54 protein-coding genes (2 of these 54 cut by a window edge) are annotated in these 56,682 nt (G+C 67.3%); 37 read left to right on the forward strand and 17 right to left on the reverse strand.

All coding sequences use genetic code 11. From position 1 onward, the window contains the following. Nucleotides 1-384 carry the beginning of an inositol monophosphatase family protein gene (locus ACH5N8_RS15265; protein ID WP_483281953.1) on the reverse strand. 432 nt of this gene lie to the left of the window's left edge, so only the first 384 of its 816 coding nucleotides appear in the window; the start codon lies at nt 382-384; the stop codon falls past the left edge of the window. A gap of 149 nt (nt 385-533) precedes the next feature. Here ACH5N8_RS15265 and ACH5N8_RS15270 point away from each other — a divergent pair, with 149 nt between their 5' ends. The 16 genes from ACH5N8_RS15270 to ACH5N8_RS15345 all read left to right on the forward strand — a co-directional run bounded on the left by ACH5N8_RS15270 (nt 534) and on the right by ACH5N8_RS15345 (nt 23,387). Next, nucleotides 534-1,271: an RNA methyltransferase gene (locus tag ACH5N8_RS15270; protein ID WP_460028470.1), complete on the forward strand. Its 738-nt coding sequence runs from the start codon at nt 534-536 to the stop codon at nt 1,269-1,271. A gap of 101 nt (nt 1,272-1,372) precedes the next feature. Continuing rightward, nucleotides 1,373-2,296, forward strand: coding sequence for an SPFH domain-containing protein (locus ACH5N8_RS15275; RefSeq protein ID WP_483281954.1), 924 nt, complete (start codon nt 1,373-1,375; stop codon nt 2,294-2,296). 4 nt (nt 2,297-2,300) lie between these two features. Beyond that, complete coding sequence (locus ACH5N8_RS15280; protein WP_483281955.1) at nt 2,301-2,750, forward strand: NfeD family protein; 450 nt, start codon at nt 2,301-2,303, stop codon at nt 2,748-2,750. 152 nt (nt 2,751-2,902) lie between these two features. After that, on the forward strand, nt 2,903-4,255 hold the full coding sequence (locus tag ACH5N8_RS15285) for an undecaprenyl-phosphate glucose phosphotransferase (RefSeq protein ID WP_483281956.1): 1,353 nt from the start codon (nt 2,903-2,905) through the stop codon (nt 4,253-4,255). 74 nt (nt 4,256-4,329) lie between these two features. Beyond that, nucleotides 4,330-4,884 carry a hypothetical protein gene (locus ACH5N8_RS15290; protein ID WP_483281957.1) on the forward strand — a complete coding sequence of 185 codons (555 nt, stop codon included), beginning with the start codon at nt 4,330-4,332 and terminating at the stop codon, nt 4,882-4,884. A gap of 128 nt (nt 4,885-5,012) precedes the next feature. Then, nucleotides 5,013-8,570, forward strand: a complete 3,558-nt coding sequence (locus tag ACH5N8_RS15295) for a helicase-related protein (protein WP_483281958.1) — start codon at nt 5,013-5,015, stop codon at nt 8,568-8,570. Nucleotides 8,571-8,677: 107 nt separating this feature from the next. After that, the gene (locus ACH5N8_RS15300; RefSeq protein ID WP_483281959.1) at nt 8,678-9,862 is read left to right on the forward strand and encodes a Fic family protein; all 1,185 of its coding nucleotides are present in this window, start codon (nt 8,678-8,680) and stop codon (nt 9,860-9,862) included. Nucleotides 9,863-9,964: 102 nt separating this feature from the next. Next, nucleotides 9,965-10,195 carry an AbrB/MazE/SpoVT family DNA-binding domain-containing protein gene (locus tag ACH5N8_RS15305; RefSeq protein ID WP_483281960.1) on the forward strand — a complete coding sequence of 77 codons (231 nt, stop codon included), beginning with the start codon at nt 9,965-9,967 and terminating at the stop codon, nt 10,193-10,195. Next, on the forward strand, nt 10,185-10,529 hold the full coding sequence (locus ACH5N8_RS15310; protein ID WP_483281961.1) for a type II toxin-antitoxin system PemK/MazF family toxin: 345 nt from the start codon (nt 10,185-10,187) through the stop codon (nt 10,527-10,529). The genes ACH5N8_RS15305 and ACH5N8_RS15310 overlap by 11 nt, the downstream gene beginning before the upstream one ends. Beyond that, entirely contained in the window at nt 10,526-14,119 is a 3,594-nt protein-coding gene (locus ACH5N8_RS15315; protein WP_483281962.1) for an REP-associated tyrosine transposase, read from the forward strand. Before ACH5N8_RS15310 ends, ACH5N8_RS15315 begins: the two co-directional genes overlap by 4 nt. A 10-nt stretch (nt 14,120-14,129) precedes the next feature. Continuing rightward, nucleotides 14,130-14,381: a hypothetical protein gene (locus tag ACH5N8_RS15320; RefSeq protein ID WP_460026071.1), complete on the forward strand. Its 252-nt coding sequence runs from the start codon at nt 14,130-14,132 to the stop codon at nt 14,379-14,381. 2 nt (nt 14,382-14,383) lie between these two features. Next, nucleotides 14,384-14,773, forward strand: coding sequence for a type II toxin-antitoxin system VapC family toxin (locus ACH5N8_RS15325; protein ID WP_460026072.1), 390 nt, complete (start codon nt 14,384-14,386; stop codon nt 14,771-14,773). Continuing rightward, nucleotides 14,770-17,634, forward strand: a complete 2,865-nt coding sequence (locus ACH5N8_RS15330) for an ATP-binding protein (protein ID WP_483281963.1) — start codon at nt 14,770-14,772, stop codon at nt 17,632-17,634. The genes ACH5N8_RS15325 and ACH5N8_RS15330 overlap by 4 nt, the downstream gene beginning before the upstream one ends. 112 nt (nt 17,635-17,746) lie before the next feature. Next, nucleotides 17,747-18,832 (forward strand): YkgJ family cysteine cluster protein, encoded by a 1,086-nt coding sequence (locus ACH5N8_RS15335; protein WP_460026074.1) that lies wholly within the window; start codon nt 17,747-17,749, stop codon nt 18,830-18,832. 113 nt (nt 18,833-18,945) lie between these two features. Continuing rightward, the gene (locus tag ACH5N8_RS15340; RefSeq protein WP_483281964.1) at nt 18,946-22,842 is read left to right on the forward strand and encodes a DUF748 domain-containing protein; all 3,897 of its coding nucleotides are present in this window, start codon (nt 18,946-18,948) and stop codon (nt 22,840-22,842) included. A gap of 20 nt (nt 22,843-22,862) precedes the next feature. Then, nucleotides 22,863-23,387 (forward strand): LEA/WHy family protein, encoded by a 525-nt coding sequence (locus ACH5N8_RS15345; RefSeq protein WP_483281965.1) that lies wholly within the window; start codon nt 22,863-22,865, stop codon nt 23,385-23,387. A 69-nt stretch (nt 23,388-23,456) separates the two neighbouring features. On the opposite strand, the gene ACH5N8_RS15350 is transcribed toward ACH5N8_RS15345, so the two are convergent. The 10 genes from ACH5N8_RS15350 to ACH5N8_RS15395 all read right to left on the reverse strand — a co-directional run bounded on the left by ACH5N8_RS15350 (nt 23,457) and on the right by ACH5N8_RS15395 (nt 33,576). Continuing rightward, nucleotides 23,457-24,086, reverse strand: a complete 630-nt coding sequence (locus ACH5N8_RS15350) for a urate hydroxylase PuuD (RefSeq protein WP_483281966.1) — start codon at nt 24,084-24,086, stop codon at nt 23,457-23,459. Nucleotides 24,087-24,202: 116 nt separating this feature from the next. Further along, complete coding sequence (locus ACH5N8_RS15355) at nt 24,203-25,198, reverse strand: zinc-dependent alcohol dehydrogenase family protein (protein ID WP_483281967.1); 996 nt, start codon at nt 25,196-25,198, stop codon at nt 24,203-24,205. A gap of 35 nt (nt 25,199-25,233) precedes the next feature. Beyond that, nucleotides 25,234-25,743 carry a C40 family peptidase gene (locus tag ACH5N8_RS15360; protein ID WP_460026079.1) on the reverse strand — a complete coding sequence of 170 codons (510 nt, stop codon included), beginning with the start codon at nt 25,741-25,743 and terminating at the stop codon, nt 25,234-25,236. Further along, nucleotides 25,740-26,981 (reverse strand): type III PLP-dependent enzyme domain-containing protein, encoded by a 1,242-nt coding sequence (locus ACH5N8_RS15365; RefSeq protein WP_483281968.1) that lies wholly within the window; start codon nt 26,979-26,981, stop codon nt 25,740-25,742. Before ACH5N8_RS15365 ends, ACH5N8_RS15360 begins: the two co-directional genes overlap by 4 nt. Nucleotides 26,982-26,995: 14 nt before the next feature. Beyond that, nucleotides 26,996-28,084 carry a lytic murein transglycosylase B gene (gene mltB / locus ACH5N8_RS15370; protein WP_483281969.1) on the reverse strand — a complete coding sequence of 363 codons (1,089 nt, stop codon included), beginning with the start codon at nt 28,082-28,084 and terminating at the stop codon, nt 26,996-26,998. A 66-nt stretch (nt 28,085-28,150) separates the two neighbouring features. Beyond that, a complete protein-coding gene (gene rodA, locus ACH5N8_RS15375; protein WP_483281970.1) occupies nt 28,151-29,284 on the reverse strand; it encodes a rod shape-determining protein RodA in 1,134 nt (377 codons plus the stop codon). Further along, complete coding sequence (gene mrdA / locus ACH5N8_RS15380) at nt 29,281-31,122, reverse strand: penicillin-binding protein 2 (RefSeq protein WP_483281971.1); 1,842 nt, start codon at nt 31,120-31,122, stop codon at nt 29,281-29,283. The genes rodA and mrdA overlap by 4 nt, the downstream gene beginning before the upstream one ends. Further along, on the reverse strand, nt 31,119-31,613 hold the full coding sequence (gene mreD / locus ACH5N8_RS15385) for a rod shape-determining protein MreD (RefSeq protein WP_483281972.1): 495 nt from the start codon (nt 31,611-31,613) through the stop codon (nt 31,119-31,121). Before mreD ends, mrdA begins: the two co-directional genes overlap by 4 nt. Then, a complete protein-coding gene (gene mreC, locus ACH5N8_RS15390; RefSeq protein WP_483281973.1) occupies nt 31,600-32,490 on the reverse strand; it encodes a rod shape-determining protein MreC in 891 nt (296 codons plus the stop codon). Before mreC ends, mreD begins: the two co-directional genes overlap by 14 nt. Nucleotides 32,491-32,529: 39 nt before the next feature. After that, nucleotides 32,530-33,576, reverse strand: coding sequence for a rod shape-determining protein (locus ACH5N8_RS15395; protein ID WP_460026086.1), 1,047 nt, complete (start codon nt 33,574-33,576; stop codon nt 32,530-32,532). A gap of 243 nt (nt 33,577-33,819) precedes the next feature. Between ACH5N8_RS15395 and gatC the strand changes: the two genes are divergently transcribed. From gatC to ACH5N8_RS15415, 4 genes are all read left to right on the forward strand, one after another. Next, entirely contained in the window at nt 33,820-34,107 is a 288-nt protein-coding gene (gene gatC, locus ACH5N8_RS15400; protein WP_460026087.1) for an Asp-tRNA(Asn)/Glu-tRNA(Gln) amidotransferase subunit GatC, read from the forward strand. 90 nt (nt 34,108-34,197) lie between these two features. After that, a complete protein-coding gene (gatA, locus tag ACH5N8_RS15405; RefSeq protein WP_483281974.1) occupies nt 34,198-35,652 on the forward strand; it encodes an Asp-tRNA(Asn)/Glu-tRNA(Gln) amidotransferase subunit GatA in 1,455 nt (484 codons plus the stop codon). Between the two features lie 283 nt (nt 35,653-35,935). Beyond that, nucleotides 35,936-37,366, forward strand: coding sequence for an Asp-tRNA(Asn)/Glu-tRNA(Gln) amidotransferase subunit GatB (gene gatB, locus ACH5N8_RS15410; RefSeq protein ID WP_483281975.1), 1,431 nt, complete (start codon nt 35,936-35,938; stop codon nt 37,364-37,366). Nucleotides 37,367-37,386: 20 nt separating this feature from the next. Next, nucleotides 37,387-37,968 carry a hypothetical protein gene (locus ACH5N8_RS15415; protein ID WP_483281976.1) on the forward strand — a complete coding sequence of 194 codons (582 nt, stop codon included), beginning with the start codon at nt 37,387-37,389 and terminating at the stop codon, nt 37,966-37,968. A gap of 194 nt (nt 37,969-38,162) precedes the next feature. Here ACH5N8_RS15415 and ACH5N8_RS15420 read toward each other — a convergent pair whose 3' ends face one another. From ACH5N8_RS15420 to ACH5N8_RS15440, 5 genes are all read right to left on the reverse strand, one after another. Continuing rightward, nucleotides 38,163-38,804, reverse strand: a complete 642-nt coding sequence (locus ACH5N8_RS15420) for a c-type cytochrome (protein ID WP_483281977.1) — start codon at nt 38,802-38,804, stop codon at nt 38,163-38,165. A gap of 2 nt (nt 38,805-38,806) precedes the next feature. Further along, a complete protein-coding gene (locus ACH5N8_RS15425) occupies nt 38,807-40,435 on the reverse strand; it encodes a b(o/a)3-type cytochrome-c oxidase subunit 1 (protein ID WP_483281978.1) in 1,629 nt (542 codons plus the stop codon). A 4-nt stretch (nt 40,436-40,439) separates the two neighbouring features. After that, entirely contained in the window at nt 40,440-41,036 is a 597-nt protein-coding gene (locus ACH5N8_RS15430; RefSeq protein ID WP_460026093.1) for a cupredoxin domain-containing protein, read from the reverse strand. Nucleotides 41,037-41,048: 12 nt separating this feature from the next. Then, the gene (locus ACH5N8_RS15435) at nt 41,049-41,195 is read right to left on the reverse strand and encodes a hypothetical protein (RefSeq protein WP_460026094.1); all 147 of its coding nucleotides are present in this window, start codon (nt 41,193-41,195) and stop codon (nt 41,049-41,051) included. Between the two features lie 458 nt (nt 41,196-41,653). Next, nucleotides 41,654-41,983, reverse strand: coding sequence for an RNA recognition motif domain-containing protein (locus ACH5N8_RS15440; protein WP_460026095.1), 330 nt, complete (start codon nt 41,981-41,983; stop codon nt 41,654-41,656). Between the two features lie 289 nt (nt 41,984-42,272). Between ACH5N8_RS15440 and ACH5N8_RS15445 the strand changes: the two genes are divergently transcribed. The 8 genes from ACH5N8_RS15445 to fae all read left to right on the forward strand — a co-directional run bounded on the left by ACH5N8_RS15445 (nt 42,273) and on the right by fae (nt 49,460). After that, on the forward strand, nt 42,273-43,181 hold the full coding sequence (locus ACH5N8_RS15445; RefSeq protein ID WP_483281979.1) for a DMT family transporter: 909 nt from the start codon (nt 42,273-42,275) through the stop codon (nt 43,179-43,181). A gap of 67 nt (nt 43,182-43,248) precedes the next feature. Then, nucleotides 43,249-43,764, forward strand: a complete 516-nt coding sequence (gene sodC, locus ACH5N8_RS15450) for a superoxide dismutase [Cu-Zn] SodC (RefSeq protein WP_483281980.1) — start codon at nt 43,249-43,251, stop codon at nt 43,762-43,764. A gap of 61 nt (nt 43,765-43,825) precedes the next feature. Then, nucleotides 43,826-44,824, forward strand: a complete 999-nt coding sequence (locus ACH5N8_RS15455) for a beta-ribofuranosylaminobenzene 5'-phosphate synthase family protein (protein WP_483281981.1) — start codon at nt 43,826-43,828, stop codon at nt 44,822-44,824. Beyond that, nucleotides 44,817-45,965, forward strand: coding sequence for an ATP-grasp domain-containing protein (locus tag ACH5N8_RS15460; RefSeq protein ID WP_483281982.1), 1,149 nt, complete (start codon nt 44,817-44,819; stop codon nt 45,963-45,965). The genes ACH5N8_RS15455 and ACH5N8_RS15460 overlap by 8 nt, the downstream gene beginning before the upstream one ends. Nucleotides 45,966-46,022: 57 nt before the next feature. Further along, nucleotides 46,023-47,018, forward strand: a complete 996-nt coding sequence (gene mch, locus ACH5N8_RS15465; protein ID WP_460026100.1) for a methenyltetrahydromethanopterin cyclohydrolase — start codon at nt 46,023-46,025, stop codon at nt 47,016-47,018. Further along, nucleotides 47,015-47,935, forward strand: coding sequence for an ATP-grasp domain-containing protein (locus tag ACH5N8_RS15470; protein WP_483283204.1), 921 nt, complete (start codon nt 47,015-47,017; stop codon nt 47,933-47,935). The genes mch and ACH5N8_RS15470 overlap by 4 nt, the downstream gene beginning before the upstream one ends. Further along, a complete protein-coding gene (locus ACH5N8_RS15475; protein WP_483281983.1) occupies nt 47,932-48,798 on the forward strand; it encodes a triphosphoribosyl-dephospho-CoA synthase in 867 nt (288 codons plus the stop codon). Before ACH5N8_RS15470 ends, ACH5N8_RS15475 begins: the two co-directional genes overlap by 4 nt. A gap of 149 nt (nt 48,799-48,947) precedes the next feature. After that, nucleotides 48,948-49,460: a formaldehyde-activating enzyme gene (gene fae / locus ACH5N8_RS15480; RefSeq protein WP_460026174.1), complete on the forward strand. Its 513-nt coding sequence runs from the start codon at nt 48,948-48,950 to the stop codon at nt 49,458-49,460. Between the two features lie 67 nt (nt 49,461-49,527). Here the strand turns inward: fae and ACH5N8_RS15485 are convergent, their stop codons facing one another. Further along, the gene (locus tag ACH5N8_RS15485; RefSeq protein WP_483281984.1) at nt 49,528-50,238 is read right to left on the reverse strand and encodes a HisA/HisF-related TIM barrel protein; all 711 of its coding nucleotides are present in this window, start codon (nt 50,236-50,238) and stop codon (nt 49,528-49,530) included. Nucleotides 50,239-50,249: 11 nt separating this feature from the next. Here ACH5N8_RS15485 and ACH5N8_RS15490 point away from each other — a divergent pair, with 11 nt between their 5' ends. From ACH5N8_RS15490 to phoR, 9 genes are all read left to right on the forward strand, one after another. Further along, a complete protein-coding gene (locus ACH5N8_RS15490; protein ID WP_483281985.1) occupies nt 50,250-51,263 on the forward strand; it encodes an ATP-grasp domain-containing protein in 1,014 nt (337 codons plus the stop codon). Further along, entirely contained in the window at nt 51,263-52,327 is a 1,065-nt protein-coding gene (locus ACH5N8_RS15495) for a hydantoinase/oxoprolinase family protein (protein WP_483281986.1), read from the forward strand. The genes ACH5N8_RS15490 and ACH5N8_RS15495 overlap by 1 nt, the downstream gene beginning before the upstream one ends. Continuing rightward, the gene (gene pabB / locus ACH5N8_RS15500) at nt 52,324-53,733 is read left to right on the forward strand and encodes an aminodeoxychorismate synthase component I (protein ID WP_483281987.1); all 1,410 of its coding nucleotides are present in this window, start codon (nt 52,324-52,326) and stop codon (nt 53,731-53,733) included. Before ACH5N8_RS15495 ends, pabB begins: the two co-directional genes overlap by 4 nt. Then, complete coding sequence (locus tag ACH5N8_RS15505) at nt 53,711-54,418, forward strand: amino acid kinase family protein (protein ID WP_483281988.1); 708 nt, start codon at nt 53,711-53,713, stop codon at nt 54,416-54,418. The genes pabB and ACH5N8_RS15505 overlap by 23 nt, the downstream gene beginning before the upstream one ends. Further along, nucleotides 54,352-54,585, forward strand: coding sequence for a molybdopterin converting factor subunit 1 (gene moaD, locus ACH5N8_RS15510; RefSeq protein ID WP_460026107.1), 234 nt, complete (start codon nt 54,352-54,354; stop codon nt 54,583-54,585). The genes ACH5N8_RS15505 and moaD overlap by 67 nt, the downstream gene beginning before the upstream one ends. 4 nt (nt 54,586-54,589) lie before the next feature. After that, nucleotides 54,590-55,027, forward strand: a complete 438-nt coding sequence (locus ACH5N8_RS15515) for a molybdenum cofactor biosynthesis protein MoaE (RefSeq protein ID WP_460026108.1) — start codon at nt 54,590-54,592, stop codon at nt 55,025-55,027. 59 nt (nt 55,028-55,086) lie between these two features. After that, nucleotides 55,087-55,317 (forward strand): dodecin, encoded by a 231-nt coding sequence (locus ACH5N8_RS15520; protein ID WP_483281989.1) that lies wholly within the window; start codon nt 55,087-55,089, stop codon nt 55,315-55,317. Between the two features lie 17 nt (nt 55,318-55,334). Continuing rightward, nucleotides 55,335-55,844: a disulfide bond formation protein B gene (locus tag ACH5N8_RS15525; RefSeq protein WP_460026110.1), complete on the forward strand. Its 510-nt coding sequence runs from the start codon at nt 55,335-55,337 to the stop codon at nt 55,842-55,844. A 100-nt stretch (nt 55,845-55,944) separates the two neighbouring features. Next, nucleotides 55,945-56,682, forward strand: the 5' portion of a protein-coding gene (gene phoR / locus ACH5N8_RS15530; protein WP_483281990.1) for a phosphate regulon sensor histidine kinase PhoR. It continues 579 nt past the right edge of the window; 738 of the gene's 1,317 nt are visible here — the first part of the coding sequence; its start codon is at nt 55,945-55,947; the stop codon falls past the right edge of the window.

Consider the following 56,682-nt stretch of genomic DNA (forward strand, 5'->3'; position numbering starts at 1 on the left):
CTGGGCCACGAACAGCTCCTGCCGGAGCGGGTCGTAGACCACGCCGCGCTCGATCCGGCCGCGGTAGAACTGGCCGATGGAGACGGAGAACTGCGGAAAGCCGTGGAGAAAATTGGTGGTGCCGTCGAGCGGATCGATGACCCAGACATGATCGCTGCCGGCGGGGCCCTGCTCGCCGTGCTCCTCGCCGAGCACCGCGTGGCCAGGGTAAGCCTTGCGCAGGATGCCGACGATCTCGTGTTCGGCCTGGCGATCGACGTCGCTGACGAAGTCGTTGCGGCTCTTCAGGGAAATGTTCAGCAGGTCCACGCGGTCCATGGCGCGGACGATGATGTCGCCCGCCGCCCGGGCTGCCCGGACCGCGATGTTCAGCATGGGATCCATGTCTCGGGTCGTGCGCTCGGTAGGGTGAAGTAAGGGGGAGGGGCCGGGAAAGGCCGCGGCTCCGGCCTGGCGGCCAATGACCGGCAGCCGTCAAGGGTAGCAGACTTCTGCTATATTTTGCGCCCCTCGCAACCATGGACCCCGCCCGCATGAGCTCCCTCGCACAGGTGCGGATCGTGATGGTCAACACCACGCATCCCGGCAACATCGGTGCGGCGGCCCGGGCGATGAAGAACATGGGCCTCGCCGACCTGGCGCTGGTGGCGCCCCTGGACTTCCCCAGCGGCGAGGCGACCGCGCGGGCCTCCGGCGCCGACGATGTGCTGGCGGGCGCAGAGGTGTTCCCGACCTTGGACGCGGCCATCGCCGATCGCGAACTGGTCGTCGGCGCCAGTGCCCGCCTGCGCAGCATCGCCTGGCCGCAGCTCGACCCCCGCGAATGCGCCGCCCGGGTGCTCGGCACCGAGGCCAGGACGGCGATCCTGTTCGGCCGCGAGCATTCCGGCCTGACCAACGAGGAACTGGAGCGCTGCCACTTCCTGCTGCACATTCCCTGCAACCCCGACTACAGCTCGCTCAACGTGGCCGCGGCAATCCAGGTCGTGGCCTACGAGCTGTTCATGGCCGCCCGCCAGGCGCGGCCCGGCCCGTCAGGCGATGGCGATACCGCCGCGCCGGCCACGGGCGAGCAGATGGCGTCCTTTTTCGGCCATCTGGAGAACACCCTGCGCGACATCCGCTTCCTCCACGCCAGCAAGCACGAAACCTCGATCCTGCGGCGGCTGCGGCGACTGTTCAACCGCGCGCGGCCGGACGAGAAGGAGCTGCACCTGCTGCGCGGCATCCTCACCGCGGTGCAGCGGCAGGCCGGCAACCGGCCGGACTAGCGTCGCGGGGCGAGCCCGCCGGGCCGCCATCTTCGCTATCATGACCGCCCCGGGAGGCGATCGCCTCCCGGCCTTTCACCACGGCCTGCGGGAGGTGTCTCATGTCGGCGTTCGGTTCGTTCGTCTTCTTGCTGCTGGTGCTCTCCATCGTGCTGGTGGTGCTCAGCGTCAAGTTCGTGCCGCAGGGCATGGCCTACACCGTGCAGCGCTTCGGCAAGTACACCATGACCCTGACCCCGGGCCTGAACGTGATCATGCCGATCATCGATCAGATCGGCGCCCGGATGAACATGATGGAACAGGTGCTGGACGTACCCTCGCAGGAGGTCATCACCAAGGACAACGCCATGGTGCGGGCCGACGGCGTGGTGTTCTACCAGGTCATCGACGCGGCGCGCGCGGCCTATGAGGTCAGCAACCTGGAATACACCGTGTTGCAGCTGACCATGACCAACATCCGTACCGTGATGGGTTCCATGGACCTGGACGAGCTGCTGTCCAAGCGCGACGAGATCAACGCCCGGCTGCTGGCGGTGGTGGACGACGCCACCACGCCCTGGGGCGTCAAGGTGACGCGCATCGAGATCAAGGACATCAAGCCGCCGCAGGATCTGGTCGATTCGATGGCGCGGCAGATGAAGGCGGAACGCGACAAACGGGCCGCGGTGCTGGAGGCCGAAGGCATGCGCCAGGCGGCCATCCTCAAGGCCGAGGGCGAGAAGCAGGCGGCGGTGCTGGAAGCCGAGGGCCGCAAGGAGGCCGCGTTTCGCGAGGCGGAAGCCCGCGAGCGCCTGGCCCAGGCCGAGGCCCGCGCCACGCTGATGGTGTCCGAGGCCATCGCCAAGGGGGATGTGCAGGCGGTCAATTACTTTGTCGCGCAGAAATACGTGGAAGCGATACAGCATCTCGCCAGCGCCGATAACAGCAAGGTCATCCTGATGCCGCTGGAATCGGCCAGCGTCATCGGCGCGCTGGGCGGCATCGGCGAACTGACCCGCGAAGCCTTCACCAAAAAGGAGGGCTGACGCCATGCCTTTTGACGTGGTGTTCTGGCACTGGTGGTCGCTGGGCGCCATCCTGCTGATCGTCGAACTGCTGGTGCCCGGCATGTTCTTCATCTGGATGGGCGAGAGCGCCTTTGTCGTCGGCGCCGTGGTCTGGCTGTTTCCGGCGATGACTTTCGAGCATCAGGTGCTGCTGTTTTCGCTGCTGTCGGTGCTCAGCATCCTGGTCTTCCGGCGGTTTCTTCGCGCAAACCCGATCCAGACCGACCGGCCGCTGCTCAACCAGCGCGCCGCGCAATACGTGGGCCGCGTCTTCACCCTGGCCGAACCCATCGTCAACGGCCGCGGCCGGATCCGGGTGGACGATTCCACCTGGCGGGTGGAAGGCGCGGACTGTCCCGCCGGCACCCGGGTGCGGGTGGTCGATGCGGAAAACGTGATCCTCAAGGTCAGCGCCGATGAGCCGCCCGCCTGAGCAGCGCCCGACCGGCCATCCGCGCCGCCGTTGCCCCGGCAACCGCGGCCGGCGGTAGCCGCGCGGGATCGGCAGAACCCCCTCCCGTACCCTTCCGCCCACCCCAAGCCGACCGCGACAGACGCGACGGCGCCCTGTCCGACCGATCCGCCGTGAACTCCCACCTGCGACTCTCGACTCCCCTGATGCCGGCGATCATCCGCACGCTGGATGTCCTCCTGATCGCCCTGGCGGGTTTCATGGCGCTCAACATCCGGCGGCTGTTCGACCTGCCGGTCTACCTGCCGGACGACCTGTCCGGCTATCACAGCCTGATGGCGGCGGCCGCCATCGTTTTCCTGCTGCTGTCGCGCCCGGTGTACCGCTCCTGGCGCAGCGCCGCCCTGCCCATGATGATGGCGCGGGTCGCCGTCAGCTGGGCCAGCGTGGTGGGGCTGCTGCTGCTGTGGCTGTTCGTGGTCAAAGCGTCGGAGGACTTCTCGCGCCTGTGGTTCGGCCTGTGGCTGCTGATCGGCACCACACTGCTGTGGCTGGAACGGCTGGCCGTCTATTTCAGCCTGCGCCTGTTGCGTCGGCGCGGCTACAACCTGAAGCACGTGGCGCTGATCGGCGCCGGCGCCACGGCCGACAGCCTGGTCCGGCGGCTGCGGCAGGCGGGCTGGACCGGCTACCACATCGCCGAGCGCCTGCCCGAACCCGACACCGGGGCGCTGGAACGGCTGGCCGCCCGGCCGCTGGACGAGATCTGGGTGGCCATCCCGATGAGCGAGGAGGCGCGCATCCGCCAGACCCTGCATGGCCTGCGGCACACCTCGGCCGCCATCCGCTACGCACCGGACTGGTTCACCTTCCGCCTGATCAACCACGGCATCAGCGAGGTGCTGGGCATCCCGATGCTGGACCTGTCCGCCTCGCCGATGACCGGCCTGAACCGGGCGCTCAAGTACCTGGAGGACAAGCTGCTGGCGCTGCTGATCCTGGTATCGCTCAGCCCGCTGATGCTGCTCCTGGCCCTGGGGGTCAAGCTGAGTTCGCCCGGCCCCGTGTTCTACCGGCAGGAACGGGTCGGCCTCAACAACCGGCCGTTCATGATGCTGAAGTTCCGCTCCATGCCGGTCGACGCCGAGGCCGGCGCCATCCGCTGGGGCGGTTCCGCCAGGAAGCCGGCAACCCGCTTCGGCCGCCTCCTGCGCCGCACCAGCCTGGACGAGTTGCCGCAGTTCCTCAACGTGCTCAAGGGCGACATGTCCATCGTCGGACCGCGGCCGGAGCGGCCGATGTTCGTCGAGCAGTTCAAGGACGAGATTCCCGACTACATGCGCAAGCACCTGGTGAAGGCCGGCATCACCGGCTGGGCCCAGGTCAACGGCTGGCGCGGCGATACCGACCTGCCGACACGCATCGAGCACGACCTCTACTACATCGAGAACTGGTCGCTGTGGCTGGACCTGAAAATCATCGCCCTGACCCTGTTCCGGGGCTTCGTGCATCCCAACGCCTACTGATGGCCCGCCGGCTCGGGTATAGTCCCGCCTGCGACGCCCGGCTTCCGGGCCGCCAACCCTCACCGCCCAAGCGCATGAAGCCCGTCATCCCCGGTGTACCCGCCGTCCTGCTGCTTGGCGCCCTGCTGCCGGCGGGCGCCGTTCTGGCCGAACCTCGCATCGTCCTCGGTCCCAGCGGACCAGGCGAGGAGCCCGAAGTCGTGGAAACCATCTCCGGCCTCAGCTACGACCAGCTCAAGCGCCTGCGCGAGCTGCGCCAATGGCTGGAGCAGCGGCAGATGATCCGCGAACAGATCCGGCTCAGCCGCCCGGAAAACCGGCAGCAGGCCAGAAACGGCTCCCTCTTCAACGACCGGCAGCTGTTCGCGCCCCTGGGCCAGCGCTTCGCCGGCAAGCTGCCGGAACCGCCCCCCGACCCCGCCACGCTCAGACTGCCGCCGTTGCCGCGTTTCGCTGCCAAGGGCGAGTCCCTGGACGCACCGGCGGCCACAACCGATCCCGCCGAGCCCGCGCTCAGCGGCGATGCGGCGGAGGCACGCGCCGACAATGCCGTCGGCCGCATCACCCACATCACGCCGCCCAGCGACGGCACCCAGATCGAGTACGAGCTGAATCCCGCCGACCGCTGAGCCCGGCATAACGCGGGACGGCATATCACCGCAATCCTGGCGGAGGGCACGCCCGGCGTGCCCGGCAAACGGCCGCAGGGGCGTTAAACTTGACGCCCTTCAGACCCCAGCCTTGCGAGGTACTCCGCTTGAAGCTCGAAGACATCCGCAAGGATGCCGCCATCTCCGGCCTGGAGCCCGGGCAGGTGGTGCGCATCGTCACGACCGAGCCGGTCGGTGACAACGCCTTGACCGTCTACTACAAAACCACCGGCGGCAGGCTATCGGAGCGCATGCTGTTCCGTACCGACGAGGTCACGCTCTCCCTGGCCGAGACCGGCCGTCCCTGGGCCTTCGATGCCCCTGGCGAGGACTTCAAGCTTGCGGTCGAAGCCACCCGCATCAACCTCGCTTACCTGTTCGATCCGATGATGGCGGTCAACACCTCGAACGTGACCCCGCTGCCGCATCAGATCACCGCCGTCTATCAGTCCATGCTGCCGCGCCAGCCCTTGCGCTATGTCCTGGCGGACGATCCCGGCGCGGGCAAAACCGTCATGGCCGGCCTGTTCATCCGTGAATTGCTGATGCGGGCCGATGCCCGGCGGGTGCTGATCGTCGCCCCGGGCAGTCTGGTCGAACAATGGCAGGATGAAATGGATGAGAAGTTCGGCCTGCGCTTCGCGCTGTTCTCGCGCGAACAGGTGGAACAATCCCGCAGCGGCAATCCCTTCGAGGATGTCGATCTGCTGGTCGCCCGTCTCGATCAACTGTCGCGCAGCGAGGACCTGCAGGAGAAACTCAGGCTCTCGCGTTGGGACCTGATCGTGGTCGACGAGGCCCACAAGCTGTCCGCCAGCTACTTCGGCAACAAGATCAACAAGACCAAGCGCTTCCTGCTGGGCGAACTGCTGGGCTCCATTACCCGGCATTTCCTGCTGATGACCGCCACGCCGCACAACGGCAAGGAAGAAGATTTCCAGCTCTTCCTGTCCCTGCTGGATTCCGACCGTTTCTACGGCAAGTTCCGCGATGGCGCCCACAAGGTCGACATCTCCGACCTGATGCGCCGCATGGTCAAGGAAGACCTGCTCAAGTTCGATGGCACGCCGCTGTTCCCGGAACGAAGGGCCTACACGCTTAACTACAAGCTCTCCAATCCCGAGGCCGCGCTTTACAACACCGTCACCGACTACGTGAAGGAGGAGATGAACCGGGCCGATCAACTCGAAGGCCAGCGCAAGGGCACGGTCGGCTTCGCGCTCACCGCTCTGCAGCGCCGGCTGGCCTCCAGCCCGGAAGCCATCTACCAGTCACTCAAGCGCCGCCGCCACAAGCTCAAGCGCCGGGTCGAGGAAGAAAAACTGCGGCAACGCGGCCACGGACTGGCCAAAACCCTGGATCAGTATGGTTTCAACGGCACCCCGGACGATATCTGGGAGTCCGCCGACAACCTGGACCCGGACGAATACGAAACCTTCGAGGAAGCCGTGGTCGACCAGGCCACCGCCGCCCGGACCCTCCAGGAACTGGACGCCGAAATCCTCATCCTCGAAAGCCTGGAGGAACAGGCTCGGCAACTGGTGCATGCCGGCCAGGACCGCAAATGGGAAGAACTCTCCCGTCTGCTGCAGGACACCCCGGAGATGCGCGATGCCAGCGGCCGTCAGCGCAAGCTGATCATCTTCACCGAGCATCGCGACACCCTCAACTATCTGGCGGATCGCATTCGCGGACTGATCGGTGCCGAAGAGGCCGTCATCATGATCCATGGCGGGGTCAAGCGTGAGGAACGGCGCAAGGTGCAGGAGCTGTTCCGCAATGATCCGGCGGCCCGTGTGCTGCTGGCTACCGACGCGGCCGGTGAAGGCGTCAACCTGCAGAACGCCAATCTGATGGTCAACTATGACCTGCCGTGGAATCCCAACCGGCTGGAACAGCGCTTCGGCCGTATCCACCGTATCGGCCAGACCGAGGTCTGCCATCTGTGGAACGTCGTCGCCGCCGAAACCCGCGAGGGCGATGTCTTCCAGCGGCTGTTCGAGAAACTGGACGTCGAGCGCCAGGCCCTGGGCGGACGCGTGTTCGACATCCTGGGCGAGGTCTTCGAGGAAACGAGCCTGCGCGACCTGCTGATTGAAGCCATCCGCTACGGCGAGGACCCGGCCACCCGCGCCAGACTGTTCCAGCAGATCGAGGGGCTGCTCGACACCCAGCACATCCAGGACATTCTTCGCCGCAATGCGCTGTGTCAGGAAGTCATGGATGCGGATCGGCTGTTCCAGGTCCGCGAGGACATGGAACGGGCCGAGGCCCGCAAGCTGCAACCCTACTTCATCCGGGCGTTCTTCACCCAGGCCTTCCGGCAACTGGGCGGGGATCTGAAACTGCGCGAATCTGGCCGCTACGAAATCAAGCATGTTCCCGCCGCCATCCGTGAACGGGACCGGCAAATCAGCGGCCGTGACCGCCGCAACCTTGATCCGGTGCTGAAGCGTTATGAGCGGGTCTGCTTCGAGAAGGACTACGTCCGCCTGCTGGACCGGGTCGGCACACCCATGGCCAGCCTCATTCACCCCGGCCACCCGCTGATGCAGGCGGTGACCGATATCGTCATCGAGCAATACCGCCACACCCTCAAGCAGGGCGCGGTGCTGGTCGATCCCGCCGACCTGGGGCTGACGCCCAAGGTGCTGTTCATCGTCGATCACGCCATCAAGGAAGGCGCCGATCCCACCAAGGTCCTTTCCAGACGATTGCAGTTCATCGAGATCGATCCCGAGGGCCAGACCACCCACGCCGGCTGGGCCCCCCATCTCGACCTGCAGGCCATCGAGCCGGCCGACCTGGCGCTGATCCCGGATATCCTGAATGCGCCATGGCTGGGTTCCCCTCTCCCGGCGGGAGAGGGGTCAGGGGTGAGGGTGAACCTGGAGCAATTGGCACTGGCCCAGGTGGTCCAACATCTGGTGCCGCAGCATTTCCAGGAGGTTCGGGAGCGTCGCGAACAGAGGGTCGACAAGACCCTCGCCGCCGTTCATGAGCGGCTGGTCAAGGAGATCAACTTCTGGTCGGACCGTTACCTGAAGCTCAAGGACGACATCGCCGCCGGCAAGGATGTGCGGCTGCCCCTGGAGAACGTCCGCCGCACCATCGATGACCTGACCGCCCGGCGCGAATCCCGTGAAAAGGAACTGCAGGCCATGCGTCACGTGATCTCGGCCCCGCCAGTCGTGATCGGTGGGGCGCTGGTCATCCCGGCCGGGCTGTTACTGCAGCGACAGGGCCAACCCGGCTGGTCAGCCGACGCGGAAGCCCGCAGCCGCATCGAACGCATCGCCATGCGCGCGGTCACCGACGCCGAAGTCGCCATGGGCCATCGCGTCACCGATGTCTCGGCCGAGAAATGCGGCTGGGACATCACCAGCCAGCCGCCGGCCGTCAACGGCAAGCTGCCGCCGTCCCGGCATATCGAGGTCAAGGGCCGCGCCAAGGGTCAGACGACCATTACCGTCACCCGCAATGAAATCCTCTATGGGCTCAACCAGCAGGAGCAATTCATCCTGGCCATCGTGCTGGTGGAGGGCGAAGCCCACGATGGGCCGCATTACGTCAGGAAGCCGTTTACCCAGGAGCCGGACTGGGCGGTGAGCAGCATCAATCTCGACCTGGGAAGTTTGCTCGAAGCAGCCGAGCCCGCTCCATGATGCCGGATGGACGGACATTTTCGCGGACATCCAGACCCCATCATTGACCGTATCCACATGATCCACAAGGAGAATATGCCCATTTGCCGGCGGACATTTTTCAGGACATGAACGAACCGGAGATTCCCGACATTACTCTTCAGGTCGACACGGACCGCGCCGGACCATTTACCTTCCAGGTCGGTGTGGACCCTGGACGAATTGAGCGGTCACTGCTGCGTGTCGTGGACGCTCATGGCCGGTTTGCCACCTCGCCACTTGCGCAGGTCGCGAGCCAGTTGGAGCGGGAAGTCATTGCCGGCAGCATCTATGGGACCAACACCATCGAAGGCGGAACGCTGACCGAGGATGAAACCCAGGCTGCCCTTGAGCTCGATCCTGCTCAGGTCCAGGAGATTGAACAGCGCCGGGTGCTCAACATTCAGGCAGCTTACAAACGTGCTCGCGAGGCTGCCCGAGATCCCGCTTGGTCCCTGTCGATAGGTTTCATTACCGAGGTGCATGCCCTGATTACTCGGGACATCCCCCACAACGATAACCGCCCGGGCATCATCCGTGACAACCCCAAAGGTCGCATCACCCATGTCGGGAGTCCGAACCATGGCGGACGCTACAAGCCCCCTCAACATGACGGGGACATCCACCGATTGCTGGAAGGACTCATCACCTGGCATGAACAGCTGACCCAGGCCGGAATCCCACCGCTGATCAGAGCGCCGCTGGTGCATTACTACTACGAACTGATCCACCCCTTCTGGGACGGCAATGGCCGAGTGGGCCGGGTCATCGAGGCGACGCTACTCCAGTCTGCGGGCTATGAGTACGCGCCGTTTGCGCTCGCCCGCTATTACCTTGAGCACATCGACGAGTACTTCGCGCGCTTCAACACCTGCCGAAAAGCAGCGGAAAAACACCAACCGCATCCGAATACCGAATTTATCGCCTTCCATCTGAACGGCATGTTCGCCACCATCAACACCCTGCATGACCGGGTTAACCAAATGGTCAGCCTGCTGCTTTTCCAGAGCCACTGTCGCTCATTGCTGGATGGCAAAGCCATCAATCCCAGACAGTACAGCATCGTATCGCAGCTGCTGGCTCAGGCATGGCCGATTCCGATGGACGTGATTCGTCAGGCACCCTGGTACACCAGCCAATACCTCAAGCTCAACGACAAGACCCGTCTGCGTGACATCAAGAAGCTGCGTGAACTGGGATTGATTCAGATTGATGAGGCCTCACGACTGTGGCCAGGTTGTGTCCGACCTCATCACGAAAAACCCAATGGCTGACGGGGAGTTGATGATTAGCATGAGGCTTTATTCGCCGGCTTGCACGCGCCGAAGCCGCCCATTAAAGTAAGGCGCTCCTTACCTCCCTTACCGATAAACCCCATGACCGCCGTCGCCAAGATCACCGCCAAGGGTCAAACCACCATCCCCGCCGACATTCGCGCCGCCCTGGGGGTTGGCCCGGGCGACCTGCTGGCCTGGGACATCGGCGCCGACGGCATCGCCCGGGTGCGCCGGGTCCGGCCCATCGACCTCGAATACCTCAAGGCGGTGGAGGGCACGCTGACGGAATGGAACAGTGCGGAAGACGAGGACGCCTACCGTGACCTATGAGGCCGGCCAGGTTGTGCGCGTGCCGTTTCCCTTCACCGACCATGTCGCCAGCAAGAATAGGCCGGCACTGGTGCTGTCGGATCCCGCCGCCTTCAACACCCCCTCGGGTCATCTGGTGCTGGCCATGATCACCTCGGCCCGGAATCCCCGCTGGCCGCTGGACTGTCCCATCGAGGACCTCGAAACCGCCGGCCTGCCCGCGCCCTCGGTGGTGCGCTGCAAGCTGTTTACCCTCGATGCCCGGCTGATTCGTGGCGTCCTCGGCCGACTGGCCGAAGCGGATGCGTCCCGCGCAGCCCAGACCAGAAACCGCCTTTTCGCCATCAGCCCATGACCCCCATCAAAACCCCCAGAAAACTCATCGAAGTCGCCTTGCCGCTGGACAAGATCAACGCGGCGGCGGCGCGGGAGAAGTCGATCCGGCACGGGCACCCCAGCACCCTGCATCTATGGTGGGCGCGGCGGCCGTTGGCGGCGGCACGGGCGGTCATCTTCGCGCAGATGGTCAACGATCCATCGGAATCGGTACCGGGTGATCGACGGACACGGTCATGGAAAGATGCGGTCAAGATCGAGCGCGCGCGACTGTTCGGCATTCTGGAACGGCTGGTGCTGTGGGAAAACACCAACAACGAGGCGGTGCTGAACGAAGCGCGCGCGGAAATCTGGAAAAGCTGGCGCGAGACCTGCGAACTGAACAAGAACCTGGGAGCGCGGGCTTCCAGCCCGCAAGAAGCGGCCAAGATGGCCGCGCTCCAAGAGTTATTCAATCCCGATAAGCTGCCCGCTTTCCACGATCCCTTCGCTGGCGGCGGCGCGCTGCCGCTGGAAGCCCAGCGACTGGGGCTGGAGGCCTATGCCTCCGACCTCAACCCGGTGGCGGTGACCATCAACAAGGCCATGATCGAAATCCCGCCGCGGTTCGCCGGCCGCACACCGGTCGGGCCGCTACCGGCGGGTGAGAAGAAGAACGTCGACATGCATGAAGACTGGTCCGGCGCGCGCGGCCTGGCCGAGGACGTCAGGCGCTATGGGGCCTGGATGCGATCCGAGGCGGAAAAGCGCATCGGCCATCTGTATCCGAAGATCGAGATCACCGCCGAGATGGCGGTGGAACGGCCCGACCTGAAACCATTGGTCGGCCAGAAGCTGACCGTCATCGCCTGGCTATGGGCGCGCACCGTGCGCAGCCCCAACCCGGCTTTCAGCCATGCCGACGTGCCGCTGGCCTCGACGTTTGTGCTGTCGAGCAAGGAAGGCAAGGAGGCGTATGTGGAACCGGTGGTGGAGGGAGACTCGTATCGGTTTACGGTGAAGGTGGGGACACCGCCGGAGAGTGCGAAGAGCGGGACCAAGGCGAGTGGGCGCGGTGCAAATTTCACCTGTGTGCTGTCCGGAATGCCGATTGGAGGCGATTACATTAAGGCCGAGGGACAGGCAGGACGGATGGGGGCACGACTGATGGCGATTGTCGCCGAAGGCGTGCGTGGCCGCGTCTATGTGGCGCCAACAGACGTTCATGAAGCCATCGCCCGACAGGCGCAGCCGGAATGGAAGCCATCCGGCGACGTGCCGGCTCGCCTGACTGGCGGCACTTGCGTACCGTATGGCATGAAGGAATGGGGCGACCTCTTCACCCCCCGCCAACTGGTGGCGCTGACCACCTTTTCCGATCTGGTGCAGGAAGCCATCGAAAAATGCAAAGCCAACTACCTGGGAGCGCGGGCGTCCCGCCCGCAAAAAACCTGGCACACCCGAGGCTACCTTCCCCATTGGGAAGCCGGTGAAATCGCCCAGGCCATCACGTTCCGTCTCCATGACAGCCTTCCCCGTGAATTGCTGGAACAATGGCGCGAGGAGCTATCCCGTCTTCCCGAAACCGAACAATCCTTAGAACGCCGTAAGCGCATCGAAATCGCGCTGGATACAGGGTACGGCGCTTGCCACTTGCGCTGCCCCGATGTTGCCAAGATTGTGGAAGACGCCTTGCTGCATTTTGATGGGCAACGTTACCGGCTGCACGCCTGGACGATCATGCCCAACCATGTACACGTACTGGCAACGCCGCTGCATGGCTATAGCCTTTCTTCGATCCTGCATTCCTGGAAGTCCTTCACGGCGAAAGAAGCCAACCGGATTTTGGGGCGAGCGGGAGAGTTTTGGCTGGAAGAGTACTTTGACCGGGCGATTCGCAGCGATGCGCATTTCGCGCGTGCTGTCGAATATATTGAGAATAACCCGGTGAAGGCAGGTCTGTGCACCAGCGCCGAGGAATGGGAGTTTGGGAGTGCATGGGAGCGCGGCCATCCTGGCCGCAAGGAAGAGCGGGCGGGACGCCCGCGCTCCCAGGATGAAATTCCATTGGACGAAGGCGGCAGCGGCGCGACGGCGTATGCGCAGGCGGTGGGGGTGTATTTGGGGTTTGCGCTGAATAAACTAGCCGACCGCGGCTCTAGTATTTGCACATGGTTTACCGAGCGAGACTCGACACGTAACACCTTCGCGCGTCAATCGATTCCGATGACTTGGGACTTTGCCGAACTGAATACGTTGCTAAGTGGCACAGGAAGTTTCACAGGGGCTGCGGGATGGACAGCCGAGAGCATTGAAGGCGTAGCGGTTGCAGATGCATTCGGTATACCAGTAGCGACGCAAGCTGATGCACAATCGCAGGCGATCAGCAAGACGAAGGTCATTTCCACCGACCCCCCGTACTACGACAATATCGGCTACGCTGACCTTTCCGACTTCTTCTACGTTTGGTTGCGGAAGAGCTTGAAACCGATCTTCCCCGGCTTGTATGCCACGCTGGCCGTGCCCAAGGCCGAGGAACTGGTCGCCACGCCTTACCGCCATGGCGGCAAGGAACAGGCCGAGGCTTTCTTCCTCGACGGTATGACCCGCGCCATCCGCAATCTGGCTGATCAAGCCCACCCGGCCTTTCCAGTAACTATTTATTACGCCTTCAAACAAGCTGAAACCAAGGGCGAAGCGGGCACCTCCAGCACCGGCTGGGAAACCTTCCTTGACGCGGTGATCCGAGCGGGCTTCGCCCTCACCGGCACCTGGCCCATGCGCACCGAACTAGGTAACCGCATGATCGGTGCCGGCACCAATGCATTAGCCTCCAGCATCGTCCTCGTCTGCCGCAAGCGTCCCGCCGATGCGCCCACCGTCAGTCGCCGCGAGTTCATCCGCGAACTGAATGCCGTGCTGCCGGATGCCTTGGCGGATATGGTAAATCCAGGGAGTGCGGGCGTCTCGCCCGCCAAAAGCGGCCAAGATGGCCGCGCTCCCATTGCGCCGGTGGACCTGTCCCAGGCCATCATCGGCCCCGGCATGGGCATCTTCAGCCAGTACGCCGCCGTGCTGGAAGCGGACGGCAAACCCATGTCGGTGCGCACCGCGCTGCAACTGATCAACCGCTTCCTGGCCGAGGATGACTTCGACCACGATACCCAGTTCTGCCTGCACTGGTTCGAGACCCAGGGCTGGGCCGAGGGTCAGTACGGTCAGGCCGATGTGCTGGCCCGGGCCAAAGGCACCAGCGTGCTGGGCATGCAGGCGGCCGGCGTCATCGAATCCGGCGGCGGCAAGTTGCGGCTGCTGCGCTGGGCCGAATACCCGCGCGATTGGTCCCCCGAAACCGACGACCGCACGCCGATCTGGGAAGCCCTGCACCAACTCATCCGCGCCCTGAACAGCCAAGGCGAGACCGAAGCCGGCGCCTTGCTGGCCCGCATGCCGGCCCGGGCCGAACCGATCCGGGCGCTGGCCTACCGCCTCTACACCCTCTGCGAGCGCAAGGGCTGGGCCGATGACGCCCGCGCCTACAATGAACTGGTCACCGCCTGGACCGGCGTCGAACGCGCCGCCAGCGAATCCGGCACCCGGGGCGAGCAGACCGGATTCGACAACTTCTGAGGACCACGCCATGTTGAAGAGTTACGAAGCGATTTATGACCGGGGCCGTCTCCAATGGGTCGATCAGGCTCCCCGGATTGAACACGCCCGGGTGATGGTGATCGTGGCTGAGCCTGATCAGGTCACCATACCCCCGGAACATCCCGCTGATCAGGTCGATCAACTGCTGGCCAGAACCGCCGGGGCATGGGGTAGACACTCGACCAGCGAGGTCAAAGCGCGCATGGCCAAACAGCGTCAGGCCGACTGGGGGAGCGACTGAGGATGGCCTACCTGTTCGACAGCAATGTCTTCATCTTTCAACTGAATGGCGTATTGGGGGACACAGGGCAGGCTCTGCTGCGAACCGGTTTGATTGAAGGCGGCGCCTATTCCGTCATCTCGCGTATCGAGGTGCTGGGCTATCCGCAGTCAGCCGCTGAACTGGCCTTGGCGGAGGAACTCTTTGAACGGCTCAACCCGATAGCCGTGGACAATGCCGTCATCGCACAGACCATTCGTCTGCGTCAGATGCGCAAGATCAAGATTCCTGATGCCATCATCGCCGCCAGCGCCCTGATTCAGGGCTTGCCGCTGGTGACCAATAACGTGAGCGACTTTCAATGGATCGAGGGGTTGCGCCTGATCGATCCTCTGCCCAAGATGACGCCATGACCCTCAAACCCTGGCGCGAGATCGCCGAACCCCACTCCGATGTCCGCGAGGGCAAGTTCCAACAGGCCGAGTTTGCCGCCGATCTGTCGCGCGTGCACGCGGGCACCGCCAACGAGGAATACCAGAACCCGGCGCTGTTCTATCAGCGCACCTTCATCACCGAGGGCATGCGCCTGCTGCTCGATTCGGTCATCAAACGGCTGGCCGGTCGCGGCGGTGACCCGGTCATCCAGTTGCAGACCGCATTCGGCGGCGGCAAGACCCACACCATGCTGGCGGTCTATCACCTGGCCAAGGGCGAGGTGCCGGTCAGCGACATGCCCGGTCTGTCGACCCTTCTCGATGCGTCCGGTATCACCGAACTGCCCCGGGCGCGGGTGGCCGTGCTGGATGGCAACCAGTCCGCGCCCAATCAGCCGTTTACCCCCGGGAGCGCCGGCGTCTCGCCGGCATCGACGAAGGGCCGCCAGGATGGCGGCGCTCCCACGATTCACACCCTATGGGGTGATCTGGCTTGGCAACTGGGTGGGGCCGAAGGCTATGCCCTGGTGGCCGACGCCGATGCGTCCGGCACGTCGCCGGGCAAGGCCGTGCTGGAGACACTGCTGTCCCGCTACGCGCCGTGCGTGATCCTGATCGATGAATTGGTGGCCTATGTCCGCCAGTTCGAGGACGGCAAGACACTGACCGGGGGCAGCTTCGATTCCAACCTGTCGTTCATCCAGGCATTGACCGAAGCGCTGAAGGCCGTACCCACGGCGGTGCTGCTGGCTTCGCTGCCGGAATCGGACAAGGAGGCCGGCAGCCAGCGCGGTGTGAAGGCGCTGGAGGCGCTGTCGCATTACTTCGGCCGCATCCAGTCGCTGTGGAAACCCGTCGCCACCGAAGAGGCGTTCGAGATCGTGCGTCGGCGGCTGTTCAGCCAGATCACCGACCGGCTGGCAGCGGAAACGGTCTGCCGGGCCTTTGCCGACTTCTACTCCACCCATCGCAGCGACTTCCCCCAGGACACCCAGGAAAGCCGCTACCTGGAACGGCTGCAGCATGCCTATCCCATCCACCCCGAAGTCTTCGACCGGCTGTATGAGGACTGGTCCTCGCTGGACAACTTCCAGCGCACCCGGGGCGTGCTCAAGCTGATGGCCAAGGTCATCCACCGGCTGTGGAAGGATGGCAACAACGATCCGATGATCATGCCCGGCAGCTTGCCGCTGTATGACGGCGATACCCGCAACGACATCATCTACTACCTGCCACAAGGCTGGGACCCGGTAATGGACAAGGACGTGGACGGCGAACGGGCCGAGACCACCGACATCGACAGCCAGGACACCCGTTTCGGCAGCCTGCAGGCTTGCCGCCGTTGTGCCCGCGCCGTGTTTCTCGGCAGCGCGCCCAGCACGGCGCATCAGATGGTGCGGGGCATCGAACTGGAGCGGGTCTTGCTTGGCGCGGCGGTAGCCGGTCAGCCGATCGGCACCTACAAGGATGCCATCCGCCGGCTTGGTGACCGCTTGCATTACCTGAACCATGCCAACAACCGGTTCTGGTTCGATACCCGGCCCAATCTTCGCCGGGAAATGGAAGACCGCAAGCGCCGCTTCCAGGACAAGGAGGATGTGATCCCGGCCATTCGCGACCGGGTGCAGAAGTCCTTCGCCCCCGGGCTGTTCGCTGGGGTGCATGTGTTCACGCCCAGCGCCGATATCCCCGATGACTGGCAGATGCGTCTGGTCGTGCTGCCACCGGATGCTCACTACAGCCGCTCGGGCCACAGCGTCGCCGAAGAACGTGCCATCGACATCCTGAAAAAGCGCGGCGAGCAGCCCCGTTTCAAGCAGAATCGCCTGATCTTCCTTTCGCCGGATTACGACAACGTGGCCCGCCTGCGTGACCTGACCCGCTCGATGCTGGCCTGGCAATCGATTGTCAGCGACATCCGCGAGATGAAACTGAACCTGGATCAGTTTCAGGCCAAGCAGGCGAACAAGAGCCTGGAAGAGGCCAACGAAACCCTGAAGCGCATGGTGCGCGAAACCTGGAAGTGGCTGCTGGCGCCGGTTCAGGACGCCAAGCCTGGGAAGGGGCTGTCCGAGATTCAGTGGGAGGCGTTTCCGGTCAACCCCGGCGCGCCGAACCTGACCCAGGAAATCGAGCGCGTCCTCAAGGAAAACGAGCTGCTGATTACCGAATGGGCGCCGGTTCATTTGCTCAAGCTGCTGAGGGATTGGTTCTGGAAGGACGGCGTGCAGGAGGTCAGCGCGGTCAATGTCTGGCAGCAAACCTGCCAGCAGTTGTACCTGCCGCGCCTGCTCAATGACCATGTCTTTCACCACACCGTCCAGGCCGGCGCGGAAAGCCGGGACTTCTTCGGCCTGGCGCAGGGCAAGGAGGAAAACCGCTACATCGGCTTCAGCTTCGGCGAGCGGACCTCGGTCTTCCTGGATACCGTTCTATTGATCGAACCGAGCGTGGCCAAGACCTATGCGGCCGCCATCAAGGAGCCGCCTGCACAGGGAACGCCTCCGGGTAGCACACCTGACGCGCCGGCGGCAGGAACGCCACCGTCTATCGATCCATCCGGGACACCCGGTACGGGAGGCAAGGTCACCCGGACCACCCAGCGGCACTTCTACGGCACCATCGACCTTGATCCCGTGAAGGCCAAGATGCAGTTCGCCGACATTGTCGACGAAGTCGTTCAGCCGTTCACGACCCGGGCCGGGGTGAAGGTCAGGATTGCCGTCGAAATTCAGGCCGACTACAGCGCGGGCTTCGATGACGGGCTGCAACGGGCCGTCAGGGAGAACTGTAACGTGCTGCGCTTCCGGAACGCCGAGTTCGAGGAGGGCGAGGGTTGATCGCCATGGCCCCGCGTCCGGGCCACATGCCCGGGTATCGCGCCCGACACGCTGTTGCCTCCGGACGGGAACGTCCGTGGCCATCGATATGCCAGACGGGCATACCCCGGGCATGAGCGAATTCCTGCGCCAGCCCCGGCACGCCTACGAAGACCCGCTGGCCCGCATCTGGCGGCTCTGCGCCGAACGGGTCGGCTTTCGCGTGATCCGCTCGCGCGAGGCCTACGCCTCCGCCGACGGGTGCGGCAACCTGCTGATCGCGACCGAGGACCAGTTCGACCCCGACGACAACCTCGGGCAGATGATCTTCCACGAACTCTGTCACGCACTGGTGGAGGGGGACAGGGGCGAAGGCCTGCCGGACTGGGGCCTGGACAATACCCGCACGGGCCACCCCTGGCGCGAACATGCCTGCCTGCGCCTGCAGGCCTGGCTGGCGGATCGCCACGGCCTGCGCGACTTCCTGGCGCCAACGACGGATTTCCGCGTCAGTTTCTGGGACAGCCTGCCGGCCGATCCCTTCGCCGTCCCGCCCGGACAGGGCGGCCGGCGCGAGCGGAGCTGCGTGGCGGCGCGCATTGGCGCCTGGCGGGCCAGCCTGCCGCGCTGGGCGGCCCCGCTGCGCGAGGCCCTGCAGGCCACCGCCGGCATCGCGGCGCTGGTGGCCGGGCACGGCGGTCCGACGGCTGGCCAGCCGGCCAGCCTGGTACCGCTGTGGGACACCGCGACGACGCCGCCGACGCCGCACCCGGCCGGGCATGCGGCCATCGCCGCGTACCACGCGGGCGCGACCTGCGGCGACTGCGCCTGGCATGACCGACGGCGCCACAGCCTCGGCTGCCGGCACGTCCCCCGGGCCCGGCTGCGCGGCAACCCGCCGGCCTGCGACCGTTACGAGCCCGCCGCCGAACTCGACTGCCAGACCTGCGGCGCCTGCTGCCGCGAGGCCTACCAGGCGGTCGAGGTCTCGTCCCGCGACCCCGTCAACCGCCGCCACCCGGAACTGGTGCAGGTCGAGGCCACGCGCCGCCGGCTGCGGCGCGCCGGCGACCGTTGCGCGGCGCTGACGGGCGGCCAGCAACCCGGCGAGGGCTTCGCCTGCACCATCTACCCGGATCGCCCGCAGACCTGCCGCGATTTCACCCGCGGCAGCGCCAACTGCCTGGACGCCCGCCGGCGGGTCGGGCTGTCGCTGTAACGCTTACAAAACCCCGGGACACCGGGTTGTCAGTCCCGGCTCCGCGGATGTGACCGTGCGAGCGCTCCGGCTCTACAATGCCGGGCATGGTTTCACTCCCCCATGGCGCCATCATGAAGCCGATATTGCAGATCCTGCGCAAACCCTGGGTCAGGACGGTTCTGGCGGTTCCGCTGGTGTACGGCCTGATCGGATTCCTCGGCCTGCCCTGGCTGGTGCGGCACCAGCTGCCGCCCCGGGTCGGGCAACTGCTGCAGCGGCCGCTGTCCATCGGGGCGGTGAACTTCAATCCCTTCCTGCTGCGCCTGGAACTGCGCGACACCACCCTGACCGAGGGTGACGGCCAGCCCCTGTTCGCGCTGCAACGCCTGCTGATCGATTTCGAGCTGCTCGACACGCTGCGCAACCGGGCGCCGACCTTCGCCGAGCTGCGGCTGGAACGGCCCATGCTCCAGCTGGTGCAGGAACCGGACGGCACGCTCAACCTGTCGCGGCTGATCGACGATCTGCCGGACAGCCCGGAGCCCGCCACGCCGGCGGAGGACAGCCCACCGCCGCGACTGGTGCTGCAGCGGATCGTCCTCGCCGACGGGCGGGTCGCGCTGGAAAACCGCGCCAGCGAGCCGCCCATCGCCAACCAGGCCGAGCATCTCGACCTGGAGCTGAAAAACCTGTCGACGCTGCCCGCAAGAGCGGGGCGCTACGCGGTGGACGCGGCCCTGCCGGATGGCGGCAGCCTGCGCTGGAGCGGCGAGCTGTCGCTGAATCCGGTCCGCTCCAGCGGCACGGTGACGGTGGCAGGACTCAAGCTGGCGACGCTCTGGCACTGGGCACAGGACCGTCTGGCGCTGGCGGAACCGGCGGGCGACCTTGAGCTGTCGAGCCGCTATGCCTTCGCGCAGCAGGAGGGCGAGAACCGGCTGCAACTGGAGGAGACCCGCGTCCTGCTGAAGGGCCTGCAACTGGCCACCGCCGAGCCGCGGCGCCCCCTGCTGGCCCTGGATACCCTGCGCATCGACCCGGCCCGGATCGACCTCGGCGAGCAGACGGTGGCGATACCGGCCATCACCCTGGAAAAGGGCCAGCTCGACCTGGTGGCCGACGCCAACGGCGAGCTGAACTGGCTCACCCTGCTCGGGCGCGGCCAGCCCGCCGCCACGCCGGCCGCACCATCCGTCACGCCGCCCACGTCGGCGGCGGCCAGTGCCACGGGCGAACCCGGGCGGCCCTGGTCGATCCGGCTCGGGGCCTTTCAGCTGAAGGATCTCGCCATCGGCTACCGGGCCGAACCGAACGAGACGCCGGTAGAAGCGACCATCGGCAGCCTCGGGCTGGCGTTCGGGGTCGAGGCGACGCTGGGCGGCACCGCGGCGCCAGACTGGAAGATCGGCGACATCGGCCTGCAACTGCGGCAGATCAGCCTCAGGCAGGCCCAGGACCCGCTGCTGCAACTGGACGACATCCGCCTCGAACGGGCGAGCATCGACGGCGTCGCCCATGCGATCCATGCACCGCTGCTGGCGATCGGCAAGGGCCGCATCGGCGCCGACATCGATCCGGAGGGCCGGCTCAACTGGCGGGCGCTGCTGCCGCCCGCGCCGGACGCGACAACCACCGCGCCGACAGCGCCAGAACCGCCGGCCGCCGATACCCCCGCCGGCCAACCCTGGCAGTTGGCGCTGGACGAATTGCGCCTGGACGGGCTCGGCCTGGAGCTGAGCGACGCCAGCCGCGCTGCGCCGATCATGGCCCAGCTGGGCGAACTCGGGCTGACACTCAAGGCTGCGGCCAGCCTCGACGCGGCAGCGCCCCAGGTCCGGGTCGAGGGCCTGAACCTGCAACTGAACCGGCTGGCCATTGCCGAGCTGGACCAGGATGCGCCGCTGCTGGCCTGGGATGTGCTGCGTCTGGAGGATGGTCATGCGGACCTCGGGCAGCGTGAAGCCGGCGCGCGGCGCCTGCTGGTGCAGGGGGGCGGTACCGCGCTGGCGCGCGAGGCCGGCGGCGACCTCTATCCGCTCTCCAGCCTGCGGGCGCCGGCCGCGGAGTCGCCGGCGCCCACCAGCCAGCCGCCCCGCGGGACGACCGCCAGCACCGCGCCACCCTGGCACTACAGCCTCGGCGAGGTGGCGATCCAGGACTTCGACCTGGGCATCCACGACCAGACCCGGACGCCGCCGCTGGCCTACGATCTGGACGGCCTGACGCTATCGGTCCGCGCGGTCGACAACCGCGTCGGGACCCCGATGCCGTTCACGCTGGCGGCGCGCGTGCGCCAGGGCGGGCAGCTGCGCGTCAACGGCAGCGCCGCGCAGAGCGGCGAATCCGCCCGCGCCAGGATCGAACTGGAGCGCTTCGACCTGCGGCCGTTGCAAGGCATGCTCGACGAGCATGTCGCCCTGCGACTGGAGGCGGCGAACCTTTCCACCCAGCTCGCCCTCGATTACCGCAACGCCCGGCCGGCGCCGCAGGTCCGCGTCAGCGGCGGCGCCAGCCTCGCCAACCTGAAGCTGACCCAGGGCCGCGACGGCGGCAAGTTCCTGTCCTGGGACGATCTGATCGCCCGCGGCATCGACTTCAGCCTGGCCCCGGACCGGCTGGCCGTGAAGGAACTCAAGCTGATCGGCATGGACAGCGTCATCGCCATCCGCGAGGACAAGCGTTCCAACATCGGCGACATCCTGAAAACGCCCGATGCCGGCAAACCGGCGGCCGCCGCGCCGCCGCCCCTCTCTCCCGCCCGGCCGGCCGCCACGCCCGCCTTCCCGGTCGCCGTGAACCGCCTGCTGATCAGCGGCGGTCGCGTCGATTTCAGCGATGCCAGCCTGGTCCTGCCTTTCGCAACGCGGGTGCACGATCTTAGCGGCTCGATCGCCGGCTTCAGCCTGACCCCGAAGAGCCGGGCGACGATACAGCTGGCCGGCCACGTCGACGCATTCGGCGAAGCCCGCGTGGATGGCTCCCTGAGCCCGCTGGATGCCCAGCAGTTCAGCGACATCGGGGTGGCGTTCCGCAACGTCGCCATGACCTCGCTGTCACCCTACAGCGCCACCTTCGCCGGCCGCACCATCGAATCCGGCAAGCTGGATCTCGACCTCCTGTACCGGATCGAGGACCGCCAGCTGAAGAGCCAGAACAAGCTGGTGCTGGAACAGTTCAGGCTCGGCGAGCGCGTCGAGAGCCCCAATGCCACCGCCCTGCCGCTGGACCTGGCGGTCGCGCTGCTGACCGACGCCAACGGCCGGATCCAGGTTTCGGTGCCGATCGAGGGGCGGCTGGACGACCCCAGGTTCGCCTATGGCAAGGTGATCGGCGAGGCCTTCGCGACCCTGGTCAGGAACATCGTCTCGGCGCCCTTCAATGCCCTCGCCGCGCTGATACCCGGCGGCAGCAGCGGCGATCCCGGCACGGTGGCCTTCGATCCGGGGCGTGCCGAGCTGCCGCCACCCGAGCGGGAGAAGTTGCAAAAGCTGGCCGGGATGCTGGCCGGCAAACCCGGCCTGAAACTGACCGTGCATGGCGGCGTCGACGACCAGGCGGATACCCTGGCGCTGAAGTGGCTGGCCGTCCGCCGGGCCGTGGCCCGCGAACTGGATGTGCCGCTGGCGCCGGACGAGACGCCGGACAGCGTCAACGTGACCGACCCCGCCAGCCAGCGCGCCCTGGAAATGCTGGCGGCGCCCGGCCAGGGCGGCGAGCACGTGGCCGCCGCCTATGTCCGCGACACCGGCCGCAATCCGCAGCGGGTGGGCAGGGTGGCCGGCTGGTTCGGGCAGGGCAGCCAGACACCGGATTTCTACGAGCGGCTGCTGGACTGGGTGGTCGAACATGCGGTCCTGCCGCCCGGCGCGCTGGCCGAACTGGCCGACCGCCGGGCCAGGGCGGTGATGGCCGAACTGACCGAGCGCCAGCGCTTCGACCGCGCGCGGCTGGTCCAGGGACCGGCCGTCGCCGCCAAGGCCACGGAGGACGGACGCGTGGCCATTGCGCTGGAACTGGACACGGACTGAACGGTGTCAACCGACCAGCCATGACCCGCCTGCCGCTGCCGCTGCCGCTGCCGCTGCTGGGGCTGGGGCTGGGGCTGGGGCTGCCGCTGCTGGCCGGCTGCTCGGCCTGGAGCACCGATGCCGGCGGACTCAGGGAGCCCGATGTTTCGCTGGCCGAACTGAGCCTGAAGGACCCGAACCCGCTCCGGCCGACCTTCCGGGTGCGACTGCGGGTGGACAATCCGAACGATCTCGACATCCGGCTGGACGGGGCGGACGTCGATCTCGCCCTGAACGGGCAGCCGGTGGCGACCGGGGTGAGCCGCAGCCCCCTGGTCCTGAAAAAGCTGGCGACATCCGAGATGACGGTGGACCTCTCCGCCGACACCCTCGGTGCGGTCCGGCAATTGCTGACCCTGCGATCCCGGCCGGCGCTGGACTACCGGGTCACCGGCGACATGATCTGGCACGACGGGTTCGGCCCCTTCGGCAGGCTGCCGCTGAGCTTCGGCGGCTCGGTGGACCGGGCGACGCTGCTGCGCGCCGCCGGCAGCCTGGCGGAATGAACCCGGGGGCCTGAAACCCGAAACCCGGCCGGAGCCGGGTTTCGGAGCCAATCCGGCAAGGATGGCCGGTCAGCCGACGTTCTGCGCCGCTACCATGAAATACAGCATCGGAATCGAGAACATGGTGTTGAAGCGGCTGGTCAGCATGGCCGTGCGGGCGGCGGCCTTCTTCGCCTCGGCGTCGGCCTCCACGAGGCCCAGGGCGATCTTCTGGTTCGGCCAGATGATGTGCCAGACGTTGAAGGCCATGACGATGCCCAGCCACATGCCGATGCCGATATAGAGATCGCGCGACGGCCCGTCGCCGACGATGCCCAGCGTCATGGCCCGTACGATGTAGCCATTCATGGCCGCCACAACCAGACCCGTCACCAGCGTCGCCAGCGCCGCCCAGCGGAACCAGAACAGCGCGGTGGGCGCGATGACCTTGCCGATGGCGGGTTTCTGCTCGTCGGGAATCTTGGGCATCGACGGGATCTGGACGAAGTTGAAGTACCAGAGCAGTCCGATCCACATCACCCCGGAAATGACGTGCAGCCAGCGGAACAGGAAGCTGAACCAGTTGTGATCCAGCTTCACGGTGCCGGTAACCAGGGCCAGGACGACCACCAGGGCGGCGCCGAACAGCAGGGCGCGCTCCAGCTTGTCGAGACCGAACTTGGCGAGGGACTCTATCAGCATCAGCATGGCATTTTTCATGGTGTTCTCCGTTAGGTGCCGGTGAAGTCGCCCGGGACCGCCCCGGACGCCGCCTGATTATGCACCCGCGATGATCGATTGAAACCCGTCGCAACCCACCCGCTGGCGGGCCGGCTTCAGGCCATCGTCAGCACCAGCTTGCCGACCGTGTGGCCGGTCTCGATCTGCCGATGGGCCGCGGCGGCCTGCGCCAGCGGCCAGGTCTGGCTGACGTGCAGGCTGAGCCGGCCCGCGTCGATCCACTCGCCGCATTGCCGCAGGATGGCCAGCTGGTGGTCGCGGGCGGCATCCAGGCGCCGCAGCATGGGTGTCAGCATCAGCTCGAAGCCGATGCGCAGGTTGCGCAGCCGGGCTTCCGCCAGCGACAGGGGGCCGGGGTCGAGCAGGGTCACCAGGTCGCCGAAGTGCGCGGTGCAGCCGATGCTGCGGGCGAAAATCTCGGGGCCGACCGTCTCCGCCACCAGATCGGCGCCCTGCCCGCCGGTGAGCCGGTTGACCTCGGCGACGAAGTCCGCCTCCCGGTAGTCGATGACCTCATCCGCGCCCCAGTCCCGCGCCCGGCGTGCGTTCTCCGCCGAGCCCACGGTAGCCAGCACCCGCGCGCCGCGCAGCCTGGCCAGCTGCAGGGCGACGTGCCCGACCCCGCCGGCGCCGGCATGGATCAGTACCGTCTGGCCGGCTTGCAGCCGCCCCCGGTCGTAGAGCATGCCCCAGGCGGTGATCAGCACCAATGGCCCCGCCGCGGCCTGGACGAAATCCAGCGTGCGCGGCATCGGCGCCGCCCAGCGCTGGTCGAGCACGGTGTACTCGGCATAGTTGCCGGGCTCGTCGCCCAGGCCGCCATGGCAGAACCAGACACGGTCGCCAACCCGGAAGCGGTCCACCGCCGCGCCGACCGCTACCACCTCGCCGGCCCCGTCGCAGCCCAGCACCGCCGGCAGGGGGCCCGCGCCGAGCAGGCCGCTGCGGCGCAGCTTGGTGTCGACGGGATTGACGCCCGCCGCCCGCAGCCGGACCTTGATCCCGGTGGGATGGGCGATGACGGGTTCGGGGAGATCGGCAGGTTCCAGGACCTCGACGGGACCGGGCCGGGTCATGAGGATGGCTTTCATGGGCAGCTCTCGATGGGGTGAAACGAAGCGGACGGCTACGGGATCCAGCGGCCGATCCGCAGCGGCGGCGCGACCGGCCCATCGGCCAGCGGCCGCCGCAGGCCGAGATAGTGCCGGGTCCAGTACGGGGCATCCAGAGGCGAGACCACCACCTGGCCCCTGGCGCTGCTGGCGTGGACGAAGTGATCGTTGCCGATGTAGATGCCGACGTGCGAATAGGGCTGGCCGGTGGTGTTGAAGAACACCAGGTCGCCGGGCTGGCGCTGGCGGCTGTCCAGCGTCGGCAGCGCCATGGCCATCTGGTAGGCGGTGCGCGGCAGAGCGATGCCATGCCTGCCGTAGACGTACTGGACCAGTCCGCTGCAATCGAAGCCGCGCTGCGGCGATTCCTCGCCCCAGCGGTAGGCAATGCCCTTGAGGCTGAGCGCCTCGCGCACGACCGCCAGATTGATGGGCTGGCGAACCGGCCGCGGCGCCGGCGTGGGCTGGCTGGCGCAACCCGCCGCGAGCAGCGGCAGCAGGCCGAGCCACAGCCAGCGGGTCATGGGCATGCCGGTGCGCGTTCATCCGCCGCGGCCAGGCCCGGGGATGCGGGCTCCAGCGACCGGACCGCCGGCGGCGCCGGTGTCGTCCATTGCCGCCGGTACTCCGCATAGCCATGGGCTTTCAGCAGCCGCAGCCGGCCGGCGCGCTCGCGCAGCCAGACCGATGGCAGGTCATGGCCGTTGAAGCGGCTGGCCTTGACCAGGGCATAGGCGCCCACGTCGGTGACGTGCAGGCGGTCGCCGACCCGCAGCGGCTCGGCAAAGCGGTGCACGCCGAAGAGGTCGCCGGCCAGGCAGCTGCTGCCGGCCAGCAGCCAGGCATGGGGGGCGTCCGGCCGGGCCTCGCGCACGCACGGCGGACGCTGGTATTCGAACACGGCGGGCAGGTGATGCACCCCGGTATCCAGCACGGCGACCGCCTGGCCATCGCGCCGGAAGGTATCGACGACGGTGGTCGCCAGGCTCCCGGCCCCGCCGACGATGGCGTTGCCCGGCTCCAGCCACACCGCCAGCGGGCAGCGCTCACGGAACGCGCGGATCGCCGCGCCGAAAGCGTCGGCCTGCGCGATGTCGCGCGGGTTGTAGCCGCCACCCAGATTGATCCAGCGCAGGGCTTGCAGCCGGGGCCCCAGGAGCGCCTCGATGCGCGCCAGGGTATCGCGCAGCGAACCCGGCTCGCGGCCATTGAAATGGGTATGGAAGTGCAGGCCGTCGATGCGCGCGGCCAGCGCCGGTTCGGCTGCGAGCGCCGCCCGCAGCTCGTCCAGGGGCACGCCAAGCTTGGATGCCGGCCGGCAGGGATCGTAGCGCGGATCGTCGGCGGCGGAGAGTCCCGGGTTGACGCGGATACCCGCGGCAACCGCCGGATTCAGGCCGGGCAGGAACCGCCGGCACTGCTCCAGGCTGTTGAAGCTGATCGCCGTGCACAGCCGGCCAAGCTCGGCGATGTCGGCGGCCCGCAGACCCGGCGTGGTCAGGTGCAGGGCGGCGGCGCCGGGGTCACCGGGATGCAGCGCCTCGGCCGCCAGCCGCGCCTCGAACAGCGAACTGGCGGCAAAGCCGCTGACGCCGGGGCGGATCAGCGCCAGGAGACCCGCGAGGGGCTGCGCCTTGATGGAGTAAAGCAGGCGCGCGCCGCTGGCCCGGCAGAGCCGCTGAAACAGGCCGAGCCGCGCCAGAATCCGGCGCTCGTCATAGACGAAGGCCGGGGTTTCCGGGATGCCGGCATCGACAGCCATGCCGCTGCCCGCTGTCAGCGGCCCGGCCCGCCGCGCCATTCGCGGACCAGCTCGGTAGCCGCCATGGCGTAGAGCGGGCTATGGTTGTAGCGCATGATCACCGAGAAGTTGTGGAAGGTGATCCAGAACTCGGGGCCGTTCTCCCCTGCCAGCTGCAACAGGCCGGCCTTCTGGCCGCCACCGACCGGCTCGGCGGGCATCACGCCGAGATTGGCGAGCTGCCCCAGCGTCAGGCTGGCCTTGGGATTCTTGGTGCTGACCACGTCGCGGTAGCCGTCACCGCTGACCCGCGCCGGCACGGCGATGGGTTCGCCGGCGCGCCAGCCGTTCCTGGCGAAATAATTGGCCACGCTGGCGATGGCGTCGGCCGGGTTGTTCCAGATGTCGCGCCGGCCGTCGCCATCGCCGTCGGCGGCCAGCTTGCGATAGCTGCTGGGCATGAACTGCGGCATGCCCATGGCGCCGGCATAGGAGCCCAGCGGGCCCAGGTAATCCATGCCCTCCTCCCGGCACAGCAGCAGGAACTGCTCCAGCTCGCTGCGGAAGAAGCCGGCGCGGCGCGGATAGTCGAAGCCCAGGGTCGAGAGTGAGTCGATCACCCGGTACTTGCCCGGCTTGACGCCATAGGCGCTCTCGATGCCGATGATCGCGGTCGCCATCTCCGGCGGCACGCCGTAGCGGGATTTGGCCCGGGCCAGCGCCGCCTCGTTGAGCGCCATGAAGTCGCGCCCGCCGTTGATGCGCTTCTCGGTCAGGAACAGCTTGCGGTAGGCGTGCCAGGGCTTGGCCTCGTAGGGCTTGGCCATGGCGTCGAGGATGGCGGGCACGCTGCCGGCCTGGTCGAAGGCGCGGGTCAGTTCGGCCATGCCGAAACCGTGCTTGCGGCTCATCTCGGCGATGAAGTCACGGACCTCGGGGCGCTGGGAAATGCCCGGCGCCGGCGGCAGCAGGACCTTGGGTTCGTCGGCATCGGGCCGGGGCGCGGCCTGCCGGGGCGGCTTGCGGTCGACGGGCGCCGGCACGGTCGAGGGGGTCGGCGTGGAGCAGCCGCCCAGCGCGAGGCTGGCGGCGGCGAGAAAGACGGCGATCGAGCTCGTTTTCATGATGCGCGGGTGGTGTGAAGCGAAAAGCGAAGCATAGCGGCAAGGGCGCGTCGGGCCAATGCGGTTTCAGTCGCGCCGGCGGAGCCGGTGCACCTCGATGGACATGAGGATGCCGAAACCCGCCAGCAGCGTGACGGTGGAGGTGCCGCCATAGCTGACCAGCGGCAGGGGCACGCCGACCACGGGCAGGATGCCGATGACCATGCCGATGTTGACGAAGATGTAGACGAAGAAGGTCAGGGCCAGGGCGCCGGCCAGGTAGCGGCTGTAGCGATCCTTGGCCTGAACGACGATGTACAGGCAGCGGGCCAGGATGATGCCATAGGCGGCCAGCAGGCCCAGGCAGCCGACCAGGCCGAACTCTTCCGCCAGCACCGCGAAGATGAAATCGGTCGAGCTCTCGGGCAGGAACTCCAGGCGCACCTGGGTGCCGCTCAGCCAGCCCTTGCCGACCACGCCGCCGGAACCGATGGCGATTTTCGACTGGATGATGTGGTAGCCGCGGCCCAGGGGGTCGGCCTCCGGGTTGAGCAGCATCAGGATGCGGTCGCGCTGGTAGCCGTGCAGGAAGCGCCACAGCACCGGCAGCGAGCCGACGCCGAGGATCAGCAGGCCGGCCAGGTAGCGCCAGCCGATCCCGGCCAGGAAGACCACCGCCGCGCCCGAGGCCGCGACCAGGATCGCCGTGCCGAGATCGGGCTGACGGGCGATCAGCAGCACCGGCAACAGGATCAGCACGGCGGAGACCAGCAGCTGGAGCCGCCCGGGCGGCGGCAGGGCGCGCGACAGGAACCAGGCCAGCATCATCGGCGTGGACAGCTTGGTCAGCTCGGATGGCTGGAAACGGACGAAGCCCAGGTCCAGCCAGCGCTGGGCGCCCATGCTGACCTTGCCGAACAGCAGCACCAGCACCAGCATGACGATGCCCACCAGGTACAGGATCGGGCTGGCATTGAACAGCTGGCGCGGATGCACGCAGGCGATGGCGAGCATCACGCCCAGGGCCAGCAGCAGGCGCAGCGCCTGGCGCAACAGCACCTGCGGATCCTGTCCGGAGGCCGAGTACAGCACCGCCATGGCCACGGCCGAGAGCAGCAGCAGGCCGCCGAGCAGCGGCCAGTCCAGCGGCAGGCGCCGCAACGGGCCGGCCGGCGCGTCGGGCGCCAGCCGCAGGCGCAGCAGATGGTGGTCGATCTTCATGGCTGGTCCTGCAACAGGTACTGGTCGATGACCCGGCGGGCGATCGGTGCCGCCACGGTGCCGCCGTGACCGGCATTCTCGGCGAGCACGGCCACGGCGATGCGCGGCGCCTCCGCCGGCGCGAAGGCGATGAACCAGGCGTGATCGCGCAGCGACTGGGTCACCCGCATGCTCTTGTAGCTTTTGCCCTGGGCCACGGAAAACACCTGCGCGGTACCGGTCTTGCCGGCCATGCGATAGCTCAGCCCGGCGGCAATGCGGCGGGCGGTGCCGCGCTGCACCACGTCGACCATGGCGCCGACCACGGTATCCCAGTGCCCGGGATCGATCGGCCGGCCGCCCGCGGGCGATCTCGGGTAGGGATGCTCGACCTCCCAGCCGGCCTTGATGCGCTTGACCAGGCGTGGCTCGACAGCCAGGCCGCGGTTTGCCAGCACCGCCGTCGCCCTGGCCATCTGCAGCGGGGTGACGGTGACGAACCCCTGGCCGATGCCGGCGATGACGGTATCGCCAGCCCGCCATTCAGCCTTGCGGTACTTGCGCTTCCATTCCTCCGAGGGGTAGATGCCGGCCTTCTCGCCGGCGATGTCCAGCCCGGTCACCTGGCCGAGACCGAAGCGGCCGTGCATGAAGTCGTGCAGCCGGCGGATGCCCAGGCGGGTGGCCAGATCGTAGTAGTAGACGTCGCAGGACTGGACGATGGAAAGCCGCATGTCGGTCGGCCCATGTCCGCCATGCGCCCAGTCCCGGTATTGGTGGCGCGAGCCCGGCAGGCGGAAATACCCGGGGCAGGCAACACGGTGGGCCGGCGACAGGCCAAGCAGTTCCAGCCCGGCCAAGGCCTCGAAGGGCTTGACGGTGGAGCCGGGGGGGTAGGTGCCGCGGGTGGCGCGGTCGTACAGCGGCCGCGCCTCGTCCTGCTGCAGGGCGGCATAGCGCTCGCGGCTGATGCCCTGGATGAACGGGTCGGGATCGTAGCTGGGCTTGCTGGCCAGGGCGAGGACATCGCCGTTGCGGGGATCGATGGCCACCACCGCGCCGTGATACTCGCCCAGGGCATCCATGGCGGTCTGCTGCAGGCGGATGTCGAGCGACAGGAACAGGTCGGTACCGCTCACCGGCTCGTGCCGGCCCAGCCGGCGCACCATCCTGCCCCTGACGTTGGCCTCGTATTCCTCGTGGCCGGTGAGCCCGTGCAGCAGGGTCTCGTAGCTCTTTTCCAGCCCGCTCTTGCCGATGAAGAAGCTGCCGCGATACTGGGCGGGGTCGAGGCTGGCCAGCTCCTTGTCGTTGATGCGGGCGATGTAGCCGACCACATGGGCGGTCAGCTCCCGATAGGGGTAGGTGCGCATCATGCGCGTGTGGATTTCGGCGCCGGACAGCCAGGGCAGCCGCACGGCCACCCGGGCCGCCTGCTCCTCGGACAGGCCCAGGCGCAGCGGCACGCTCTCGAAGGGCTTGCGCATGGCGCGCTGCGCGTGGAATTGCCGCAGTTCGGACGGGCTCAGGTCGAGCGCCTCGGTCAGCTGCTCCAGCAGCCGGGGCCAGTCCTCGACCTGCTCCGGGACGATCTCGAGATTGAAGGTCACGACATTATCGGCCAGGGGCTCGCCGTTGCGGTCGTAGATCATGCCCCGGTTGGGCGGCAGCGGCGCGATCTTGATCTGGTTCTCGCGCGACAGGCTGGCGTACTGCTCGTGGCCGGCAATCTGCAGGTAGACCAGCCGCACCACCAGCGCGACCACGGCCAGCAGCATAACCGCCACGCTGGCGATGATGCGGTTGAGGAACAGCCGGTTCTCGCGGAAATCGTCCCGGATCGACAGATTCTCGCTCATGGCTCTCGCGCCAGGGTGCCGGGACCGCGCAGCAGCGCGCGGAGCACCGGCCAGGCGAGGGCGCCGCTCAGGGCCGGCAGCCAATAGGCGGCCCGCACGGATTCGGCCAGTTCGGCAGGCCGGGTCCAGAGGACGAGCAACTGCCCGAGCAGCAGCAACAACAGCACCCACAGGCCCTGCAGGGGCAGCGGCAGCCCCAGCAATCGTGACCGCAGGCGCAGGTTGAGGTAGACCATGACGGCATAGGCCAGGGCCTGCTGGCCGAGCAGCCGGCCGGTCAGGGCGTCGGCCAGCAGGCCGAACAGCCAGGCGGTGAGGATGCCGACACGCCCGGGCGCCTGCAGGCTGCCCTGCAGCAGCAGCAAGGCCAGCCAGTCGGGGCTGAGGGCAAGCCAGCCCGGCGGCAACGGCAGCAGGCGCAGCAGCAGGGCCAGGAGCAGGCCGAACAGCGTGCCGCCCGGCGCCATGCCGGACGGCCTAGCGAGCGGCATGGTCGGGGTCGGTCGCAGTGCCGGCCTGGCTGACGGCGGGAATGCGCGGAATGGGCGTCGCATCGCTGCGAACCACCAGCAGTTCCCGGTTGCGGTCCAGCTGTGCCACGGGCACCGCCCGCAGCGCGCCGCTGCCGGGCTCGGGGACCATGCGGGCAACCGGGTAGCCGGCCGGGAATCCGCCGCCCATGCCGGAGGTGACCAGCAGGTCTCCCGCCTGGATGTCGGCGCTGCCGGCCAGATAGGGCAGCTCCAGCCGGTCGCTGGCGCCGGTACCGACGGCGATGGTCCTGAGTCCGTTGCGATTGACCTGCACCGGCAGCGCGTGGCTGGCATCGGTGATCATGATCACCTCGGCATTGTGCACCGTCACCCGCAGCACCTGGCCGACAACGCCGTTGCCGTCGACCACCGCCTGACCGGGCTGCAAGCCGTGCCGGCTGCCCTTGTTGACGACGATGAGGTTCTCGTAGGGCACGACGTTGATGGCCAGGGGCTCGGCGATCAGCACCTGATCGCCGACCTTGAAGGTGGTGTCGAGCAGGCCGCGCAAGCGGATGTTTTCCTGTTCCAGGGCTTCCAGCCTGAGCTGCCGGCCCTGCAGGATCAGGGCCTCGCGCCTAAGGCGCCGGTTTTCCTCGGCCAGCTCGGCATGTGCCCGGCGCTGCTCGCCGAATTCGCGGGCCAGCCGCGCCGGGGCGCTGGCGGCATAGCGGATGGGATCGATCAGGTAGGCCAGCGGCTGGCGCAGGGGCGCGAGCGCGCCGCGCCGCTCCAGCGAGACGAGGATCAGCGAGGCGAGCAGGCACAGGACCAGCTTCAGATGCAGCGTCGAGCCGTTGGCGAACAACGGCCGCGAATCGCTTCTGGCGCGCATGCGGCGGAGTTGGCGAGCGTCGATCGGCCCGGGGGCGCCTCACTCCATCGAGAAGATCGCCATGCCCTTGGTATCCAGGAGTTCGAGGACACGGCCGCCGCCCCGGGCCACGCAGGTCAGCGGATCCTCGGCGATGTGCACGGGCAAGCCGGTTTCCTCGGAGATCAGCCGGTCGATGTCCTTGAGCAGGGCGCCGCCGCCGGTCAGGTAGATGCCGCGCTCGGCCACGTCGGAGCCGAGCTCGGGCGGAGTCTGCTCCAGCGCCGTCTTGACGGCGTCGACAATGCCCTGCAGGGGCTCCTGCAAGGCTTCGAGAATCTCGTTGCTGCTGAGCACGAAGCTGCGCGGCACGCCCTCGGACAGGTTGCGGCCGGTGACCTCCAGCTCCTTGATTTCGCTGCCGGGATAGGCCGAGCCGATCTCGTGCTTGATGCGTTCGGCGGTCGCCTCGCCGATCAGCGTGCCGTAGTTGCGACGCACATAGCTCATGATGGCGTCGTCCAGGCGGTCGCCGCCGATGCGGGCGGACGCGGAGTAGACGATGCCGTTGAGGGAGACGATGCCCACTTCCGAGGTGCCGCCGCCGATGTCCAGCACCATGGAGCCGCGCGCCTCGTCGACCGGGAGACCGGCCCCGACCGCCGCCGCCATGGGCTCCTCGATCAGGTAGACCTCGCGGGCACCGGCACCCAGCGCCGATTCCTTGATGGCGCGCCGCTCCACCTGGGTGGAACCGCTGGGCACGCAGATCAGCACGCGGGGACTCGGCCGGAACCACTGGCTCTCGTGAACCTTGTGGATGAAATACTGGAGCATCTTCTCGGTGATCGTGAAGTCGGCGATGACGCCGTCCTTCATTGGCCGGATCGCCGTGATGTTGCCGGGCGTGCGGCCCAGCATCGACTTGGCCTCGGAGCCGACGGCGGCGATGCTCTTCTGGCCGCGGGCCCGGTCCTCGCGGATCGCCACCACCGAGGGCTCGTCCAGCACGATCCCCTTGCCCCGGCAATAGATCAGGGTGTTCGCAGTGCCGAGGTCGATGGACAGGTCGGTCGAGTAAAAACCCCGGAGCTGCTTCAGAAACATGATCTTTCCGCCGTCCAAAAATCAGCTATTTAACAACGGCCGGTCAGGTGTCGCAAGGCAGCCCCGACGTGATCGGGATACCCCGCCGGGGCGCACGGCACGGTCCGCCATCCAGGCGCCGGCGCGACCACAAGGACATTGTCCGCGGCGACCCCGAGCCGATGCTTTGACGTTACCGATGGATTTCCCGAATAATGGTGGACATTCCCATCCCCAGCCTTCCGCTTAGAGTGAGCAAAAACCATGTCCCTTACCTCTGAAGAGGTCAATCGCATTGCCTGGCTCGCCCGGCTGGCCATCGACCCGGACAAGACCGCCGCCTACGCCCGCGACCTGTCCGGCATCCTGGATTTCATCGAGCAGATGGGTACCGTGGACACCGACCAGGTGACGCCCATGGCGCACCCACTGGACCAAGTCCAGCGCCTGCGGCCCGATACCGTGACCGAAGCCGATCAGCGCGCGCTGTTCCAGGCCCAGGCGCCGGCCGTCGAAGCCGGCCTGTATCTGGTGCCGAAAGTCATCGAGTAAACCCCTCCCGAGGCAGCGGCACGCCGCGCGCCGGCGCAGCCGACCGCCCGCCGCCCCGGCCATCCGCCCGGGATCTTCCGGAACCGAACCATGCACGAGAACACCATCGCCGAGCTGGCGCTCGGCCTCAAGAACAAGGACTACAGCAGCGAGGAGCTGACCCGGGCCTGCCTGGACCGCATCCAGGCGCTGGACGGCGAGCTGAACGCCTTCATCACCGTGACCGGGGAGGCCGCGCTGGCCGCCGCCCGGGCCGCCGACGCCCGGCGGGCGCGCGGCGAGGCGGGGCCCCTGACCGGCATCCCCATCGCCCAGAAGGACATCTTCTGCACCCGGGGCGTCCGCTCCAGCTGCGGCTCCAAGATGCTCGACAACTTCGTCTCGCCCTATGACGCCACGGTGGTCGAGCGCTTCCACCAGGCCGGCACGGTGATGCTGGGCAAGCTCAACATGGACGAATTCGCCATGGGCTCGTCCAACGAGACCAGCTTCTACGGGCCGGTGAAAAACCCCTGGGATACCGGCACGGTGCCGGGGGGCTCCTCCGGCGGCTCGGCGGCGGCGGTGGCCGCGCGGCTGGCGCCCGGCGCGACCGGCACCGACACCGGCGGCTCGATCCGCCAGCCGGCCGCGTTCTGCGGCATCACCGGCCTCAAGCCGACCTATGGCCGGGTCTCGCGCTGGGGCATGATCGCCTTCGCCTCCAGCCTCGACCAGGCCGGCCCCATGGCGCGCACCGCCGAGGACTGCGCCCTGATGCTGCAGGTCATGGCCGGCTTCGACCCGCGCGACTCGACCAGCGTCGACCAGCCGGTACCGGATTATTCGGCCACGCTCGGCGACAGCCTGGAGGGCCTGCGCATCGGCCTGCCGAAGGAGTTCTTCGGCGAGGGGCTCGACCCCGAGATTGCCCGCCTGGTCCACGCGGCGGTCGACGAGTACCGCCGGCTGGGCGCGACCGTGAAGGAGGTCTCCCTGCCGCACATGCACCTGTCGGGCCCGGCCTACTACGTCGTCGCGCCGGCCGAGTGCTCCTCCAACCTGGCCCGATTCGACGGGGTCCGCTACGGCTACCGCTGCGCGGAGCCGAAGGATCTCAAGGATCTCTACATGCGCTCGCGCGGCGAGGGTTTCGGTGCCGAGGTCCAGCGTCGCATCCTGATCGGTACCTATGCCCTGTCGGCCGGCTATTACGACGCCTACTATCTCAAGGCGCAGAAGATCCGTCGCCTGATCAGCGAGGATTTCCGGCGTGCCTTCGAGGACGTGGATGTGATCATGGGGCCGACCTCGCCCTCGGTGGCCTTCCGCTTCGGCGAGAAGAGCGCCGACCCGATCGCCATGTACCTGTCGGACATCTACACCATCGCCGTCAACCTGGCAGGGCTGCCGGGCATGTCGATTCCGGTGGGTTTCTCGCATGGGCTGCCGGTGGGCATGCAGGTCATCGGCAACTATTTCGCCGAGGCGCGGTTGCTGAACGTGGCGCACCGCTACCAGCAGGCGACCGACTGGCATCGCCGGGCGCCCGCGCTGCCGGCCTGAAGCGGGTCGCCGACGATGAGCGACACCCGCCGGACAGCCGCCAACCCGCCGGGCATTCACCCGGGGATGGTCAACGGGCTGCCGGCCCGGCAGCGCGGCCGACCTACCGCTGTCGGCAGGCCGGCGAACGCATCGCGCCATCCGGCTGGCCAGGCCTTGTGGCGGACGATGGCCCCGGCGGATCTGGCCCTCGGGTACGGCGGCCGGGCCACCATCCGAATGTTTCATGAACCCCAGGACACGGGCGCGCCCCGGCCTGTCTGACCCGTTGAAGGTACCGTTTATGCAGTGGGAAACCGTGATCGGGCTGGAAATCCATGCCCAGCTCGCCACCAAGTCCAAGATTTTCTCCGGCGCCGCCACCGCCTATGGCGCCGAGCCGAACACCCAGGCCTGCGCCATCGATCTGGGCCTGCCTGGCGTGCTGCCGGTGCTGAACGAGGACGCCGTGCGCATGGCGGTCAAGTTCGGCCTGGCCATCGGCGCCACCGTCGCGCCGCGCTCGGTGTTCGCGCGCAAGAACTACTTCTACCCCGACCTGCCCAAGGGCTACCAGATCAGCCAGTACGATCTGCCGGTGGTCAGCACCGGCCAGCTCGTCATCGAGGTGGACGGCGTGGAGAAAACCATCGGCATCACCCGCGCGCATCTGGAGGAGGACGCGGGCAAGTCGCTGCACGAGGACTTCCACGGCTTTTCCGGCATCGATCTCAACCGCGCCGGCACGCCGCTGCTGGAAATCGTCTCCGAGCCGGACCTGCGCTCGGCCAAGGAGGCGGTGGCCTACATGAAGAAGCTGCATGCCCTGGTGCGCTATCTGGAAATCTGCGACGGCAACATGCAGGAAGGCTCGTTCCGCTGCGACGCCAACGTCTCCATCCGCCCGAAGGGCCAGGAGACATTCGGTACCCGCGCCGAGATCAAGAACCTCAACTCGTTCCGTTTCGTCGAGAAGGCGATCAACTTCGAGATCGAACGCCAGATCGAGATCCTCGAAGCCGGTGGCACGGTGGTCCAGGAAACCCGGCTGTACGACTCGGTCAAGGATGAGACCCGCTCCATGCGCAGCAAGGAAGAGGCCAACGACTACCGCTATTTCCCGGACCCGGACCTGCTGCCGCTGGAGATCACGACCGGCTTCATCGAGACGGTCACGACTACCCTGCCGGAACTGCCCGACGCCAAGCGGACCCGCTTCCAGTCGCAGTATGGCCTGAACGCCTACGACGCGGGCGTCCTGACCGCCACCCGCGAGCTGGCGGATTACTACGAGGCGGTGGTCAAGGTCGCGGACTGCGACGCCAAGCTGTGCGCCAACTGGGTCATGGGCGATCTCGCCGCCGCGCTGAACAAGGCCGGACTGGACATCGGGGAGAGCCCGGTGCAGCCGGAACGCCTGGCCGGGCTGGTCCGGCGCATCGCCGACGACACCATCTCCGGCAAGATGGCCAAGGAGGTGTTCGAGACCCTGTGGACCTCCGCCGATGCGGCCGATGCCATCATCGAGCGGCAGGGCCTCAAGCAGATCACCGATACCGGCGCCATCGAGGCCATCATCGACCAGATCATCGCCGCCAATCCGGACCAGGTCGCGGGCTACCGGGCCGGCAAGGAGAAGCTGTTCGGCTTCTTCGTCGGCCAGGCCATGAAGGCCACCCAGGGTAAGGCCAATCCGGCGCAGCTCAACGAGCTGCTGAAGCAGAAGCTCTCCTGAGCATCCCCGCGAGACGCGCCATGACCACACCCGACACCGCCAGCCGACCGACGCTGGCCGACCTGCTGCCGAAGCTGATGGGCTTCGCCCGGCTGGTGCAGAACCTCGCCAACCGCTTCAAGGGACTGGCACGGTGGCTCGCCATCAGCGGCGTCCTGTCAGCCCTGCTGCTGGACTGGCTGACCGTCCGCGCCTGGGATCTGTCGGCGACCTGGGCAGTCGTGCTCGGCACGCTCCTGCTCCTGCCCGGCCTGGTGCTGGGCTGGAGCTGGTACGTGCTGGCGGAAGCCAGCAACCTGCCGCAGCGCGTCGCCCAGTGGGCCGGACAGGCAAAGCACCTGGCCGGTGGCGTGGCGCAGCGCCTGCTGGCCGACAAGCCGCCGGCCGAGACGAGCGGCCGCCTGGGCGACCTGCGCAAACTGGGCGGGCTGACCTACGACATCGCCGCGATGGGCCTCGACGCCACCGACCTCATGGCCATCCTCGGCGGCACCCTCAGTTTCACCAACCCGGTGTTTCTGCTGGTGCTGGCGATTTCGGCCGGGCTGATCGTGCTGCTGAATCTCATGGCAACGATCATGGCTCTGATCGCACTGTTCTGACAGGTCCTCGATATCGTGCGCGCAGGTGCGCGCAGGCGCGCGCGAGGCACAACCGAAAACATCAAGTCCCGTTCCCACGGCACGGGGCAGGGGTTTGATCGCCAAGCCGAGGCAAGCGAGCCCACGCGGGCCATACCGATTGCCTATCCCTTTCCTGGATAGCAAGGACGCTGCATCGACATCCGCCCAGACATCTAGCGACGCAGACCAGCATAGTAGCGCGCCAGCTGCCTGATCTCGTCCTCGTTCAGCTGCTGGGTGATGCTGCGCATGCGGCCGTAGAGGTCGTTGTAGCGGGCGCCGCTCTTGTAATCGAGCAGCGTCTGTTCGAGATAGGCGGCGTTCTGCCCGGCGATGGCGGGCACGTCGATCTTCTGGCCCTTGCCGCTGGCCTCGTGGCAGGCGGCGCAGGGCGGCAGGATGCGGCGGCTGTCGCCCATCTCAACCAGGACCTCGGCGGCTTCCGAGGCCGGCTCGGTCTTGGGCGCGGGTGGCAGCGCCTGCTGGCTGTAGTGGGCCGCGACATGCGCCATGTCCTCGGCCGACAGGCCGGCAACCAGGCCGGTCATGACCGGATTGTCGCGGCTGCCGTCCTTGTAGTCCTGCAACTGCTTGTAGAGGTAGGGCGCCAGCTGGCCGTCGAGATACGGGAACTGCCCGCCGTTGGCATGGCAGGCGGCACAGGTTTCCGCGATGACCTTGCCCTTGGCGGCATCGCCGCGCTTGAGGGCCGCGAGCTGTTCCGGGGTCCAGGCGACCTTGGAGGAGGGTTCGGCCCATGCCGCGCCGACCGAGACCGCCATCAGCAGGGTGGCAAGCCAATAGGCTGTTTTCATGATCAATACCCCCATCCGGTCGAGCCGAAGGTTTTCGTCAGGAAGAACTGCGCGATCGGATAGCCGAAGTTGGCCAGCATCAGCGCAAGGATGATGACGTTCCAGACACCGAAGCCATTCAGCAGCGGCGGCACGCGGGCGCCCGCGGGCTCGCTGTCGGCGTAGCGGATTTCGGCGATGGCCTCGCTCACCGGCTCGCCGCGCTTCTGGGACTTGGCCAGGATGTGCAGGAACAGCAGGGCCGAGCCGAGCAGAACCGCACCACCGATGATCATGGCCAGCTCGTAGGGATCCCAGGCCAGCGTCAGCACGCTGTTGTAGGCGACGCTGGAAATGCGCCGTGGCTGGCCGAGGAGGCCGAGGATATGCCAGGGCGTGCTGAGGATGATCATGCCGATGAACCAGCTCCACAACTGCACCAAGGGCAGGGTACCCGGAATCAGCGCCTTGCCGGTCACCCGCGGCCACACGGCGTAGGCGACCGCAAAGTACAGGATGACCGTGGTGCCGCCGAAGATGAGATGGAAATGCCCCGGCACCCAGGCGGTATTGTGGACCATGGCATTCATGGCATAGCTGGCGTTGACGATGCCACCGAAACCGCCGGCGATCAGCATCAGGAACGCCAGGATGGCTGCCAGCACCAGCGGGTTACGCCAGGGCAGCGCGCCGATCCAGCCAAACAGCCCCGTGCCGCCGGCATCGCGACCGGCTTTCTCCAGCGAGGCGACCACGGTGAAGCCGGTCAAGAGGGTCGGCACGGCCACCAGGAAGGTACCGATGCCATGGATCATCTTGAAGCCCTTGCCCTGCTCGGGGTCCATGTACAGGTGATGGAAGCCGATCGGCAAGCCGAACACCAGCAGCAGGACGAAGGCAAGGCGGGCGAGGTCCTGGCTGAACAGCTTGCCGCCGGCCGCCTGGGGCACCAGGCAATAGAGGGCGATGTAGGCCGGAATCAGCCAGAAGTAGACGATCGGGTGCAGGGTCCAGGAGAACAGTGTGCGAGCCAGCCCCACGTCGATGGTATCGATCCAGCCCAGTACCCAGGGAATCAGCTGGAACACGGCCTCCAGCGCCACGCCGGCACTAGTCCACAGCCACAGCAGGGCATTCGCGGTATTGGCGAACATGGGCAGCGGCACGGGTTCGCCCGGATGGGCCTTTTTCCACTGGGCGAACATCACCACCATGATGGCAGCCCAGAACCAGGAACCGACGATCAGCAGGGTGGCGCCCAGGTAGAAGAACGCGCTGGCCTGCACCGGCGGATAGAAGGTGTACAGCACCGAGGCCTTGCCCAGCAGCAGCGGAACCGCCGCCATCAGGGTTCCGGACACGGAGATGGCGAACCCGGCCCAGGCCAGGCGCGGATTCCAGATCGGCATCTTCAGGCTGCTGGTCGCCACCAGATAGCCGAAGCCCATGATGAAGAAGGTGGTCAGCACGAACCCCATGAGGACACCATGGGTGCTGACGGAGGCGAAGTAGACCTGTGGCGACTGGATGGCGGCGATCAGGCCGCTGCGCTCCAGCACCTGATAGAAGCCCAGGAGGCAGGCCAGGCCGAAGGCCCCGAAGGCGAGCCAGAAATGGCCCAGCACGAAGATTCTGAAGTTTTTCTCAGCCATGCCCTTATCTCCCCGTCGTTTGCGTGGTGCCGGACTGCCAGCTTTCGCGCGACACGACCGTGACCTTGCTCCACATGTGGTCATGTCCCATGCCGCAGTATTCGTTGCACAGCATCGGGTACTCGCCGGGCTTGGGGAAGGTGGTCGTCAGCGTGGAAACGTAGCCGGGCACAACCATGGTGGCCATGTTGGTCATGGGCACGTGAATGCCGTGCAGGACATCGGCGCTGGCCACTCGGAAGGTGACCGGCTGGCCGGCCGGAATGCGAATCTCGCGCGGATAGAAACCGTAGCGGGCGGCGACCAGCGTCACGCGGATGCTGCCGTCCGGCAGCGTGGCGACGCCCAGCCTGTCCTCGGCGAATTCCTCGCTGAGATGCAGACGGGCAGAATCGATGGTTTCCATCGCGCCGGGCGGATGCACGTGCTTGACGAGGCCCGTGTAGAGGATGGCGGCCACGAAGGTGCCGACCATGGCCAGGGCGACGTAGATCCAGCGTTTCTCCAGCGGATCGACGTGCAACCTGGCTGGCAGGTCGCGCAGTTCCCGGAGCTCGGCGGCCAGCGGCGATCTCTGATCAGAATCATGATTCTTGTCCATCGTGAAACTCCGCTAATGCACCGTGCCACGCGGCAGGAAAACCCCGAAATACAGGAATAACCAGGCCGCAAGCATGGCGATGGCCACCATGCACAGCAAGGCCCAGGTTCCAATCGGCGTAAATTCCGACGTGATGGGCGGCTTATTTTCGTTTTCCATGACCCATACCCCTTTTATGTCGCAACAAACCAGACGTTCGGAGTGTGCAATGCGGTATGGGCAAAAGCAAGCGCAATCATGTGACCGCCGCTCACGTCAGTTCCGGGAACCGGGCGGCGATGCGACGGGATGGTCTGCGACCTTCGCGCTGGCGGCCGGCCGCCGGACCGGTTCGGGAGCCTTGGCAACGCAAGCGGGCGCCGCCGGAAGATCGCTCGCAGTCAGGGTTGACGGGGCAAGCCTTGGTCGAATCCCTGCGGGAAACGCGGGTTGATGGGGGATGGGAAGGACGCCGGGGCAAGACGCCGGCCGTGCTTGGCCGAAGGTTCTGCCGCGAGGGCTGTGAGGAAAGAGAGGACCCGATCCCCCCGCACGCATGGCCGGGATTTCCGGGTGCCAGAACGGAAACGGGGCCGATAACGGCCCCGCGAAGCGTCAGCGCCTGACCGGAGGGGCGATCAGAAGCGGCGACCGCCGCCGAAGCCACCGCGATCGTTGCGATCGCCGCCGAAGTTGCTGCGACGCGGACCCGCGGAGCGGTTGTCGTCGCGCGGACGCGCTTCGTTGACGGTGATGGTACGGCCACCCAGGTCGGTCTGGTTCAGCTTGTCGATCGCGACCTGCGCGCCGGCATCTTCCATTTCGACAAAACCGAAACCCTTGGACTGGCCGGTCATGCGGTCAGTGATGATATTGACGGAGGACACGTCGCCGAACTGGGCAAATGCCTCGCGCAGTTCATCCTGCGTGGTCTTGAAGGAAAGATTGCCTACGTAAATGTTTTTCATACCAACATCTCCAGCTCCGACAGGCCGTCGGAACTCAAACTTGACAAACAACAGTGGTCACGGGGACCGGTTCAACCTTGGGAGTTACTTCGTGGGAGAGCGGACTTCAAGAACGGAGCGGCTGAGACGCTGGATTCGCGAAGCAATAACGCGACGCCATGGAAGAACTGTACAGGCGAAGCTACGGTAACACGGCCTTTCCGTTTTGCCCACGTTTTTTTCGCCCCCTGCGCCCGCCGCTGACAGGCCGGCTTGAAGCCACCGGCAGGCCTGGCGTCTAATCACTTCCATGCCGATATCCCGCCGCACCGGAAGCCGCCCGCAGGAGGCGCGAGGACTGCTGCTGATGTTGCTGGCCTGCGTTCTCTTCGCACTGATGGCGAACTGCGTGTATGCGGCCTCCCGACTGGCGGTGCCAGTCGCAGCCAGCGTCATCAGCTTCGTCCGCGTGAGCGTCAATCTGGCGGCGCTACTCCTCCCGGCCATGGTGGCAGGCAACCTGCGCGGGCTGTTCGGTGACCTGCGGCTGGCACTCTGGCTGCGCGGGCTGTTCGGCGGCGTATCGCTGATGCTCTCGTTTGCCTCGATCCAGCGCATCGGACCGGGCGAAAGCGCCTTCCTGACGGCCAGCAGCGGCATCTTCGTCGCGGCGCTGGGACCGTGGGTCCTGTCGCAGCGGAACAACCTGCGCGACTGGCTGGCGATAGCGGGTGCGGTGGCGGGCATGGTCCTGCTGTTCCGTCCCGGCCTGGATGCCGTCGACCTGACCGGCCGCCTGATGGGCGTGCTCTCGGGCTTCCTCGCGGCGCTGGCCTACCTGATGATCGCCCGCGCTGGCCGCAGCAACCCGCCCGCCACCGTGGTGTTCTACTTCTGCCTGGTGGCCGTGCTGTTCCATCTCGTCTGGTTCGCCTGGAGCGGTTTCGCCCTGCCGGCAGGCGGCATGGCCTGGACCTGGTCGCTGACGGCCGGTATCGCCGGCAGCGCGGCGCAGCTGCTGCTCACCCGGGCCTACCAGCTGGCGCCGGCGATACTGGTCAGCGCGGTCGGCTACTCCGCGCCGGTGATGAGCATGCTGATGGGCATCGCCTTCTTTGGCGAGACACCCGACAGCACGGCCCTGATCGGCTGCGGCCTGATACTGGCCTGCGGGGTGGCGCTGCCCTTTCTCGCGGTCCGGCGGCTGCGGCCGGATTGAAACCGCGCCGATCCCCGCCCGGTTCGATCCGTTTACAATGGATAGAAAAACCATCACGGAGCGCGCCATGTCACAGTCCCTGCTAACCCTGCTGCTGCTGTCCTGGTCCCTGCTGGCCTCGGCCCAGGAGGCCAGCGCCGAGATCCACCGCATCGATGCCCAGGGCGTCGGTGCGCGCCTCGGCACCGTCACCATCAGCGAAACCGCCGCCGGCCTGGCCTTCCAGCCGGATCTGGCCGGCCTGCCGCCCGGCCCGCATGGTTTCCATCTGCACGAGGGCAGCGGCTGCGCTCCCGGTGAAAAGGACGGCAAGGCTCAGGCCGGTCTCGCCGCCGGAGGCCATTACGATCCCGACAAGACCGGCCAGCACAAGGGCCCCGAGGGTGCCGGGCACAAGGGTGACCTGCCGATGCTGAACGTGGCCGCCGACGGCACGGCCCGGGAGGCGATCGTCTCGAAGCGGCTGCGCCTGGACGAGGTCAGGGGACGGGCATTGATCATCCATGCGGAGGCCGACAACTACGCCGACCAGCCTGGCGGCGCGCGTATGGCCTGCGGGGTGATCCAGACCGTCAGCCGCTGAGCCACGGCCTGAGGACGTACCGGACAGCTGCCGCCCGAGACCGCGCCCCCACGATTTCCCCGTGCCACATCGCAAGCCTGCCCCAGCAACACTGCCCGACGCCGTCCTGGTCGAGGCTCCGGCCCGCCTGCACATGGGTTTTCTCGACCTGGGCGGCAGCCTGGGGCGGCGTTTCGGCAGCATCGGCGTCGGACTCGAGGAGATCGGTACCCAGCTGATCGCGGAGGCGGCCGACGAACTGCGGGTCAGCGGGCCCGACGCGGAGCGGGCGCGGCGTGGCGCGGAACGGCTGGCGGTCCATCTGGGCCGGGCCCTGCCGGCCCGCATCACCATCCGCGAAGCCATTCCAGGCCACGCCGGCCTCGGTTCCGGCACGCAGATGGCGCTGGCGGTGGGTACCGCGCTCGCTCGCCTACACGGGCTCGATCTTGCCCCGGCGGAGATTGCCGCCATCACCCAGCGCGGCGCCCGCTCGGGCATCGGCATCGCCTGCTTCGAAGCCGGCGGCCTGGTGGTGGACGCGGGGCGCGGGGCGCGAACCGGGGTTCCGCCGGTGATCGCGCGGCTGGATTTTCCCGCGGACTGGCACTTCGTCATCGTGCTGGATCAGGCGGATCAGGGTCTGCACGGTCAGGGCGAGACCCAGGCCTTTGCCACGCTGCCGGAATTTCCCCGGGCCGCGGCCGCCCACCTGTGCCACCTGCTGGTAATGCAAGGTCTGCCGGCCCTGCTCGAAGCCGATCTGGTGGCCTTCGGCGACTTCGTCACCGCCCTGCAGGCCGCGGTGGGCGATCATTTCGCGCCGGCGCAGGGCGGCCGCTTCACCAGTCCGCGGGTCGCCGCGGCGCTGGACTGCCTGGCCGCCCAGGGTGGCGTAGGCATCGGCCAGAGTTCCTGGGGTCCGACCGGGTTCTGCCTGGCCGCCAGCCGGGCAGAGGCCGAGCGGCTGTGCGCGCGGTGCCGAGAACAGCAATCCGGCGAGGAGCACCTGCGCTTCCTCGTCGGCACTCCGCGCCGCCGCGGCGCCTTGGTGCAGGATCTGGCCGGCGCCCTTGCCTGATGCCGCCATCGGCACATCCCCGGCCTGCGCGCCCGATCTGCCGCCGCAACTGCTGCTGATCAGCTGCTCGGCCCGGGCGCTGGCACAGTCGGCGCGGCGGGCAGGCATGCGGGCCGTTGTCCTGGACCATTATGGCGATGCCGATACGCGCGCCGCCGCGGCAGCCGTGGCCGCCATCCCCGACACCGGACAGGGCTTCGATGACGCGGCGCTGCTGACCGCCGCGGCACGGCTGGCACCGGCCTGGGATTACCCGCTGGTCTGCGGCAGCGGTCTCGACGGGCAGCCCGAGGTGCTGTCCCGGCTGGGCCGCGAGCGGGTCATGCTCGGCAATCCGCCGTCAATCCAGTGCCAATTCCGCGATCCCCGGCGCTTCTTCGAATGGCTGGATCGCTGCCGCATACCGTATCCCGAGGTCCGGTTCCAGCGCCCCCGGGATCCCGCCGGCTGGCTGATCAAGTCCGGTTGCAGCGAGGGGGGCAAGCGTGTACGCTTCTGCGCCCATCATGAGGCCGCTCCAGGCGATTATTTCCAGCACCATATCGAAGGCGCCGCCCATTCGGCGCTGTTTCTGGCGAACGGCGAATCGGCGCGCCTGCTCGGCATCAATACGCTCTGGACGCTGGACCGCGGCGAGACCCCCTTCCTCTTCGCTGGCGCCATGAGCCACCCCCTGCCGCAGCATCCCCTGACCGGAACGCTATCCGGCTGGCTGGACCGGCTGGCGCGGGCAACGGGTCTCGTGGGCCTGGGCAGCCTGGATTTCGTGCTGGACCGACGGGGCCAGCCGCAGGTACTGGAAGTGAATGCCCGCCCCAGCGCCACCCTGGCCCTCCACGATCCCGACTACGCGGAAGGTCTTCTCGCCGCCCATGTTCGCGCCTGCCGCAGCGGCCAGCTGGTCGACATCGCCCCGGCCCGGCAGATCCGTGCCTTCCGCGTCGCGCTGGCACCCCGGACCATGACGCTGCCGGCGGATATCCGCTGGCCGGCCTGGGTCGCCGACCGGCCCATGCCCGGCACCCGCTGCGAAGCCGGCCAACCGCTGTGCACCGTACTGGCCGCGGCGCCGAACCCGGCGGCGACGCTCGCGCAGCTGGCACGGCGCCACCATCGCCTGAACGCCCTGCTGCCGCCATAACGGCATCCGGCCAAACCGACCACACCCCCACATCACTCACATCCGGAGACGAGCTTCATGCAATCCCACGTCAGCGTCAACGCTTACGCCCTGCCCATCGTCAAGTACATGATCGCGCATGCCGACCGGCTGCGGCTGAAGATCGACCGTCTGGCCAACAATTGCACCGTCATCGATGCAGGCATCCAGGCGGTCGGCGGTCTCGAAGCCGGCCGCCTGATCGCCGAGATCTGCATGGGGGGCCTGGGCAAGGTCAGCCTGATCCAGGATTCGACCTTCAAGCGCTGGCCGACCATGGTCAATGTCCACAGCACCAACCCGGTGTTCGCCTGCCTCGGCAGCCAGTACGCCGGCTGGAGCCTTGCCCATGGCGAGGGCAAGGGCGCCTTCTATGCCCTGGGTTCCGGCCCGGCGCGGGCGATGGCCACCAAGATCAAGGACGGCGTCGAAAAGCCGGTCGAGGAGCTTTACGAGGAGCTCGGCTATCGCGACGTGCACGGCGAAACCGCCATCGTCATGGAAGTCGACAAGGTGCCGCCGGTCGAGGTGATCGACAAGATCGCCCGGGCCTGCAAGGTCGAAACCGACAGCGTGCACGTGATCCTGACACCGACCTCCAGCCTGGCCGGTGGCATGCAGGTTGTCAGCCGGGTCCTGGAAGTGGCCCTGCACAAGGCTCACTCGCTGCATTTCCCGCTGGGCAACATCGTCGACGGCATGGCCTCGGCGCCGGTCCCGCCGCCGCACCCCAGCTTCGTCAAGGCCATGGGCCGCACCAATGATGCCATTCTCTTCGGCGGCACCGCGCACCTGTTCGTCAAGGGTAGCGACGAGGCGGCCAAGGCGCTGGCCACCGAGCTTCCCAGCTCGACCTCGCGCGACTACGGCAAGCCGTTTGCCGAGGTCTTCAAGGAGTACGGCTACGACTTCTTCAAGGTCGACGCCATGCTGTTCAGCCCGGCGCGGGTGATCGTGACCGCCATCGAATCCGGACACAGCTTCCACGCGGGCGCCCTGGACGAGGCCCTGCTCGACCGTTCATTCGAGGAATAGTGCGGCCCTGCATCGCCATCTTCACCGAGGATCCGGGCTGGCACGGCAAGCGCCTGCGCGAGTCGCTGGCCGCGCGCGCCTGCGAGGCCCGCTTCCTGAGCCTCACCGCCTGCCGCCTGGACCTGGAGAGCGAGGGGCCGGGCATCTGGCTGCCCGGCCTGGAAGGCCGGCTGCCGGACGCCGTGTTCGTCCGTGGCGTGCCGGGCGGCACGCTGGAACAGGTGGTGTTCTACCTGGACATCCTGCATGCCCTTGCGGCGCTGGACATCCCCGTCTACAACGATGGCCGCGCCATCGAGCGCACGGTCGACAAGGCCATGACCAGCTTCCTGCTGCGCCGCGCCGGCATCCCGACGCCGCCGACCTGGGTCATGAGCGATCCGCTGGCCGCCCGCGAACTGGCCGAGCGCGAGCTCGCCAGCGGCCACCGGCTGGTGTCGAAACCGCTGTTCGGCTCGCAGGGCGATGGCCTGCGCCGCTACGACCGCCGCGAGGATCTCGACGGTTTCAGCGCTGACCAGGGCATGTACTACCTGCAGCGCTTCATCGATTCCGGGGACAGCTCGCACGACTTCCGCGTCTTCGTCATCGCCGGCAGGACCGTCGCCGCCATGCGCCGCTCCGGACTGACCTGGCTCAACAATGTGCATCAGGGCGCCATGTGCGAGCCGGTGCGGCTGGACGACCTGCGGCTCTGCCGCCTGGCCGAAGAGGCAGTGCGGGTGCTGGACATGGACTATGCCGGAGTCGACATCATCCGCGACCGGCAGGGGCGCTACGCCGTGCTGGAGGTCAACAGCATTCCCGCCTGGAAGGGTCTGCAGGGCGTGACCGATACCTCCATCGCCGATCGTCTGGTGGACGACCTGCTGGCCCGGCTCGACCCGGCCGTCCTCGACCGCCAGTGCGCCCCATGAGCGGCGCGGCTGTCCGGCCGGGGCGCCAGGCCGCGGCCGAAGCCGCCTATCGATGGGCCTGCGAACTGGAACTGAGGGCCTTCAAGCCCGGCAATGTCAGCCTGCATTCCGAAGGGCACGACATGACCGTGGAGGACTTCCGCCGCAGCGCCCGTGTCAGCGCGCCCTGGCTCTGCGAGCTCGAACTTGGCCTCGGCGAACGCATCTGTCGCGCCACCGAGGTCACCCGCGCCGAGGTCGGCTGCAACACCAATCTCGGCATCCTGCTGCTCGCGGCGCCCCTGCTGGCGGCCTTCCTCTCGCCAGTGCGGCGATCCTCGCTGCACGAAGCGCTGCGGCAGACCCTCGCCACGACGTCCGTCGACGACGCGACCTGGGTCTACCGGGCCATTCGCTGCGCCAACCCGGCGGGCCTGGGAGATGCCGCCGAACAGGATGTCCACGACAAGCCGACCGTCTCCCTGTGCGACGCCATGCGCCTGGCCGCCGACCGCGACCGCGTGGCCCGGCAATACAGTGATTCATTTGCCGATATTTTCCGCATAGCGGTTCCACTGTATGATGCGCGGCTATCCCTTGGGGATGATGAAGAGTGGGCGACCGTAGCCGTGTTTGTCAGCTTTCTGAGCCGTCATCCGGATAGCCACATCGAACGCAAGTTCGGTGCGGACCAGGCCAGACAGGTTTCCAGCCGCACGACCGAGGCGGAAATCCGCCTGGCCGGATGCGAATCGACCCACCAGAGACTGGAGATCCTGCGTGACCTTGACAGGGAATTCAAGGCAGGCGGCATCAATCCGGGCACATCGGCGGACTTGACAGTGGCGACGCTCCTGGCGGCGCGACTGGAGAGTCAATACTGAAACGCGAGATTTCAGGCCACAGTGAGGAGACCGAAATACCAATAACAAGGCGGGCCCCCACCGGGTTCACCTGCCGGGGAGACATGCCAATGTCGATTCTTAGGAAGTTCTTTTCTTTCTTCAACAACGATAATACCGAGGACTTAAATATGGGAAAAATCAACAAGATGCTGGTTGGCGAGGCCCTGTGTGGCGGCGGTAACGAAATCGCCCACATCGACCTGATCATGGGTCCGCGCGGCAGCGCGGCCGAGACCGCGTTCGCCAACTGCGTCACCAACAACAAGGATGGCTTCACCAGCCTGCTGGCCGTGGTCGCGCCGAACCTGCTGTGCAAGCCCGCCACCGTGATGTTCAACAAGGTCACCATCAAGAACGGCAAGCAGGCCACCCAGATGTTCGGACCGGCCCAGCGCGGCGTCGCCATGGCGGTTGCCGATTGCGTGGAAGACGGCACCATCCCGGCCGACGAAGCCGATGACCTGTTCATCTGCGTCGGCGTCTTCATCCACTGGCTGGCCGAGGACGACGCCAAGATCCAGGACTACAACTACGAAGCGACCAAGCTGTCCATCAAGCGCGCCGTTGCCGGCGAGCCGAAGGCAGCCGACGTCGTGGCCCAGAAGGGTTCTGTCGAGCATCCCTTCGCGGCGCACAAGTAAGACGCCTCGCACTAAAAACGCTGCCCGGGCCTGGCCCCGGGCAGCGTTTTTTTTCACCCTTCATTCCTCAGCGGCTGACCGTTCCCGCGTTGAACCGGCGAATCACCGCCGCATCGAGCCACTGCCGATGTATCGCGCTGGCCACCAGCACCGCCGCGGCTCCGGCCTGCTGCAGCGATTCCAGATCGGCAACATGGCGAACTCCGCCCGCCGCGATCAGGCGATGGCCGGGATAACGGCGCACATGACTTTCCAGGCGTCCGAGATCGGGGCCTTCCAGGCTGCCGACACGACCCAGGGTCATGAGAATCACATCCCGCGGCCACCGGTCCGCCTCCCGGAATATCCGCCCGGGGCCCAACGGCTGGTCGTCGCGAAAATCCAGCGACAGGACGCAATCGGCTTGCCAGCGCGCCAGCTCGCCCAGCGTCGCCTCGGTCAGCGACTCACTGCCCAGCACCGGCACCCATTGCCCCGGCCGGCCCGTTCGCACCGGAGGTTCCAGCGGCAGACCGGCATCGACCCAGAAGACCGTGTCCGGAAATCGTTGCAGCAATTCGGCGATAATGGCGCTTTGCGGCGCGCTCCCCAGAATGGCATCCAGATCGGCGACATACACCGTGGCGAACGCCGCCAGGCGCATCAAGCCGCTTACCACCGACACGGGACCGGCATCCGGGCTCAGCGGCGACCGCAGGGGCGCGTAGTGCTGGCGCTGGCCCCGATACGCCTGGACAACCTGTCCACCCATGAGATCGATGACCGGAATGATCTGCACGCGGAAACACCGTGAAAGTTCTGGTATTTGAATATATTACCGGCGCCGGCCAGGCCGGCGCGCCCAGCCATGCCCTCGCGGCGGAAGGCGACCTCATGCTGGACGCCCTGCTGGCGGACCTGTCGGCACTGCCGGGACTGAGGCTGCTGGCGCTGCGCGACCGCCGCCTGCCCATCACCCCGGCCGCCTCGGCCCGCGGCGTGGACTGGCGGTTCGTGGAACCCGGCGCGGATGGCCGGCAATGCTGGCGGGAATTGCTCGCGCAGGTCGATGCCGCCTGGCCGATCGCCCCCGAAAGCGATGGCCTGCTGGAAGCGCTGTGCCGGGACGTCGAGCAAGCCGGTAAGGTGCTGCTGACGACCGGCACGGCCGGCGTCGAGCTCGCCGCCAGCAAGCGGCGGACCCTGGCGCGCCTCGCGCAGCATGGCATTCCCGTGGTGCCCAGCCGGGCGCTGCCCGCCGATGCGGACGCGCCACCCTGGCCGTTCCCGTTCGTCGTCAAACCCGATGGCGGCGCGGGCTGCGAGGAGACCTACCGCGTCAGCGAGCCCGGGCAATGGGCGCGGCGGCGAAACGCCGTCACCGCGGATACCCCCCGGCTGACGCAACCCTGGCTGGCTGGCGAAAGCCTCAGCCTGTCCCTGCTGGCGGCGCACGGCCAGGCCGCTCTGCTCAGCATCAATACCCAGCTCATCCATGTCGATGCGCAGGGGGGGATCTCGCTGCGGGGCTGCCGGGTCGGCTCGCTCGCCGATAGCGGGGGCACCTTCCAGCGGCTGGCAACAGCGATCGCCGCCGCCATGCCCGAGCTGTGGGGGCTGGCCGGCGTCGACCTGATCCTCACCACCCAGGGTCCGCAGGTTCTGGAGGTCAATCCGCGCCTGACCTCGTCCCATGCCGGGCTCGGGTCCGCCACGGGCGTCAATCCGGCCGCGCTGGTGCTGCAACTCCAGGCCGACGGCGTGTTGCCTGCGGTGCCGCCGCCACGCGCCCAGCCCGTCACCATCGCCTGGGGTGGACACTGATGGACGGTAGCGTGGTCGGTTGGGATATCGGCGGCGCCCACCTGAAGGCCGTCCGGCTGGATGCAACCGGCGCCATCGTGTTCGCCCGCCAGGAAGCCTGCCCGCTCTGGCGCGGCCTTGGGGAACTCGAAGCGGCTCTGGCGCGCATCCTGAGCCATCTGCCGAAACCGGCAGCCGACCGCCACGGCATCACCATGACGGGCGAGCTGGCCGACAATTTCCCCAACCGGACCGCAGGCGTCCTGGCGCTCGCGGCACGTATGCGGGAACACCTGGCGCCGATGCCGGTCGAGGTGTTCGCCGGCCATGCCGGCTGGATTGCGGCCGCCGCGCTGGCGCCCGATCATGCCCGCCGGGTGGCCTCGGCCAACTGGCTGGCCAGCGGGTTCTGGACGGCCAGCCGGATGCCAGAGGGACTACTGATCGACATCGGCACCACCACCACCGATCTCCTGCCCTTCGCCAGTGGTCAACCGCGACCACGCGGCTTTACCGACAGCGAACGCATGCGACACGACGAACTGCTCTACGGCGGCGTGGCAAGGACCCCGGCCATGACGATCGCCCCGCGCGCCCCGGTGAATGGCGCCTGGGCGCCGGTCATGGCCGAGCTGTTCGCCACCACCGCGGATGTCTATCGACTGACCGGCGAACTGCCCGAGCGGGCGGACCAGCATCCGGCCGCCGATCAGGGGCCCAAGACATCGGCCGCCAGCCGGCAACGGCTGGCGCGGCAATTTGGATACGATGCCGAGGATCTGCCGCCGGCGCACTGGCAGGATCTGGCCCGATACCTGCGCGAGTGCCAGCTTGCCCGGCTGCGGGAGGCGGTCGAACTGCAACTCTCGCGCGGCCTGCTGACGGAGCAGGCACCACTGGTGGGCCTGGGTGTCGGGCGCTTCCTGGTCCGGCAGCTGGCGCAGCGCCTGGACCGGCCCTATCGCGAGTTCGGCGACCTTTTCACGACCGGGCCTGCGGCCGGTGACTTCGATGCCGCCGACTGCGGCCCGGCCGCTGCCATCGCGGCGCTGGCCCTGCATGACTGGCGCGCGGAGGTCCGATGACGACACGACTTCAGGAGCTGCCCTATTTCGAGGACAGCGCGGCCCTGTTCCTGCCCTGGTCCGATCGGCCCTGGGCGGTCTTCCTGGACAGCGGCTTCCCGCACAGCCGCCAGGGCCGCTACGACATCATCGCCGCCGACCCCGTCGCCACCCTGGTCACCCGCGGGAGCCTGACCGAGATTCGCGAGGGCACCGACATCCGGCTGTCGCCCGAGGATCCCTTCGCCCTGGTCCAGGCGGCGCTGGGCCGGGCCCGGCCAGCCGACACCAGCCTGCCGTTCTGCGGCGGCGCCATCGGTTACTTCGGCTACGACCTGGCCCGGCGGCTGGAAAAGCTCCCGCAGCGGGCCCTGGATGCCGAGGGTATCCCGGAAATGATGGTCGGCATCTATGAATGGTGTGTCGTCGTCGATCACCGCGAACGCCGTACCTGGCTCGCGGGACGCGGCGACAGCCGGCGTGTCGAGCGGCGCTGGCCGCACCTGATCGAGGCCTTCAGCCAGATCCAGACCCTGGGCTGGCGGCTCGGGGACTTCGAGGTACTGGCCGATGTCCGCGCCAACCTGGACAGGAGCGCCTATGCACGGGCCTTCGCACGCATCCAGCACTACATCGCCGAGGGGGACTGCTACCAGGTCAACCTGGCCATGCGCTTCGCGGCGGCCTGCCAGGGCAACCCCTGGGTCGCCTACCAATACCTCAGGACCACCAATCCCGCCCCCTTCAGCGCCTATCTCCAGTATCCGCAGGTGCAGGTGCTCAGTTCGTCGCCGGAGCGCTTCATCAAGGTGACCCGGGGCGAGGTCGAGACCAAACCGATCAAGGGCACGCGTCCGAGAATCCAGGACGCCGTCGGTGATGCACTGCAGGTGCTGGCGTTGCGCGACAGCCTCAAGGACCGGGCCGAGAACCTGATGATCGTCGACCTGCTGCGCAATGACATCGGCAAGAACTGCGAGCCGGGCTCGGTGCATGTACCAAAGCTGTTCGAGATCGAGAGCTACGCTACTGTCCACCACATGGTCAGCACCATCCGCGGCCGTCTCCGGCCCGGACAGGGCACCATGGATCTGCTGCGCGGCTGCTTTCCGGGTGGCTCGATCACCGGCGCGCCGAAGATTCGCGCCATGGCGATCATCGAGGAGCTGGAGCCGCACCGCCGCGGCCTCTATTGCGGCGCCATCGGCTACATCGGTTTCGACGGCAACATGGACAGCAACATCAGCATCCGCACCCTGGTCCACTCCCGCGGGGAACTGCGCTTCTGGGCCGGCGGCGGCATCGTGGCGGACTCGAAGGTCGACCAGGAATACCAGGAATGCCACGACAAGGCCGCGGCAATGCTGCGGCTGGTGCGGCAGTTCCGCACCCGGGACCCCAGCGGTGCCCATCTCCTGGGTCGTTAAGCTCGGCGGGAGCTTCTGGGACTCCCCCCGCCTGCCGCTGTGGCTGGCGGGCCTCGCGCGGCATGCGGTGGTGCTGGTGCCGGGCGGCGGCCCCTTCGCCGACGCGGTCCGCCAGGCGCAGGCGCGCTGGGAATTCGACGACCGGCTGGCCCACGCGCTCGCCATCCGTGCCATGTCGCAGTATGGCCGGATGCTGCAGGGACTCTGCCCATCGCTGGCCATGGCCAGCGATACGCGGGGACTGCGCGCCTGCCACAGGCGGGGGCAGGCGGTCATCTGGCTGCCGGATGCCGACCAGCTGGTACGGGAGGCCATCCCTGCCAGCTGGTCGGTCAGTTCGGACAGCCTGGCCGCCTGGCTGGCGGAACGGCTCTCGGCCCTGCAACTGTTGCTGGTGAAGTCCGCCGAGCCGCCCGCCGGGACGGCGGCGCTGCCAACCCTGATCCAGTCGGGATTGCTGGATTCGGCCTTTCCGGATTTCACCCGCGGCTGGGCGCGCCCGGTCTGGGTGAGCGGGCCCGGCAACCACGGCCGGCTGCCCCGGGGTCTGGAACAGCCCGAACGCGTGTTCACGCGGGTTACACTCATGCCCTCGCCATCCTTCTGGAGATCATCGCCATGGCCATCCGGGTACGCTATTTCGCCAGCCTGCGGGAAAAGATGGGACGGGTCGAGGAGCAGCTGATGGCCGAGGGCCTGACCACCGTGGGGGACGTCTGGAAAAGCGTCGACGAGGGGCGCCCGCTGCCGGAAAACCTGCTTTGCGCCGTCAACATGGAGTACGCCCAGGCGGCCACGCTGGTTCGGGATGGCGATGAGGTCGCCTTCTTCCCGCCGGTCACCGGGGGCTGAAAGGATGATCTCGATACGCGAAACCGCCTTTGACCCCTATGCGGAACTGCTCCGCTTCCAGGCGGAGCACCTGCGGCAGGCGGCCGGCAAGTACGGCGCCACCAGCGTGTTCGTCGGCACCATGCGGGATTTCAACGAGGGCGAGACGGTCGCGGGACTGTGGCTGGAGCATTACCCCGGCATGACGGAACGGGAGCTGGCACGGATCGTGGCCGAAGCGCAGCAGTGCTGGCCGTTTCTCGACTGCCTCGTCATCCACCGGGTCGGGCAGCTGCGGCCCGACGAGACCATCGTCCTGGTCGCGGTCTGGTCGGCGCACCGGTCGGCGGCACTGCAGGCGACGCAGGCAATCATCGAGGCACTCAAGCACCGGGCGCCGTTCTGGAAACGGGAAACCCTGGCCAGGGGCGAACGCTGGGTGGAGCAAAACACGGCCGGCTGATAATCTCTGCCCTCCGTCGGGGAGATATCCTCCCCACCCTGCAGGAGGAAACCGTCCCCATGTCCCACACCGCCTATCAACTTCTGGAAGTCGTCGGCACCTCGCCGCTGAGCAGCGACGATGCCATCCGCAGCGGCATCGAGAAGGCTACGCAGGCCCAACACAAGATCGACTGGTTCCAGGTGGTGGAAACCCGGGGCCAGGTCCGGGACGGGAAGGTCACCCAGTTCCAGGTCATCATGAAGGTTGGCATGCGGCTCGATAGCCAGCCTTCCGTTTCCGCCATCTGAACGTCAGGAGGCTGCCGATGTTGCTGACACTCCTGCACCGCCTGCGGGCCCGGCAGTGGTTTCTGCTGGGATTCCTGTTCTGTGTCGGGCTGATACTGACCGCCTTCTACTTCCAGTTCGTCGACGGGCTGGACCCCTGCCCTCTGTGCATCTCCCAGCGCATCATGGTGGTGGCCACCGGCCTGGTGCTGCTGGCGGCCGCCATCCACAATCCGGGGCCGCGCGGCATCGGCGGTTACGCCATCGCCGGCGGGCTGACGGCGCTGGCAGGCGCCAGCATCTCCGGCCGGCACGTGTGGATTCAGCATCTGCCGGCGGACGAGGTCCCGGCCTGCGGCCCTGGCCTGTCCTACATGTTCCAGTACTTCCCGCTGTCGGACACACTCAGGGCCATGGTCACCGGAACCGGCGACTGCGCCCATGTGGACTGGACCCTGCTCGGCATGAGCATGCCGTTCTGGGTACTGCTGTGCTTCCTCGGACTCGCGGCCCTGAGCCTGCTGCAGCTGCTGAACCGGGACGCGTGAGACCGGGTCCGCCGTCCTGGCGCTGCCGGCCCCGGCTGTCATCATGACATGACTGATGCTGGTTTATGATCGGCGGCCCCTGCTGCATTGATCCAACACCATGCTGAACCCCTGGCGCTCCGAGCTTTCCCTGATCCTGCTGGCGCTGTTGATCGGCGCCTTCCTGGGCAAGCTGTTCCATCACCCCTGGCTGAGCATCTGGGTGGTGGTGCTGGTCTATCTGGCCCATCACCTCATCCACGCCAACCGCCTGCTGGAGTGGCTGCGCGGCGGCAAGGCCAGCAAGCTGCCCCAGAGCACAGGTATCTGGGAGGAGATCTTCTATCTGATCTTCCGCCTGCGCCGCCGCAACCGTCGCCGGAAGAAGCAGCTGATCCGCATGCTGGAACGCTTCCGCACCGCGACCGCGGCACTGCCGGACGCCACCGTGGTGCTCAGCGCCGGCGACGAAATCGACTGGTTCAACGATGCCGCCGGCCGACTCCTGGGACTCAGGCGCGGCGACATTGGCCAGAAAATCGGCAACCTGATCCGCTACCCCAAGTTCAATCACTATCTCGCCCACGCCAACTACGATGCCACCGTGGACATTCCGTCCCCGGCCAACGCGAACCTGCAACTCGACATCCGCATCGTGCCCTACGGCGAGGATCTCCGTCTGCTGGTGGCGCAGGACGTGACCCAGCTACGGTTCATGGAGCGTGTCCGGACCGATTTCGTCGCCAACGTCTCCCATGAGCTGCGCACGCCGCTGACGGTCATTCGCGGCTATATCGAGACCCTGGTCGACAATGCCGGCCAGATTCCGGAACCGCAGGCGCGGATGTTGCAGCGCATC

The sequence above is a fragment of the Methyloparacoccus sp. NF-16 genome, from assembly GCF_056880625.1.

Excerpts from the sequence above, each read along its gene's own strand:
- rodA (WP_483281970.1), bottom strand. The coding sequence starts at position 29,284 with ATGAAGATCGACCACCATCTGCTGCGCCTGCGGCTGGCGCCCGACGCG.
- ACH5N8_RS15430 (WP_460026093.1), bottom strand. The coding sequence starts at position 41,036 with ATGGACAAGAATCATGATTCTGATCAGAGATCGCCGCTGGCCGCCGAG.
- mrdA (WP_483281971.1), bottom strand. The coding sequence starts at position 31,122 with ATGAGCGAGAATCTGTCGATCCGGGACGATTTCCGCGAGAACCGGCTG.
- ACH5N8_RS15435 (WP_460026094.1), bottom strand. The coding sequence starts at position 41,195 with ATGGAAAACGAAAATAAGCCGCCCATCACGTCGGAATTTACGCCGATT.
- ACH5N8_RS15280 (WP_483281955.1), top strand. The coding sequence starts at position 2,301 with ATGCCTTTTGACGTGGTGTTCTGGCACTGGTGGTCGCTGGGCGCCATC.
- ACH5N8_RS15335 (WP_460026074.1), top strand. The coding sequence starts at position 17,747 with ATGAGCGAATTCCTGCGCCAGCCCCGGCACGCCTACGAAGACCCGCTG.
- mltB (WP_483281969.1), bottom strand. The coding sequence starts at position 28,084 with ATGAAAACGAGCTCGATCGCCGTCTTTCTCGCCGCCGCCAGCCTCGCG.
- ACH5N8_RS15395 (WP_460026086.1), bottom strand. The coding sequence starts at position 33,576 with ATGTTTCTGAAGCAGCTCCGGGGTTTTTACTCGACCGACCTGTCCATC.
- ACH5N8_RS15345 (WP_483281965.1), top strand. The coding sequence starts at position 22,863 with ATGACCCGCCTGCCGCTGCCGCTGCCGCTGCCGCTGCTGGGGCTGGGG.
- ACH5N8_RS15520 (WP_483281989.1), top strand. The coding sequence starts at position 55,087 with ATGTCCCACACCGCCTATCAACTTCTGGAAGTCGTCGGCACCTCGCCG.
- ACH5N8_RS15420 (WP_483281977.1), bottom strand. The coding sequence starts at position 38,804 with ATGAAAACAGCCTATTGGCTTGCCACCCTGCTGATGGCGGTCTCGGTC.
- ACH5N8_RS15365 (WP_483281968.1), bottom strand. The coding sequence starts at position 26,981 with ATGGCTGTCGATGCCGGCATCCCGGAAACCCCGGCCTTCGTCTATGAC.
- gatA (WP_483281974.1), top strand. The coding sequence starts at position 34,198 with ATGCACGAGAACACCATCGCCGAGCTGGCGCTCGGCCTCAAGAACAAG.
- ACH5N8_RS15525 (WP_460026110.1), top strand. The coding sequence starts at position 55,335 with ATGTTGCTGACACTCCTGCACCGCCTGCGGGCCCGGCAGTGGTTTCTG.
- ACH5N8_RS15340 (WP_483281964.1), top strand. The coding sequence starts at position 18,946 with ATGAAGCCGATATTGCAGATCCTGCGCAAACCCTGGGTCAGGACGGTT.
- ACH5N8_RS15325 (WP_460026072.1), top strand. The coding sequence starts at position 14,384 with ATGGCCTACCTGTTCGACAGCAATGTCTTCATCTTTCAACTGAATGGC.
- gatB (WP_483281975.1), top strand. The coding sequence starts at position 35,936 with ATGCAGTGGGAAACCGTGATCGGGCTGGAAATCCATGCCCAGCTCGCC.
- pabB (WP_483281987.1), top strand. The coding sequence starts at position 52,324 with ATGACGACACGACTTCAGGAGCTGCCCTATTTCGAGGACAGCGCGGCC.
- ACH5N8_RS15475 (WP_483281983.1), top strand. The coding sequence starts at position 47,932 with ATGAGCGGCGCGGCTGTCCGGCCGGGGCGCCAGGCCGCGGCCGAAGCC.
- ACH5N8_RS15515 (WP_460026108.1), top strand. The coding sequence starts at position 54,590 with ATGATCTCGATACGCGAAACCGCCTTTGACCCCTATGCGGAACTGCTC.
- mreD (WP_483281972.1), bottom strand. The coding sequence starts at position 31,613 with ATGCCGCTCGCTAGGCCGTCCGGCATGGCGCCGGGCGGCACGCTGTTC.
- ACH5N8_RS15415 (WP_483281976.1), top strand. The coding sequence starts at position 37,387 with ATGACCACACCCGACACCGCCAGCCGACCGACGCTGGCCGACCTGCTG.
- ACH5N8_RS15320 (WP_460026071.1), top strand. The coding sequence starts at position 14,130 with ATGTTGAAGAGTTACGAAGCGATTTATGACCGGGGCCGTCTCCAATGG.
- ACH5N8_RS15305 (WP_483281960.1), top strand. The coding sequence starts at position 9,965 with ATGACCGCCGTCGCCAAGATCACCGCCAAGGGTCAAACCACCATCCCC.
- ACH5N8_RS15355 (WP_483281967.1), bottom strand. The coding sequence starts at position 25,198 with ATGAAAGCCATCCTCATGACCCGGCCCGGTCCCGTCGAGGTCCTGGAA.
- ACH5N8_RS15270 (WP_460028470.1), top strand. The coding sequence starts at position 534 with ATGAGCTCCCTCGCACAGGTGCGGATCGTGATGGTCAACACCACGCAT.
- moaD (WP_460026107.1), top strand. The coding sequence starts at position 54,352 with ATGGCCATCCGGGTACGCTATTTCGCCAGCCTGCGGGAAAAGATGGGA.
- ACH5N8_RS15350 (WP_483281966.1), bottom strand. The coding sequence starts at position 24,086 with ATGAAAAATGCCATGCTGATGCTGATAGAGTCCCTCGCCAAGTTCGGT.
- ACH5N8_RS15495 (WP_483281986.1), top strand. The coding sequence starts at position 51,263 with ATGGACGGTAGCGTGGTCGGTTGGGATATCGGCGGCGCCCACCTGAAG.
- ACH5N8_RS15440 (WP_460026095.1), bottom strand. The coding sequence starts at position 41,983 with ATGAAAAACATTTACGTAGGCAATCTTTCCTTCAAGACCACGCAGGAT.
- fae (WP_460026174.1), top strand. The coding sequence starts at position 48,948 with ATGGGAAAAATCAACAAGATGCTGGTTGGCGAGGCCCTGTGTGGCGGC.
- mch (WP_460026100.1), top strand. The coding sequence starts at position 46,023 with ATGCAATCCCACGTCAGCGTCAACGCTTACGCCCTGCCCATCGTCAAG.
- ACH5N8_RS15315 (WP_483281962.1), top strand. The coding sequence starts at position 10,526 with ATGACCCCCATCAAAACCCCCAGAAAACTCATCGAAGTCGCCTTGCCG.
- mreC (WP_483281973.1), bottom strand. The coding sequence starts at position 32,490 with ATGCGCGCCAGAAGCGATTCGCGGCCGTTGTTCGCCAACGGCTCGACG.
- ACH5N8_RS15445 (WP_483281979.1), top strand. The coding sequence starts at position 42,273 with ATGCCGATATCCCGCCGCACCGGAAGCCGCCCGCAGGAGGCGCGAGGA.
- sodC (WP_483281980.1), top strand. The coding sequence starts at position 43,249 with ATGTCACAGTCCCTGCTAACCCTGCTGCTGCTGTCCTGGTCCCTGCTG.
- ACH5N8_RS15360 (WP_460026079.1), bottom strand. The coding sequence starts at position 25,743 with ATGACCCGCTGGCTGTGGCTCGGCCTGCTGCCGCTGCTCGCGGCGGGT.
- ACH5N8_RS15425 (WP_483281978.1), bottom strand. The coding sequence starts at position 40,435 with ATGGCTGAGAAAAACTTCAGAATCTTCGTGCTGGGCCATTTCTGGCTC.
- ACH5N8_RS15275 (WP_483281954.1), top strand. The coding sequence starts at position 1,373 with ATGTCGGCGTTCGGTTCGTTCGTCTTCTTGCTGCTGGTGCTCTCCATC.
- ACH5N8_RS15330 (WP_483281963.1), top strand. The coding sequence starts at position 14,770 with ATGACCCTCAAACCCTGGCGCGAGATCGCCGAACCCCACTCCGATGTC.
- ACH5N8_RS15300 (WP_483281959.1), top strand. The coding sequence starts at position 8,678 with ATGAACGAACCGGAGATTCCCGACATTACTCTTCAGGTCGACACGGAC.
- gatC (WP_460026087.1), top strand. The coding sequence starts at position 33,820 with ATGTCCCTTACCTCTGAAGAGGTCAATCGCATTGCCTGGCTCGCCCGG.
- ACH5N8_RS15290 (WP_483281957.1), top strand. The coding sequence starts at position 4,330 with ATGAAGCCCGTCATCCCCGGTGTACCCGCCGTCCTGCTGCTTGGCGCC.